Origin of the sequence: Paenibacillus sp. RC334, assembly GCF_030034735.1 — a bacterium.
Taxonomy (GTDB): domain Bacteria; phylum Bacillota; class Bacilli; order Paenibacillales; family Paenibacillaceae; genus Paenibacillus; species Paenibacillus terrae_A.
Window position 1 is genome coordinate 115,343 of record NZ_CP125370.1, and the last position, 57,671, is coordinate 173,013.

42 protein-coding genes and 2 pseudogenes (2 of these 44 running past the window's edge) are annotated in these 57,671 nt (G+C 45.1%); 28 read left to right on the plus strand and 16 right to left on the minus strand.

Annotated elements, in window-relative coordinates; translation table 11 throughout:
* From QMK20_RS00605 to QMK20_RS00625, 5 genes and pseudogenes are all read left to right on the plus strand, one after another.
* Positions 1–323, plus strand: the 3' portion of a protein-coding gene (locus QMK20_RS00605) for a hypothetical protein (protein ID WP_283656166.1). Its footprint begins 184 nt before the window's first position; 323 of the gene's 507 nt are visible here — the last part of the coding sequence; its start codon lies off the left edge, out of view; it ends in the stop codon at positions 321–323.
* A 14-nt stretch (positions 324–337) separates the two neighbouring features.
* Positions 338–754 (plus strand): DUF4280 domain-containing protein, encoded by a 417-nt coding sequence (locus tag QMK20_RS00610; protein ID WP_283656167.1) that lies wholly within the window; start codon positions 338–340, stop codon positions 752–754.
* A 66-nt stretch (positions 755–820) separates the two neighbouring features.
* Positions 821–1,102, plus strand: a pseudogene (locus QMK20_RS00615) (adhesin); the annotation flags it as partial.
* 37 nt (positions 1,103–1,139) lie between these two features.
* Positions 1,140–1,508 carry a Wadjet anti-phage system protein JetD domain-containing protein gene (locus QMK20_RS00620; RefSeq protein WP_283654151.1) on the plus strand — a complete coding sequence of 123 codons (369 nt, stop codon included), beginning with the start codon at positions 1,140–1,142 and terminating at the stop codon, positions 1,506–1,508.
* 388 nt (positions 1,509–1,896) lie between these two features.
* Entirely contained in the window at positions 1,897–4,065 is a 2,169-nt protein-coding gene (locus QMK20_RS00625; protein ID WP_283654152.1) for a pectate lyase family protein, read from the plus strand.
* Positions 4,066–4,399: 334 nt separating this feature from the next.
* Here the strand turns inward: QMK20_RS00625 and QMK20_RS00630 are convergent, their stop codons facing one another.
* Positions 4,400–4,795, minus strand: coding sequence for a VOC family protein (locus QMK20_RS00630; RefSeq protein WP_192512728.1), 396 nt, complete (start codon positions 4,793–4,795; stop codon positions 4,400–4,402).
* 427 nt (positions 4,796–5,222) lie between these two features.
* Here QMK20_RS00630 and QMK20_RS00635 point away from each other — a divergent pair, with 427 nt between their 5' ends.
* Positions 5,223–5,450 (plus strand): DUF896 domain-containing protein, encoded by a 228-nt coding sequence (locus tag QMK20_RS00635; protein WP_134911621.1) that lies wholly within the window; start codon positions 5,223–5,225, stop codon positions 5,448–5,450.
* Positions 5,451–5,517: 67 nt separating this feature from the next.
* On the plus strand, positions 5,518–5,916 hold the full coding sequence (locus tag QMK20_RS00640) for a DoxX family protein (RefSeq protein WP_283654153.1): 399 nt from the start codon (positions 5,518–5,520) through the stop codon (positions 5,914–5,916).
* Between the two features lie 92 nt (positions 5,917–6,008).
* Here the strand turns inward: QMK20_RS00640 and QMK20_RS00645 are convergent, their stop codons facing one another.
* The gene (locus QMK20_RS00645) at positions 6,009–7,235 is read right to left on the minus strand and encodes an MFS transporter (RefSeq protein ID WP_283654154.1); all 1,227 of its coding nucleotides are present in this window, start codon (positions 7,233–7,235) and stop codon (positions 6,009–6,011) included.
* Between the two features lie 197 nt (positions 7,236–7,432).
* On the opposite strand from QMK20_RS00645, the gene QMK20_RS00650 reads away from it, so the two are divergent.
* The 8 genes from QMK20_RS00650 (at position 7,433) to QMK20_RS00685 (ending at position 19,699) form a co-directional block, all read left to right on the plus strand.
* A complete protein-coding gene (locus QMK20_RS00650; protein ID WP_283654155.1) occupies positions 7,433–8,011 on the plus strand; it encodes a TetR/AcrR family transcriptional regulator in 579 nt (192 codons plus the stop codon).
* A gap of 359 nt (positions 8,012–8,370) precedes the next feature.
* A complete protein-coding gene (locus tag QMK20_RS00655; RefSeq protein WP_044645014.1) occupies positions 8,371–9,093 on the plus strand; it encodes a GntR family transcriptional regulator in 723 nt (240 codons plus the stop codon).
* A 290-nt stretch (positions 9,094–9,383) separates the two neighbouring features.
* On the plus strand, positions 9,384–11,768 hold the full coding sequence (locus QMK20_RS00660) for a phosphoketolase family protein (RefSeq protein ID WP_283654156.1): 2,385 nt from the start codon (positions 9,384–9,386) through the stop codon (positions 11,766–11,768).
* Positions 11,769–12,117: 349 nt separating this feature from the next.
* Positions 12,118–12,774, plus strand: coding sequence for a PspA/IM30 family protein (locus QMK20_RS00665; protein WP_283656168.1), 657 nt, complete (start codon positions 12,118–12,120; stop codon positions 12,772–12,774).
* A 26-nt stretch (positions 12,775–12,800) separates the two neighbouring features.
* Entirely contained in the window at positions 12,801–13,832 is a 1,032-nt protein-coding gene (locus QMK20_RS00670) for a TFIIB-type zinc ribbon-containing protein (RefSeq protein ID WP_283654157.1), read from the plus strand.
* Entirely contained in the window at positions 13,832–14,623 is a 792-nt protein-coding gene (locus tag QMK20_RS00675; RefSeq protein ID WP_283654158.1) for a TPM domain-containing protein, read from the plus strand. The genes QMK20_RS00670 and QMK20_RS00675 overlap by 1 nt, the downstream gene beginning before the upstream one ends.
* A 19-nt stretch (positions 14,624–14,642) precedes the next feature.
* Positions 14,643–15,629, plus strand: a complete 987-nt coding sequence (locus tag QMK20_RS00680) for an SPFH domain-containing protein (protein ID WP_283654159.1) — start codon at positions 14,643–14,645, stop codon at positions 15,627–15,629.
* 329 nt (positions 15,630–15,958) lie between these two features.
* A complete protein-coding gene (locus QMK20_RS00685; protein WP_283654160.1) occupies positions 15,959–19,699 on the plus strand; it encodes an alpha-L-arabinofuranosidase C-terminal domain-containing protein in 3,741 nt (1,246 codons plus the stop codon).
* 147 nt (positions 19,700–19,846) lie between these two features.
* Here the strand turns inward: QMK20_RS00685 and QMK20_RS00690 are convergent.
* Positions 19,847–20,212: pseudogene (locus QMK20_RS00690) on the minus strand (cupin domain-containing protein).
* A gap of 220 nt (positions 20,213–20,432) precedes the next feature.
* Here QMK20_RS00690 and QMK20_RS00695 point away from each other — a divergent pair.
* Complete coding sequence (locus QMK20_RS00695; protein WP_283654161.1) at positions 20,433–21,518, plus strand: DUF3626 domain-containing protein; 1,086 nt, start codon at positions 20,433–20,435, stop codon at positions 21,516–21,518.
* Positions 21,519–21,655: 137 nt separating this feature from the next.
* On the opposite strand, the gene QMK20_RS00700 is transcribed toward QMK20_RS00695, so the two are convergent.
* Both QMK20_RS00700 and QMK20_RS00705 read right to left on the minus strand, forming a co-directional pair.
* Complete coding sequence (locus QMK20_RS00700; protein ID WP_283654162.1) at positions 21,656–23,056, minus strand: phytase; 1,401 nt, start codon at positions 23,054–23,056, stop codon at positions 21,656–21,658.
* Between the two features lie 113 nt (positions 23,057–23,169).
* Positions 23,170–24,045, minus strand: a complete 876-nt coding sequence (locus QMK20_RS00705; RefSeq protein ID WP_283654163.1) for a helix-turn-helix transcriptional regulator — start codon at positions 24,043–24,045, stop codon at positions 23,170–23,172.
* Between the two features lie 197 nt (positions 24,046–24,242).
* Between QMK20_RS00705 and QMK20_RS00710 the strand changes: the two genes are divergently transcribed.
* The 3 genes from QMK20_RS00710 (at position 24,243) to QMK20_RS00720 (ending at position 29,252) form a co-directional block, all read left to right on the plus strand.
* Positions 24,243–26,186, plus strand: a complete 1,944-nt coding sequence (locus QMK20_RS00710) for a glycoside hydrolase family 127 protein (protein WP_283654164.1) — start codon at positions 24,243–24,245, stop codon at positions 26,184–26,186.
* A gap of 27 nt (positions 26,187–26,213) precedes the next feature.
* On the plus strand, positions 26,214–27,581 hold the full coding sequence (locus QMK20_RS00715) for a glycoside-pentoside-hexuronide (GPH):cation symporter (RefSeq protein ID WP_283654165.1): 1,368 nt from the start codon (positions 26,214–26,216) through the stop codon (positions 27,579–27,581).
* A gap of 279 nt (positions 27,582–27,860) precedes the next feature.
* A complete protein-coding gene (locus tag QMK20_RS00720) occupies positions 27,861–29,252 on the plus strand; it encodes an MATE family efflux transporter (protein ID WP_283654166.1) in 1,392 nt (463 codons plus the stop codon).
* 86 nt (positions 29,253–29,338) lie between these two features.
* On the opposite strand, the gene QMK20_RS00725 is transcribed toward QMK20_RS00720, so the two are convergent.
* Positions 29,339–30,328: a zinc-binding dehydrogenase gene (locus QMK20_RS00725; protein WP_283654167.1), complete on the minus strand. Its 990-nt coding sequence runs from the start codon at positions 30,326–30,328 to the stop codon at positions 29,339–29,341.
* A gap of 135 nt (positions 30,329–30,463) precedes the next feature.
* On the opposite strand from QMK20_RS00725, the gene QMK20_RS00730 reads away from it, so the two are divergent.
* Both QMK20_RS00730 and QMK20_RS00735 read left to right on the plus strand, forming a co-directional pair.
* Positions 30,464–31,342: a LysR family transcriptional regulator gene (locus QMK20_RS00730; protein WP_283654168.1), complete on the plus strand. Its 879-nt coding sequence runs from the start codon at positions 30,464–30,466 to the stop codon at positions 31,340–31,342.
* 35 nt (positions 31,343–31,377) lie between these two features.
* Positions 31,378–32,469, plus strand: a complete 1,092-nt coding sequence (locus QMK20_RS00735) for an RDD family protein (protein ID WP_404520911.1) — start codon at positions 31,378–31,380, stop codon at positions 32,467–32,469.
* Between the two features lie 157 nt (positions 32,470–32,626).
* Here the strand turns inward: QMK20_RS00735 and QMK20_RS00740 are convergent, their stop codons facing one another.
* Positions 32,627–34,882 (minus strand): glycoside hydrolase family 127 protein, encoded by a 2,256-nt coding sequence (locus tag QMK20_RS00740; RefSeq protein WP_283654169.1) that lies wholly within the window; start codon positions 34,880–34,882, stop codon positions 32,627–32,629.
* A 129-nt stretch (positions 34,883–35,011) separates the two neighbouring features.
* On the opposite strand from QMK20_RS00740, the gene QMK20_RS00745 reads away from it, so the two are divergent.
* The 6 genes from QMK20_RS00745 (at position 35,012) to QMK20_RS00770 (ending at position 43,024) form a co-directional block, all read left to right on the plus strand.
* Entirely contained in the window at positions 35,012–35,905 is an 894-nt protein-coding gene (locus QMK20_RS00745; RefSeq protein ID WP_283654170.1) for a helix-turn-helix transcriptional regulator, read from the plus strand.
* 172 nt (positions 35,906–36,077) lie between these two features.
* On the plus strand, positions 36,078–36,533 hold the full coding sequence (locus tag QMK20_RS00750; protein ID WP_283654171.1) for a PTS sugar transporter subunit IIA: 456 nt from the start codon (positions 36,078–36,080) through the stop codon (positions 36,531–36,533).
* The gene (locus tag QMK20_RS00755) at positions 36,533–36,850 is read left to right on the plus strand and encodes a PTS fructose transporter subunit IIB (protein ID WP_149095436.1); all 318 of its coding nucleotides are present in this window, start codon (positions 36,533–36,535) and stop codon (positions 36,848–36,850) included. Before QMK20_RS00750 ends, QMK20_RS00755 begins: the two co-directional genes overlap by 1 nt.
* A 117-nt stretch (positions 36,851–36,967) precedes the next feature.
* Positions 36,968–38,083, plus strand: a complete 1,116-nt coding sequence (locus QMK20_RS00760; RefSeq protein ID WP_192511803.1) for a PTS fructose transporter subunit IIC — start codon at positions 36,968–36,970, stop codon at positions 38,081–38,083.
* A gap of 251 nt (positions 38,084–38,334) precedes the next feature.
* On the plus strand, positions 38,335–41,010 hold the full coding sequence (mngB, locus tag QMK20_RS00765) for a mannosylglycerate hydrolase (RefSeq protein WP_283654172.1): 2,676 nt from the start codon (positions 38,335–38,337) through the stop codon (positions 41,008–41,010).
* 46 nt (positions 41,011–41,056) lie between these two features.
* On the plus strand, positions 41,057–43,024 hold the full coding sequence (locus tag QMK20_RS00770) for a BglG family transcription antiterminator (RefSeq protein WP_283654173.1): 1,968 nt from the start codon (positions 41,057–41,059) through the stop codon (positions 43,022–43,024).
* A 371-nt stretch (positions 43,025–43,395) separates the two neighbouring features.
* Here QMK20_RS00770 and QMK20_RS00775 read toward each other — a convergent pair whose 3' ends face one another.
* From QMK20_RS00775 to QMK20_RS00815, 9 genes are all read right to left on the minus strand, one after another.
* Entirely contained in the window at positions 43,396–44,406 is a 1,011-nt protein-coding gene (locus tag QMK20_RS00775) for an RICIN domain-containing protein (RefSeq protein WP_283654174.1), read from the minus strand.
* 620 nt (positions 44,407–45,026) lie between these two features.
* Positions 45,027–48,074, minus strand: coding sequence for a beta-galactosidase, LacZ type (gene lacZ / locus QMK20_RS00780; protein ID WP_283654175.1), 3,048 nt, complete (start codon positions 48,072–48,074; stop codon positions 45,027–45,029).
* A gap of 56 nt (positions 48,075–48,130) precedes the next feature.
* Complete coding sequence (locus QMK20_RS00785; RefSeq protein WP_283654176.1) at positions 48,131–48,955, minus strand: carbohydrate ABC transporter permease; 825 nt, start codon at positions 48,953–48,955, stop codon at positions 48,131–48,133.
* Positions 48,952–49,848, minus strand: a complete 897-nt coding sequence (locus tag QMK20_RS00790) for a carbohydrate ABC transporter permease (protein WP_044644990.1) — start codon at positions 49,846–49,848, stop codon at positions 48,952–48,954. Before QMK20_RS00790 ends, QMK20_RS00785 begins: the two co-directional genes overlap by 4 nt.
* A 102-nt stretch (positions 49,849–49,950) precedes the next feature.
* On the minus strand, positions 49,951–51,240 hold the full coding sequence (locus QMK20_RS00795; protein ID WP_044644989.1) for an ABC transporter substrate-binding protein: 1,290 nt from the start codon (positions 51,238–51,240) through the stop codon (positions 49,951–49,953).
* A gap of 433 nt (positions 51,241–51,673) precedes the next feature.
* Positions 51,674–53,485: a cache domain-containing sensor histidine kinase gene (locus tag QMK20_RS00800; RefSeq protein ID WP_283654177.1), complete on the minus strand. Its 1,812-nt coding sequence runs from the start codon at positions 53,483–53,485 to the stop codon at positions 51,674–51,676.
* 39 nt (positions 53,486–53,524) lie between these two features.
* A complete protein-coding gene (locus QMK20_RS00805) occupies positions 53,525–55,084 on the minus strand; it encodes a response regulator transcription factor (protein WP_283654178.1) in 1,560 nt (519 codons plus the stop codon).
* Positions 55,085–55,322: 238 nt separating this feature from the next.
* Entirely contained in the window at positions 55,323–55,958 is a 636-nt protein-coding gene (gene udk / locus QMK20_RS00810; protein WP_044644986.1) for a uridine kinase, read from the minus strand.
* A 75-nt stretch (positions 55,959–56,033) separates the two neighbouring features.
* Positions 56,034–56,555: a ClbS/DfsB family four-helix bundle protein gene (locus tag QMK20_RS00815; RefSeq protein ID WP_283654179.1), complete on the minus strand. Its 522-nt coding sequence runs from the start codon at positions 56,553–56,555 to the stop codon at positions 56,034–56,036.
* A gap of 325 nt (positions 56,556–56,880) precedes the next feature.
* On the opposite strand from QMK20_RS00815, the gene QMK20_RS00820 reads away from it, so the two are divergent.
* A protein-coding gene (locus QMK20_RS00820) for a pectate lyase family protein (RefSeq protein ID WP_283654180.1) crosses the window boundary here: on the plus strand, positions 56,881–57,671 show its 5' end (the start). 1,303 nt of this gene lie beyond the right edge of the window; 791 of the gene's 2,094 nt are visible here — the first part of the coding sequence; it begins with the start codon at positions 56,881–56,883; the stop codon falls past the right edge of the window.

The window sequence follows — 57,671 nt, forward strand, 5'->3', positions numbered from 1 at the left end:
ATCGTCTGAAAGCATTATTGGAGAAATATATGCCGGGACTGGAATGGAAAGCGGCCATCCTTACCGATTTCCAGCAGGCCAGACAGGACGTGTACTGGATGCTTCGTCCGCCGATAGTGGATTGCGTGTCCGCACAAACGGAGTGGTATCCCAATGATGTGTTGAAGCATTTGGTGCTCAAAAAGGGGGATATCCCATCGCCCGTTTTTCGGATTGCGGGACTGATCGAACCCCATATCTATATCCATCTGGCTGTGGCGGAAAGTCTGCTGCGCCGATCTTTTACAGGCATTCGAGTACAACGAATTGAGATGGAGCACTAAGGAGGATGGAGCAAGTGGAAGAAGCCCAAGTGAAGCCGGGAACCGGTGCGAAAAAGAGCTATGTCGTGGCAGGGGCAATTTTAAGCTGTAGTTATGGCACACAGCCTACCCGTTTGAAACGGCCTTTTAGCCATGGGGTCTACGTGAAAAACAAGGCACAAATGAACATTGGAGATTATGTACCGGGTGTGAACATCAAGTCCTTTGGGAACTGCTCCAGTCCATTAAACCCGTCTGTGCAAGCCAGCGAAATGGTGGACATCTATGGTGTGAAGAAAGCCCCGTGTGTTCCTGTCCTGACCATGCCGTGGCTGAACGGAAAAAGCGACATGAGGATTGAAGGCCAACCTGCCTTGACACAGAACTGTACCCATCAGTGCCTGTATTGTGGTCATATCCGAATTGAAAATGACGGGCAGGAGCTGGATTAAAGGTCCGCTTCATGATCTGTTTCATGAAAGCTATATTTCGGACACCACCTCGCGGCTTTATGCTGTCGGAAAGTGGATGAGCAGGGACAGTCGCTAAGACGATTGTTTCACGGTTTGGTTACACGCATGTCCGTATACTGCATACGGGGAGTATATACCTTTGAACTGGAGGCGGCTTCGCATTCGTATCAGATGGATATCAAGCTGAAAAAGCGGTCCTATCAGGATATTCACCGTACCTATGATGATCTGGTCACAACGATGGTACGCAAGTACATGCACGGCGATGCGATTGGTACAGTCACGAACTATGCTAAACTGGACACTTTTGTTTTACAACATGAGGAGAGACGAGAAGTGGATTACGGAAAACGGAGGGCAATCCTTGCTGGAGCGTCTAGGAGCTTGGGAGCAACTCAAAGTTGTGCCTGTCAGTGATCCCTTGATGTTGGCGGTCAGTCCTTCCATCGGATTTGACAGCAAGAACCACCTACATTTTATCATGGAGAATAAGACAACATTCCAAGGGCTGATGCCCGAACTGCCGAAGCTATCCTTCTCCTCATTGATTTTTGGCTACGGCCGAAAAATTGTAGGAAATCTGGGGATGCTCCGTTTACAGTACCCTGTTCAAGGCGCGGAGCAAGAACTTTATTATTTTGGTGATCTCGACTTGGAGGGCATTACCGTGAAGTCTTCGGCATGTCGTCTTAAACTTTTGATCTTTTATCGCCATGAAAAATACACTGGTTAATGTCAAATTTTATATATAGGGATATTCATCAAATTAATTTAAAGTAAAAATAATCCAGGAAATATTTTGTATCACATGCTATAATTTAGAATATTGAAAGGAAGGGAATATTGACGAATTAGTTCGAAATTATTGATAGACTCTGTATTCGAATGTAAGTCTCATTCGTTTAACTCATGCATTGTGATTTTTTTCTCATTATAAAATTTGTATAAATGTTTCATTGATTTGTATTACTTTGTTGCGCGTACAGAATGGACGAATGCATTTTTGGGTTTGCCACGCACCATTAATATGATTACACGGGGGAGGTGAATTGAGAAACTTGACGGCTTTTTGATAACGGTTTAATGATGTATGCAACAAATCAAACTTGGGAGGATTGGAAATGAAAAAGAGGATTACAAATGTAATGGGTATTGTTGTATTGTTTTCTCTTGCAATATCTTTAATAACAGGAGGATTGCAAAATACTACAATTTATGCTGCCGGTCTTTCGATCATCGACGATGGAGGCTGGAATGAAACTGCGTATGTAGAATGGTCACCTGAAAGCAATGCGGAGGGGTATAATGTATATGTTAAACCTGTAAGTGCGCCAGATTCTTACTACCAACAAATTGATAGTGAATTAATTCGAAAATACCCTTCCTATTGGAGAGCTGATGCCGTAGGTCTTGCAACTGGAGATTATGTAATGAAAGTTGAAGCCAGGCTACCAGGGGGTTCAACGGTAAGTGCTGTTTCAAATAAGCTATCCGTAGCGTCATATGATAGATCTGGATTTGCTTTCTCATCAAAATCGCTATATGGTACAGGCTCGGGTGCTTATAATGAAGACGGAACACTTAAGAATGGTGCCCAAGTTCTTTATGTAACATCCAAGACTGCACAAACAGTGACCCTCGATGTGAAAATCAATAGCTCAGGTCGTGTTCAAACAGGTGTTGGTCTAGGCGAGATTTTGGCATTAAGACAAAAAGGCTATGATACAACACCACTTGCAATCAGATTTATTGGGAAAGTTACAGAAGATGATATGAGAGGACAACTTAATAGCAGTGGATATCTTCAAGTAAAAGGCAAAAAAAATTATTCGGAAATGAATATGACGGTTGAAGGTATCGGAGACGATGCTTATGCTTACGGATGGGGAATACTTCTTAGATATGCTGGAAATGTGGAAGTGAGAAACCTGGGTGTGATGTTGTTCCCTGATGACGGTATTTCAATGGATACAGGAAATGCAAATGTTTGGGTGCATAATAATGATGTATTCTATGGATCTGCAGGAGGAGATGCCGACCAAGCAAAGGGAGATGGTTCCACAGACGTTAAAAATGGATCGACGTATATTACAATCTCTTATAATCACTACTGGGATTCAGGAAAATCGGCTCTGGTCGGCTTAAGTGAATCGTCAGAATTCTTTGTCACCTTCCACCATAACTGGTTTGATCATTCAGACTCCCGTCATCCACGTATAAGAGTGGCATCTGTTCATATATATAATAACTTCTTTGATGGAGTCTCAAAATATGGTGTCGGTGCTACAATGGGAGCTTCAGCCTTTGTAGAATCTAATTATTTTAGACATGCTAAATATCCAATGCTGAGTTCTTTGCAAGGTACGGATGCTTTAGGGGAAGGTACATTTTCGGGAGAAAACGGAGGTGTGATTAAGGCCTACAACAATAGTATAGTTGATGCTGCCAGTCTGATTTATGCAAACTCCAATAACGGGACAGCTCTGGCAAATGAAAACTCTTTTGATGCGTATTTAGCTTCGTCGAGAAATGAAACCGTACCAAGCTCATACAAAGCATTAAAAGGAGGAACAGCTTATAACAACTTTGATACAAGCGTCGATATTGGAGTAAACGGTGCTGACATTGATAACGTAAGCGATGTTGAACAAATTGTTACTGCAAAAGCTGGACGCCTGAATAACGGAGACTTTACATGGAAATTTGATAATTCCGTTGATGACACGTCGTATGCACTCAATTCAGCTCTAATGGCTAAAATAAAAAGCTACACAACTCAACTTGTATCTGTAGGGGGTAATTCAATCTCACCGGAACCAACACCGGGGCCAACGCCAGAACCAACACCGGGGCCAACGCCAGAACCAACACCAGGGCCAACGCCGGAACCAACACCGGAGCCGACACCAGAACCAACCCCAGAACCAACACCGACTCCTGTTCCGGTACCAACACCCGGAGAACAAGTTCATAACTTTACCATAGCTGGAACTAACAACGACTTCTTTGATATTAAAGGGGATCTTTCGGCAAACAAGGGAACTGTGGAGTATAATGGTGTGACTCTAACTCAATGCTTAAAAATCGAGAACTCAACCAGTATTGGGTTTACTACTACGGAAGCTTCAACATTAACATTAGTGTTTAATTCAGCAGACGGAACAAAAATCAAGGTTGATGGAACCGATTATCCAATGACTGATGGTATTGTCAGCGTATCACTTGCTCCTGGCGCACATACCATTACAAAAGATAATCCTACAAATCTTTATTACATGGAATTGGAATAGATTATCTGATGAGTTTTGGCTTGTTATGATAAAAAAAGATGTACTGCGGGACTACCCCCCATTGATGAGACAGGGATCAAAACACACTCAAGTTTAAGTGACCAGTTGCCGGAATTGAACCGGCGACTGGTTTATTTAGTTTTGTTTGAATGTGAATTGATCTGCACACGTTTATGATGGATTCTGTGCCTTGACTTGCTCTAAGTCTGATGAATGCTCAGGTCCTTTTCCGTAGCTGTATTGTTTACTAACAGGCTGCTCTATCGCATCTTGAACGAACATATAAAAGCCCGACCGTGTGAGGTGGTGCTTTTGTCTATGCGATTGTATAACTCTATTTTGCATGCTCATCTGGCTGATGAATACCAAAAATATTCCCTTCTGTGTCCATGTAATACCCTTGCCATGCCATTCCAGGCAGTGCATGCTTGGGCAGTGCAAGTTTGCCTCCAAGATTAAGAATTTTTGCTTCAGTAGAATCGTAATCTTCCACTCCCATAGTACATGCATAACCATTCATAGCCTGGCCGGGTTGGGGGGAAGCACCTTGACGTTGCATCAAGGCTCCGTTGATTCCGGGTTCATTTGCATCGCCTGTCACAGCTCCAAAATAAGGCGTTCCAGCATAATCACTCCAATCCTCAAATGTCCATCCAAATACCTCGCCATAAAACTTCTTAGCACGTTTCATGTCATCTACATGAATTTCGAAATGAACTAGTCGGCCCATGATTTCCTCCTATGTTTTGACTTCCTACATTTTTCTATTATTATACTTTCCTATTTCGCTAAATATATAAAATTCAATTGAAAATTTTTCGTGACTCAGGTGAGATGAAAAGTGTGACTACTTGTAGCTTAAAGATGACTTCTACGTTTTCCATGTAGACGATCACCTTTTCTACATAGCTGTCGATGAACTTCTTGATCTCAGGAAGGTTGCGGCTGGGGATGTGGCCCTGAAAGCCAGAAAGCAGTTGTCGCAGAGCATCCTCTGTGATGGCTGGCTTTTCTTTTTCTCTGTAAGCAGCCCAAGGGATGATCTTCTATTCTTTTGAATAAGTATTGACACGAATAAAAAAATGTTATATCTTTATATCAAGATAAATAAATTAAAGATATAACTGATCAAAGCAATTAAATATGGAGGTATAGATATGATTACAATTTTAAAAAGAATTAATCAGCTTGCAAAAAAAGAAAAAGAAGTCGGGTTAACTGAAATTGAAAAAATTGAACAAACTGATCTTCGCAAAGAATACCTTCAAATATTTCGGGGTTCTATAAAAAGCATTCTCCTGAATGCTACTATTTATGATCCGCATGGAGACGATATTACTCCTGAAAAACTAAAAAAAGAACAGGCTCAAATAGTGCAGCAATGAACTTAATTTTATCCAATATCTTTAATTAAATAATCTTAAAATAAATATGATATGGAGAGTGATTTTTATGTTGGCAAGTGGATTGTTACTGGTACGTTTGGTGGTTGGATTGTTGTTGGTCGGGCACGGAGCTCAGAAACTTTTTGGATGGTTTGGAGGCTATGGTCCAAAAGGTACTGGCGGTTGGATGGAATCGGTCGGAATTAAACCGGGAGTATTCATGGCCGTGTCCGCTGGGTTGATGGAATTGCTGGGAGGAGTCCTATTTGCTTTGGGACTATTCACTCCATTGGCTGCATTGTTCATTACGCTGACTATGCTTGGGGCGATTTTCAAAGTACATGGCCAAAACGGAATTTGGGCAACAGCTAATGGCTATGAATACCCGTTGGTTCTGATTGCAGTCGTAATCGGTATCGCATTGACAGGGGCAGGCTCATATTCCATCGATGCAATACTTAAATAAAAGACTATGAACCTTTAGAACACAACATCCCCTGTTCGTCATGTGTATCTTTAACTACTCAGACGAACAGGGGTTAACTTTTTGTTGTATGGTTATTTTGTCGAAGTTTTTTTTCGTGCGTCTCCATTCGTTTCTTTCTCAGTGAAAAAGTAAAGCAAAGCTAGCAACGGCAGCGCGACCCCAATGAGAGCACTGAAATTCCAACCTCCTTGCGCATAAGACCAACCGCCTAACGATGATCCAATGGCACCGCCTACGAAAAAAATAGACATGAAGAGTCCGTTCAGACGCCCCCTCGCTTCACTTCCCAAGGAGTAAATCACACGCTGCCCAAGTACAAGATTTCCCGATACGGCCATATCCAGTGTAATCGCTGAGACAAAGAGCAGTACAAGAGCAACTGTCGAATGGTTTTGAAAAAGATAGATTAGCAAAAAAGACAAGGCGGCAATGATCATGGCTAGCCCGGTTAAGAATTTGCTCCAGCCTTTATCAGCCAATCTTCCGGCAATCGGAGCTGCTACTGCGCCGCCCACGCCTACTAAAGCAAACAATGCAATACCTTGCTGGGACATTCCGAAATCATCCGCTAATCGTAGAGGAACGACAGTCCAAAATAGGCTGAAGGCTCCAAATAGACAGGCTTGATATAGGGCACGGCGGCGCAATACGGGTGTTTGTTTTAAAAGAGTGCCCAGAGAGAAAATTAATTTGCCGTAAGATACCGTAGGCGCAGGCTTACGTTCAGGAAGAGCTCGCGAGAGCAGAACCGTCAACAGCGTTACGACAATTGCTGACAAAATAAATACGGCCTGCCACCCCCAGATGCTGGTTATAAAGCTTGCCACTGGTCGTGCGAACATAATTCCTAGCAACAGTCCACTCATTACATTCCCGACAACGCGGCCGCGCTGCTCTTCAGATGCCAAATACGTGGCATATGGCACCAGTATTTGGGCTACCACCGATCCAATTCCAATGAACAGAGATGCGGTCAGGAACAACGGCGCATTGGGGGCGAATGCGGCTGCGAGCAATGCACCGACTGTAATCACTAACGATACGACCATGAGGCGTCGATTTTCAATAATGTCACTGAGCGGTACGATAAACAGCAATCCCACAACATAACCGACTTGAGTTAAAGTGACAATGAAGCCCGCTGCTGTGGAAGAAAGGCCCATAGCAACATGGATAGGCCCTACAAGGGTCTGAGCATAATAAAGATTGGCGACGATAAGGCCGCATGCGGCCGCCAACAGAAACATCATCCAATTTGAAATACGGTTACTTTCTATGGCTTGTTGTTCTCTTTGCATGATAATCCTCCTCGTAATTGTTTAGGGAAAAATAAATACTGAACGTATAGTTCATTAATTCGATAATCAAATAATATACTGAACGTTTGGTTTTGTAAATAGGTAAATTCGTTTTATTTTTACTTGATATTTGATATACTGAACGTACAGTTTATTTTTTTGTATTTACTTACATCTAAGAGGAAGGGGGGGTTCCGGTGCAGAGTAAACGAGGACGTCCGCGTAATGTCGAGACGCAGAATTCTATCCTTACCGCTTCCTATGATCTACTGTTGGAGCATGGCTTTGGAGCGGTTACGGTGGAAAAAATTGCTGAACGAGCCAAAGTTAGCAAAGCGACCATTTATAAATGGTGGCCTAACAAGGCTGCCGTGGTGATGGATGGTTTTCTGTCAGCTTCCATAGCAAGATTGCCCGTACCCGACACGGGTTCTGTATTAGATGATATTCTCATTCATGCTACGAATTTAGTTCGGTTCTTGACAAGTCGGGAGGGTAAAATCATTACGGAGTTAATAGGTGAAGGGCAGCTTGATTCAGGATTATCGGAGGCATACCGGACGCGGTATTTCCATCCTCGGCGGCTCGAGGCCAGGCTTCTTATGGAGCGGGGGATTGAGCGTGGGGAATTGAAGAAAAATCTCGATATTGAATTAAGCACAGATCTCATTTATGGACCGATTTTTTATCGATTGTTGGTAACTGGTGATCCATTAGACGATTCCTATGTGCAGCAATTAGTAATGAATGCGTTCGAAGGAATTCGCTTGGACTGAATCAAGACTAGAGAAACAAAGAGGATATTCTAATCAAGTGCCCTTCTAAATGTTTCAGGTAGAAAAGTGACGGTACCGACTTTGGCGCAGGGTGACGCTTTCGTCGGTGTCGTCGCTCTTTGGGGTTGAAAGGGGATGACTATCTGCCCTTAAAGAGAGAAAGGATCATACTCTGCATGAACATGATGCATTGCAGTGGTATGATGTATGTGCAATCATGGTATTATGCATAGAGATGTATAGTAAAAGCAAGCTATCAGATGAAGGCTCACTCTACATACGTAAACAAACATGAGATGGAAAGAACAAGTTATGGTAAACTATATGAAGTTATAGAAGACCTGGAAGAGGAGTACGATATGACACAATTTGTCTATAAGCAAATTATTGACGATCTTAAGATGAAAATCTTTGCTGGTAAGTTTGCAGATATGAGATTACCAGATGAACGTAGTCTTAGCGAGACGTACCAGGTGAGTCGTAGTTCCATTAAACGTGCTCTGACTAAAATGGAGAATGTAGGAATTATTTTCAAGAAGCGCGGTTCTGGGACATTTATTAATCCATTATACATAAGGAATGAATCTATCTTTAACTACGAAGGCTCTAATCTAGGGGTCACTGATAATTTTCAAATGCATGGTAAAAAGCCTAAAATCAAAGTATTGAGTTTTGAGGTCATTCCACCAACAGAAGAATTACAACGCGATTTATTCTTGGAGACTCATGATTTTGTTTACAAAATTGTTCGCTTACGTTTGTTTGATGATGATCCTTTTATGATTGAAACGGGCTATATCCCTATTAAAATTGTCCAAAATTTAAATCAGACGATTATCGAGGGGTCGATTTTTAATTATTTGGAAGACTCGCGGAACCTGGCCGTCACTAAATCTTTTTTATCCATTTTTGCAGAGCCGTCCCAAGCAGACGATCAAGAACTACTGCATTTGAAGGAAAATGAGCCCGTAGGCATCATGGAAGGTGTTTTCTTTTTAGATAATGGCACGCCATTTGAATTTTCTCATATGCGATTCCATTACAAATATTTGAAATTCAACACCTTCGTATCGGTTCATTAACGATGAGACTGGAAAAATTTCCAGTCTTTTTTTATGCTTTTGAAAAAAAAATCTGATCATACTATGGATAGATTGTAATAAAAAAACGTGGTTAAAATTTCCATTTATTTTAATGTAAGAGCTTTTTTACTGTCTTTTTAATTATATTTCATACTATGTTCAAAATTTCACAAAATTGGACCGTATCATTTGTTGAAAAGGTTGAATTTAATCGACGCAGCGTTATGATGTACATGTCGATGAAATTTCCGGAATAAATTACAAACAAAATTGTTTAGGGAGTGGACATCATGTCATTATCACCTGTAATAGTAGATTACTCATCTAAAGCATATTTGGAAAAACTTGATGCATATTGGCGTGCAACGAACTACATTTCGGTAGGCCAACTTTATTTAAAAGATAATCCTTTGTTAAAAGAACCATTAAAAGATTCGGACGTAAAGATTAAGCCTATTGGACACTGGGGCACCATTCCTGGCCAAAACTTTATTTATGCACATCTAAATCGTGTTATTAATAAATATGATTTGAGCATGCTTTACATTGAAGGCCCTGGTCACGGCGGCCAGGTTATGGTTTCAAATTCATATCTCGATGGAAGCTACACTGAAATCTATCCGCAAATTACACAAGATATCCCGGGTATGAAGAAATTATTCAAACAATTCTCGTTCCCTGGCGGTATTGCTTCACATGCCGCTCCTGAAACACCTGGATCTATCCATGAGGGTGGAGAATTAGGTTACTCCCTTTCTCATGGGGTGGGTGCCATTTTAGATCATCCCGATTTGATTTCGGCTGTTGTTATTGGTGATGGCGAAGCTGAAACTGGCCCATTAGCCGCTTCGTGGTTCTCTAACAGATTTATCAACCCCATTACTGACGGTGCAGTGCTGCCAATCTTACACTTGAATGGCTTCAAGATTAGTAACCCAACGATTATGTCTCGTCAATCGAAAGAAGAATTGACCTCATATTTCAAAGGCTTGGGTTGGGAACCATTTTTTGTTGAAGGTGAGCATCCTGATCAAATGCATCCAGAAATGGCAAAAGTATTGGATACCGTAATCGAAAAAATTGAAGCTATTCAAAAGAATGCGCGTGAAAACAATGACCTTACTCGCCCAGCATGGCCGATGCTTGTCTTCCGTACACCTAAGGGCTGGACGGGTCCAAAAGAATGGGATAACGTACCTAATGAAAATTCATTCCGTGCCCATCAAGTTCCAATTCCTGTTGACCAAAAAAATATGCAGCACGCACCTGCTTTATTAGAATGGCTGAATAGCTATAGACCAGAGGAATTGTTCGACGAAAATGGCCGTTTAAAACCTGAGATTGCCGAAATTCTACCTACAGGCGATAAACGAATGGGGATGAACCCTGTTACGAATGCGGGTAACCTCATTAAAGACTTGCATTTACCAGATTTCCGTAACTATACACTAGATAACTCTGTTCCTGGTAAAGTCATTGCACAGGATATGTCGGTTTTAGGGAAATACGTTAAAGATGTGGTTCTTTTAAATGAAGAAAATCGTAATTTCAGAATCTTCGGACCGGATGAAACGATGTCTAACCGCTTAGCTCCTGTTTTTGAAGTAACCAAACGTCAATGGATGGACCAAATTATTGAACCTAATGACGAATTTTTGTCTTCTTATGGTCGTGTTATTGATTCCCAATTATCCGAACATCAAGCAGAGGGCTTGCTGGAAGGTTATGTGTTGACTGGTCGTCATGGTTTCTTTGCAAGTTATGAAGCCTTCCTGCGTGTGGTTGATTCAATGATTACTCAACACTTCAAGTGGTTACGTAAAGCAACGGATCAAGGATGGCGTGCAGATATCCCATCATTGAATGTCGTAGCAACTTCAACGGTGTTCCAACAGGATCATAATGGGTATACACACCAAGATCCAGGTTTGTTAGGTCATTTGGCTGATAAAAAACCGGAATTTATTCGGGAGTATCTGCCAGCTGATGCCAATTCATTGTTGGCTGTTTTTGACACCATTTTAAACGACCGTCAAAAGATCAATTTGATCGTTTCGTCTAAACACCCACGTCCACAATGGTTTACTGCTGATGAAGCGAAAGAATTGGTGGATAAAGGGTTGAAGATCATTGACTGGGCAAGTACAGATCAAGGTGGAGAACCTGATCTTGTCATTGCTTCTGCCGGTACAGAACCAACGATTGAAAGCTTAGCTGCGATCTCCATTTTGCATGAGAAATTGCCTGAGCTGAAGATTCGATTTATCAACGTGGTAGATTTATTGAGATTGAGAAGTCAAAAAATAGATCCTCGTGGATTATCTGACGCAGAGTTTGATCATTATTTCACAAAGGAAAAGCCAGTTGTTTTCGCTTTCCATGGCTATGAAGGTCTAATCAAAGATCTGTTCTTTGATCGTCACAATCATAACTTGTATGTGCATGGTTACCGTGAAAATGGTGATATTACGACCCCATTTGATATGCGTGTATTGAATCAAATGGACCGTTTTGACTTAGTGAAGGAAGCTGTTCTAAACTTACCTGAAGCCGGGAAGTACACAAGCATTGTGGTTGAAATGGATGCTATGGTTAAGAAGCATAATCAATGCATTCGTGAAGAAGGCATCGACTTACCAGAAGTAGAAAACTGGGTATGGAAAAGCTTGAGATAAAAAATAAAGTCCACTTCAGCACTATACAGGACAAGCAAGCATGAAGTGGAATATATGATTAGTTACTGCGGTGCAAGTGCCTGCCCCCCGTGTCTTAAAGTATGATTTCACGGGGATCAGGCACTTTTTTTGATTTGGTTAGCTGTACTTTTGCCTATGCAGCGGCGAGGTGTTATCTTATATGAAAATAGTAAAGGAGGCTGTTCATATGAACTGGAAAATTTAGGAAAAGGTATTGAATGATGGCGTTAAAGTGCCTGTTATTGGATTTGGAAAGGGAAATGAACCCTTTTTTCCGAATTTGATGTATTATATGGTAGGAATGCAGTCTTTTCGAAGGGAGACCATGATGGGGATTCTGTCGAGATTTAGGGATATTATGAAAATGAATGTTAACGCCTTATTAGACAAGGTGGAAGATCCGGAGAAGACAATTGAGGATTACATGCAGAACCTGAACATCGACCTGGGCAGAGTGAAAGCGGAAACCGCTTCGGTGTTGGCGGATGAGAGAAGAGCGAAAAGAGCTTTGGATGAATGCAGAGCGGAGATCAAAAAGCTTCAGAATTATGCTATGAAGGCAGTGGAGGCTGGCAAGGATGAGAACGCTCGAAAGTTTCTGGAGAGAAAGGCAACGCAGGTGGAGAAACGGGGACAATTCGAAACCGCTTATGACTTGGCTTCATCAAACGCCGCAAGTATGAAACAAATGCAGGATAAACTGGTGTCTGATATGGGCCAGTTGGAAGCACGGCGCATCAAGCTAAAAGGGAAAATGGCGGTTGCCAAAGTACAGCAATCATTGAACGCCATGGGCGGCCAGGATTCCGTATTCGAAGCTATGGAAGAGAAGGTTAATCGGGCATATGATGAAGCAATGGCTATAGCCGAGCTTAGAGCAGGGACGCAGGACGATCTGGATGATTTATTCGCACAAGTTGAGAAAAGCACGAACGCAGAAGATGAATTGGCTGCGATCAAAGAAAAAATGAAAGATCAGAAATAACAGTTCTTTATGATAGAGGTGAGCAGATGCCGGTTATCGAATACAAATGCCCAAACTGCGGCAGTGGCATGGTCTTTGACAGTGAAACAGGAATGTTATCCTGTCATAGTTGCGGAAGAAAGGACAATATCGAGTATTTTCCAGATCCTCTGACGAATCACATTTTTTCAGAAGACGAGGCTCAGGAGTATCATTGCACCAGCTGCGGAGCAGTCATTATGACTGAAGTGGAGACAAGCGCGACGGTTTGCAGCTTTTGCGGATCAGCGGTTGTGCTTGGCGAACGACTGACAGGGGAGCTGGCCCCGGCGCAGGTCATTCCTTTTTCGATCAGTAAGGAAGAAGCTATGCAAGCTTTCCGAAAATGGTGCAAGAATGGCCGTCTGACGCCGAATCGGTTCATGACAGCAGATCGAATCAAGGGAATCACCGGGATGTATGTGCCTTTCTGGTTATATGAATTACATAATAAAATTGAGGTTCAGGGTCAGGGCAAAAAAGTGAGAACCTATACAAGCGGGGACTACGAGTATACGGAAACGCAGCATTTTGATGTATACCGGAAAATTCGTCTGAATTACGTGAAGGTTCCGATTGATGCCGCGGAGAAAATGAACGACGAGCTGATGGATAAATTGGAGCCTTTTCCTTACGATCAGCTAAAAAGCTTTAAAACCCCGTATCTCGCCGGCTACATTGCGGAGAAATACAGTTATAACGACGAGGAGCTCTTCCCGCGAGTAAAAGAAAAAGTGAAGGAATATATTGATGCTTATATTCAGTCTTCGGTGTCGGAATATACTGCTGTGGACTATACGGATAAGCAAATAGACACAACACGAAAAAATGCCGACTATGTCCTGCTCCCGGTATGGGTAATACACTATGACTATAATAGGTTGGAGCATACGTTTGCCATGAACGGTCAGACAGGCAAGGTAGTCGGCAAGCCTCCGATTAGCAAGGTCAAAGTGACTGCCTGGTTTGCAGGCATTTTCGGTGTCTCTTTCCTTTCATTGAAGCTAATCACTTGGGTGATCATGGGGGGGATGTTTTAATGAAAAGGGTTGGACTGATCCTGGCAATCTTGTTTTTCTTCACTGCTTTTCTAGCCTTTCCTGTGGAAATGAAGGCCGAGGCGGCTACAACGGAATGGAAGTCCTTGATTTATGATGAAGCGGGTCTGCTTAATCAGGAAGAGTATGATGAACTGAACACGATGGCTAATCAATACGGGGCCGAAAGAGAAACGGACATTATTATTTTTACCTCCAGCAATTCCGACAATATGGATGTTATGAAAATGACGCAGGACTTTTATGATGATCAGGGACCTGGATATGACAGGACTCATGGAAATGCGGTTATTTTAACGATGGATATGAGAAATAGAGAGATTTATTTGGCCGGATTTTACAAAGCAGAGCGGTATCTGGATGACGACAGACTGGATAAAATACGTGACGAGATTAGCCCGTACCTGACGAGCGGTAACTATGAGCTTGCATTCCAAAAATATATTTTAAGTGCGCACAGGTATTTGGGAATCCGACCAGGGGTGAACCCGGATAGTATATTTTATAGTATTGCGTTTCAATTGGTGGTTTCACTGGTATTGGCGGGGATTATCGTGGGTAAGATGGTTTCCAATTCCGGCGGCCGTGTTACGGTAAATCGGCAGACCTATGAGGATGCAAGCACTTCAGGGATTTTGGCTCATCGGGATCAATACCTCCACACAACAACAACGAAACGGAAGATCGAAAAGAGTAGCAGCAGTAGCGGCTCAAGCGGGGGCGGAACCACCAGTGGCGGTCATTCGCATAGCGGCAGTAGAGGTTCATTTTAACTGAGGGGATGGGAACAGAATGTCGTTCTTTAGAAATCAATTTGCGAATGTTGTAGAGTGGGAAGAATTTAGAGATGATATGATTTTTTGGAAATGGAGCAATCGGGAGATTAAAAAAGGAAGCAAGTTAATGATCCGCTCTGGTCAAGACGCGATTTTCGTAAATAACGGCAAGATTGAAGGGATTTTCGAGAATGAAGGATCTTACAATATAGATTCTGAGATTATCCCGTTTCTGTCCACGTTAAAAGGATTTAAATTTGGCTTTAACAGTGGCATGAGGGTGGAAGTTTTATTCGTCAATACGAAGGAGTTTACCGTGAAATGGGGGACGCAAAACCCGGTTTTGATCCCGACTCCCCAGCTTCCGGGGGGTATGCCCATTCGTGCCAACGGCACGTTTAATTTTAAGGTGGACGATTATGTTACGCTCATAGATAAGGTTGCCGGGATGAAAGACAGCTATCTGGTGGAGGATGTTAAAATCCGGATTACTTCTGTGCTGGATCAGTTGTTAATGAAGTGGATCAGCAGAGAAGGGAAAGACATGTTCAATCTGCAAGCGAATGCTTCCGATATTTCCAAAGGCATTCAAGAAGATCTGGATATGCAAGTGATGGACAACGGGATGACGATTACAGGCTTTCACGTGATGAGCTTCAATTATCCTCAAGAAATTCAGGATATGATTACGAAGACGGCTTCTCATGAAATGATCGGTAATTTGCAAAAGTATCAACAGGTCACGATGACGGACGGTATTGCATCTGGCAACGTAAAAGGCGGCGGCGCTGCTTCGGATATGGCGAGTATGATGATGGGGATGAATATAGCAAACGAAATGATGAAAAATTTGAATCCCAACCAAAATCCTCCGGCCGAGCCTCAACCTGAATCTGCCGCTCCTTCTCCTTCTGGAGACCATAAAAAGCCCAATTTCTGTCCTAACTGCGGTGTGAAAAACGAAGGAGCTAACTTCTGTCCGAATTGTGGTCAGAAACTCTGAACGTGTAACCCATGAGGTCGGTTTATTTACGAGTTGAAAATAAATTTGTTTGATATTGAATAAGTGGTTAGTCCCAAGGAGTGAATATTGACTAAATCTTTGGGGCAAAAAGTTGTTTCCAATAGAGAATTAAAGCAGTTCATCAATGGAGTGAGAAATTTACCCTAACAAGGATGGTATATCTGAAAAACCGCTCATTGAGCGGTTTTTTTGTCACTATAAAGGATTGAAAAATGTGGGCAGGATAAGGTACTATAGCTATATAGTATATATTTATATTAATTAATTAGTTTTTACATTAACAAAATATATGTATAGGAGCAACGAAGATGACCAAATTCCAAGATCAAATCATTGCGCGGTACAAGTTTGAGGATGCTGGGAACGTAGGCAAAGATAGCTCAGGGCAAGGTAATGACGGGGTTGCTTCTGGCACAGTAGCACCGACAATCTCCAATGCCAGCGGCAGAATGGCTTTAACGCTTGAGGGAGGTCCTAATGGTACATCGTATATACAGCTTCCTTCCGATCTGCTTAAAGATGTAAGCGATAACACGGGTGCCACGGTGACTGCTTGGGTCAACTTCGGTAGATTCACGGATATGTGGGAACGTGTTTTTGACTTTGGCAAAGCCCATACAGGGCCTTATATGTTCATGACACGGAATCTGCGCGGGACTCTTTTCGCCGAGGCAGATCTGGCTGTAGATCCGGGGAGAGGTTTTGTCCGGGATGAGTGGATGCACATAGCCATGTCCGTGATCGGCACAAAAGGCGGCACATTAAGCAGTGCGGGTCCGGTTGTGTATGTGAACGGCGAAGTCGTAGCGGACGGCTCCATCAGCCAAACCTCCAGCGGCAACTATGCCAAGCTGCGCAAATGGTTTGAAACGTTTACAGACTCGTCCAACTACAGCAACAATTTTATCGGTCGTTCCCAGCATGCAGCGGATGTGGATTTTTCCGGTTCCCTATCGGACTTCCGAGTTTATAAAGCAGGCTTGTCAGCGGATGAAGTCATTGAAGTCATGTGCGATTCGTTGACAGACGAAGAGGTTGTGAAGCTCGCTCGTGATAAGTATTTGTCCTTCCCAACGACGATTGTAACCAAGGACTTGTCCCTGCCAACGGTCCTCATGGGCGGTAGAGTAGAAGTGACCTGGAAATCCAGCCACCCTGAGATACTCTCTGACAACGGTCTGGTCCAGACAATTACCTCCTCACAGGGGGTAACTGTGACAGCCTTCTTGACGAAGGGCCAAAGCTGTATTGAAAAAAGTTTTGAAGTATCCGTACTTCCAGAACAGCTACCTCCTTACACTTTGACCATTCATGGAAATAGGGAAGTCATGGATATCAGCGAAGTGATGTACGGCTTGTTCTACGAAGATATCAATAACGCAGCGGATGGCGGAATTTATGCGGAGCTTGTTCAGAATCGTTCCTTCGAGTCCTTCGTGTTCGATACCTATTCCCATGCTTCCGGCGAATGCGGCTGCTCTACGGGGCGTAACCGTAATCCTTTGTTTGCCTGGTCTGGTGATACGGACAAGATGAATCCGCAAAATAGCGGCGGATTAAATGAATTTCTAGGCGCTAAAGACAAAGATGTGAACTCATATTATGTGACGGTAGCGGATGGTGCAACTATTCGGAATAAGGGCTTTTCGGATTCTAACCAGAATTGCGCCATGTCTATCCAAGCGGGTGACAAGTATGATTTCACCATCTGGGCGAAGGCTGAGTCGGCGGGCACAATCACGCTACAACTGCAAGACGCAAATGAGAAGGGGATTAGTGAGTCGTTAACCGTACAGGTGGAGGGCGGCAACACGTGGAAGAAGTACGGTATAGATTCCAAACTGGTGCTGACAGGATCGGCTACGGTTCTGGGGCAACTGGCGCTGACGTTTGACGGTGAGATTTCGATAGATATGGTTTCCTTGTTTCCACAGGATGTGTGGGGTGCAGGGGAGGAAGCCCGATCCCCATCGGCACACGCCAACTTCCAAGGGAATCCCAACTATAGACTGAGAAAAGATCTGGTGAACGCGCTGTTCGATATGCATCCGAAGTTCCTGCGTTTTCCGGGCGGTTGTATCTCTGAGGGTTCGTTTATATGGGAAAATGTATACGACTGGAAGGAATCTATTGGCGATATTGAGCTGCGCAAGGAAAATTTTAATGTATGGGGCTATATGATGACCATGGGCCTTGGTTATATGGAGTATTTCCAGTTGGCCGAAGATCTGAATGCGGCTCCGCTTCCGGTTATGGCCTGCGGCGTTCTCTGCCAAGCTCGTTCCGATTACGCTCATCCGGCTGGTGGCGCATTAAGAGAGTATTATATCAAGAACTTTACGGATCTGATCGACTTTGCGATTAATGTGGATTTCGAGAACAATGAATGGGCCGCCATGCGTAAAAAAATGGGCCATGCAGCTCCGTTCGATCTGCACTATCTGGGTGTAGGGAACGAAAATTGGGGCGTCGAGTTCTTTGCCAACTTTGAAGTGTTCAAAACGTCTATTGATGCGTACATGGAGGAAAACTATCCAGGCTATGAGCTGCATATCATCTCCACGGTTGGCGCTCAAGCAGACGACGATGCATATCAGCAGGGCTGGAAGTTCCTGAGTGGAAATATCACCGGTTCGGCTAAGGTCGCTTTTGCAGATGGTGCCCAAGTGACCGAAGAAACCGTGACCTGGTATGAGAAGCAAAAAAATTACATGGACACCATTGCAGATGAGCACTACTACCGTTCCAACGAGTACCTGCTTCATAACGCGGACCGATATAATTATTACTATAGAGCGTATAACGCAGACGGCAGCATAGACTGGAAGGAAACGTCCAAGGTGTTCGTGGGTGAGTATGCGTCTACGGATAAAAATACATTGGCAGGCGCAGTAGCAGAGGCAGCGGTGATGACGGGCTTCGAAAATAATGCCGATGTCGTTCTGTTGGCTGCCTATGCGCCGCTGTTCAACAAGGTGCTGACGGACGGAACCTATAGATGGACCCCGGACTGCATCTGGTTCGATGACGAAACGGTGTGGTTTACGCCAAACTACTATGTACAGCAAATGTATGCTAAATATTTAGGCAATAAAGTATTGGCGACCTCTTTTTCCACTTACAAAAACGGCAAGCCGATAGACCTCATTCCTCAGGGTGGAATTGAGATCGCGACAGGCAACGCCGAAGTGATTGTCAAGCGTGTGACTGTCACTTCCAACAAGGACGGCTGCGTGCTGCTGGATCAGGATTTTACCCAGGAATGGAATCCGGCTTGGCAGGTCATTCCGGGCTCCGTGGGATCTACGGTGGAGGCAGGCAAGGGGCTTGTCCTCAAAGCTCAAGCCAGCGGTCTGAACGGCCTGTACATTTTGGACGACCAATGGACGAATTATAAGGTGGAGGTTGTGGCTTCCCGTATTTCTGGCACGGACGGTTTTTATGTGGGCGCAGGTCTTACGGATATTTCCGCAGAGAAAAAGGACGTGGTCGAATATGCCGTTGGCTATGGCGGCAAGGCAACGGGCGTGAAGGTTTACAAGCAAGGGGTGGAAGGCTATACCTTAGGTGACTACTCTTCCAGTACTGCGGCAGGCAACCTGAGAGCGGCCAGCTATGAAGAGCTTGCTGACAACACGGATTACACCATCACGGTGAATTACGGCGGTGAAACGGGCAACAGCCTGATCTGCTCTTACACCGACGGAGTGACAAGCAGCAAAGTGCTGGACTACAAGCTGGAAGCTTACAACAGAGACGTGTTCAACTCGGTGACCAAAGATGCTGAGCATGTATATGTGAAGCTTGTGAATGCCGATAACGTGGATAAGGCAATGCAGTTGAACCTTCAGGAATTGAGTGTGGAGTCCAGCGCCAAGCTGATTACACTAACTGGCGATGCTTCTCTGGTTCATGTATCTAATGTGAATAAGAAGAATGATGAGAAGGTAGTGCCTATCGAGCAGCAGGTTTCGCTCAGTCATAACGCGATCCTTCTACAATTACCCGCTAATTCGGTGAATGTACTGATGCTGGATCTTAAAGCATAGGTAAACTGGGGCACGTAATCATGTGTAGAAAATTTGAAAAACCCGCTCACTGAGCGGGTTTTCTTTGGGTGAAACTAGTGTTAAAAAAGTCCTAGACTCCCGTAGTTTTAACGATGTAATCAAACGAGTTCATTATTCTAACAGACGCTATATCCAAATATCATTGGCTGCTGTTAATTCGGACTCAGTCCCGCCAGTGTTAACTAAACCTCTAGGCTCCACCAGCATGATATGGCATTCCTTTTCGGCGAAAGGTTTGTGCTCGACTCCCCTTGGGACAATAAACATCTCGCCCTGGGAGATTTTCACCTGACCATCGCGGAAATCAATGAACATCTCCCCTTCGAGCACGATAAACACCTCGTCAGTATCTTGATGATCGTGCTATACAAAATCCCTAACAATCTTGACGAGCTTAAATTGATAGTCATTCATTTCGCCAATAACTTTCGGAGACCAATGATCGTTGAACTTAGATAATTTCTCATTCAGGTTAATAGCTTGGTAATGGATACTAATCCCTCCGATTCTTTTACCTCCATTATACCATTAACGAGGTTTAGGTATTATGAAGATAATACAGTCAGAATGTTGTCAGAAGAAAATAAAGTCCTAGACTGTCGCTGTTTTATTGAACTAACGTTCCCCGTTAATTTAATAACTCTATCTGCAATTTCCCTTACTGTCCATCATGTATTATGATTCTATAAAAAGGGAAGGGACTCTTCTGCCCATGGAATTATCGAGGTCTCAGCAATTAGCTCAAGAGTATATAACAAATTACGCAAGAAGCCGCAAAAATGAGGTGGAGCAAACAATTAGGGAAATCCTTCAAATGTCCAGCATCGAGCTGAAGACATTTGAAGATGCTATCACTAAACTAAAATCTCATGCAAGTATTGCGCTACACTTTCACCCAGATCGATTAGATCCGACCATGAAAAGCGTTGCTGAAGCACTACTTGAGCAGGGAATTTATAAAAGCCAGTTTGAGACTTTCCTATCGAATGGAAGTGTATCAGCATTTTCAGGTGGTGAACGTGACGTTTGGGAGAATAAAATGTTTGGCGGAGCGTACCAAATAAATGGCTCAACCAATAGCGAACGGCCCAAGTATGGGGCACTCAATGTCATGTTACATCCCGATGGACCTGCTCCACGTTTTGGATCATGCTATTTCCTTTTATCCACTGAGGTCTCTCATCGTTGCACTTATACTTATTTGGATTCTCACCAAGACCCCAAGGAAAAGGGGACGTATGAGGAATTTGACCTCATTTTGGCTGCTCTCATGAGGGATGCGTTCTATAGTGATTTTGCCATTGGTGAAAGAAATCTGACGGTTCGAAAGTTAATCGACCATATGCTCGTCAATCTTGAGAAACCATTCCAAAATCCATCAAACAAAGAGCCAAACCGAAATCTTAACCACTATATCGAAGCTCAGGTTCATGGTGACATTTTTCTTAAAGAAGACGTAACGATGCTTGTTGCCGATCCATCATTTAAGGGCACCCATACAGGACGAATCTTAGAACAGATATGTTTAAAGTATTCAGTTGATCTTTACTGGCACATGGGCTTTACACTTTTGGTTGATGAGGTTCCTATGAATTTTAGAGGTCCTTCGATGCCTTCACTAGCCAAAAGAATTGCGCAAAGTGATTTTATTGATGTAAATATGATTGGCTCTGCAGCTATGGACTTGAAACGAAATCCAAGTAATTGGAGCGATAGAGGAACCTACAAAGAAGTTCTGCAAGAATTAAAATTACTCTGGCATGTTTTAGTGAGATATGGAAAGCCAATGGAAAAGTGAACAATTTTCCGTGAAGATGGAGCAATTCTGTACCCTTCTCCTTCAGTCACTAACCTGCCAGTTAGCGTAATAGGAGGTTACCAGTCTAATACTTTATTTTCTTTTAACAGATGTTGAATGTAACTTTCTGACAGGCATTACTTCGTGCTTCTGTTCACCAATTCACGCGGGTTGATGCCATCGTCTATCGTTAGCGGGATGCGTGCGCCCTTGGCGATCTGCTCCCAAGGCACCATTTTAAAATTCTGATTCAGCTTTTTGCCATTTTGAAGATTTTCATCATCTTGTACAACGAAGATACCGTGCGGGAAGTTCTTGCCTAATCCATAGCCAAGAACATCAATACCGTCTGTAACAGAGGTGCCGTCGACTGTAGGACTGGCGCTGATCGTAAAGTTGCTTATATAAGCATTGTCACTTTGTCGTTCATAGATCGCATAGCTGCTGTTTCCTTGGCTGGAGGCGATGAGATACCCCTTGCCGTCTTTGCCGTAATACAATGTAAGTCCCTCTATATCATCCTGAAGTCTGCGCCCGTCTGCAACATCAACACGTCGTAGCGGCTCGGAGGAACCGTCTGGCTCGGCATCATATTTCCAAATGGCGTGATCCTCTTCAGCGATGTAGACCGTGCCATATTCATCATCAGCCACCATGCCCTCGGATTGCGTAGCGAGCTTGAACTGGCGGACCAGCTTACCAGCTATTTTGCCATTTCCGTTGTCCGTCAGCTCATATTGCTCAAATTCACCCTCTTTGCCCAAAACGAGTGCGTAAAAATTATCTGTCTTGAGGCTATGGTACAAGCTGAACCCGTACACTTCTTTCATAGATGATTTAATAGGCTGGTCAACCACGTTTGTTAACGTTCCTGATATCCCGTCAATGGCAAAGATATCAACGGTGTTGTTGGTGCGATTGGTTGCTCCTGCAATATCAATCTTTTTACCGCCCAGTGTAAAACCGTACCGGATATCCACATTGTTCATTTTGCCGACCTTATAGTTCTGTAATTGCTTGCCTTGCAGATCATAGACCAAAATTCCGCCGCCTTTATTGGTCGCTACAAGTCTGCTTTTCTCCGGGTCGGTCGGATTCAGCCAGATAGCAGGATCGTCGGCCGCGTCATCTCCATCCTCCACTGCTTCTGTCTCGGCAGTAGGGGTAACCTTATAGGTAGGAACTGCGTCTTTGGGATCCGTATATTTGCTGTTTTCTGCTTCAAGCGTGGTAAGAATTTTTGTAGGAAGATAAATATTTCCACCGACCATCTTAATTTCACGATCCGTTTCCCCTGTTTGGCCAGCTAGGCGATATTGCTTCTCACCGACTGTAAAGGTTCCGACGATGCCATTTTTCAGCTTCACCAAGGCAGATTTGTCGTCACTGTCCCAGGTAATGACTGCCCCCATTTTGTCTGCCTGTGTTCGTAGCGGTGCATACCCGGATGGCTGAACCTCTGCCGCACGGGTCATTACGGTAGGTGATACCAAAACCCCTGTCAAAATCGTCAATAAAGCTAGTTTAGTTGCCTTCATATGTATACTCCTTTTCACGATGTAAAATCTATAGCTGACTCAGTATAAAGGGGCAATATAACGGGAGTATGTTAAAAATGTAAAGGAGATGTAATGCCTATATATTTTACGATTCAATTAGCTGGCTTCCAGTATTGTTGTCTATAGTTTTTCGGGGACATCCCGAATTTTTGTTTAAAGCATTTGGAAAAATAGCTGGCTTGGGAGAACCCCGTTTCCTCTGTAATTTGTTGCACAGACCAGTCGGTTTGCAGCAAAAGACTGCGCCCCTGATCCAGTCGGTAATCCATTAAATATTCAAGCGGCGTACGCTGAAAAGCGACCTTCATGCATCTGGCGAGATAGTTTTGATGTACGTGAAAATGAGCCTCCAGGTCTTTATTGGTGATCGTATTTTTGTAATTCTGTTTTAAGTATATTTCGATTTGTTCTGCTAACTTGGAAGAACTGCTTTTATAATTCTCATCATATTCCAAACTCTGAAAAATATTCACAAACGTCTGTTGGGCCTCCCATAGGGCCAGCTTTCTAGGTTTTAAGGTAGAGGCTAGTAAGTAGTCTAATTTAGAAAACAGCTCATGGGGATTGATTAGTTTTTGAAATTTGGGTAAATGGATTGTTGTATGTTCGGAATGAAAATGCAGCTCGGGTATGGGCGAGCTTGGTGTGATCAGATTGGGTGAGGCTTGTGCGCACCACATACTACTGGCTTGAAAATGGAACCAGTAAAAGGAGGTTTGTTCTGTACATGCCTCAATGGGAAAATGGTGTTTATCCGGTTCGAGAATTAAAGCGAAATTTGGGGTAACCTTCCATGATTCATCTTCCTCGCCTATGTGCAGCAGTCCTTCTTTGATGATAATAACGTCAAAATAGCCCAAGTTATAACGATTCGGGTGCCAGTCCCCTTTTTGGTATGTAGTAAAATTTCCCTCAATGAAATAAGGCAATGGAGGGACAAGGAAAGATAGAAAGTTTGTTTTGCTCATGGAAGTCAGCTCCTTTATGTGTGTGAAATCGTATAACTTTTAGTTAAAGATCGCGATTTTTTTTATAAGTTCAGGTTGATAAAATAAGGACTGTAGCAAGGAAACCCCAGATTAGCTTGGTCGGGTATTTATCATTACTTTATCCTTATTTTTTTAAAAATGAAAGCGTTCTATTTTCGGGAAGGGATGTTTATCCAATGAAAACAGCTAAGCCAGTAAAACATGTCGTCGTTGAGGATTTATTTTGGAAAAAGTATAAGCAGGTTGTGGCAGAAGAGGTCATCCCATATCAGTGGAAAGCATTAAATGATGAGTTACCAGATACAGAACCCAGTCATGCGATTGAAAACTTTAAAATTGCGGCTGGTGAATCCAGCGGGGAGTATTATGGAACCGTTTTCCAAGATAGTGATATTGCAAAATGGCTGGAAACGGTGGCCTTTAGTTTAAGGGATCATCCGAACCCTGAACTTGAAGAACGGGCGGATGAAGTGATTGCGTTGTTGGGAAGAGCTCAAGCTGAAGATGGCTATTTGAATACGTATTATTTGCTGAAAGAGCCCAACAATCGTTGGACCAACTTACGCGATAACCATGAGCTATATTGTGCGGGACATTTTATAGAAGCGGCGGTTGCTTATTACGAAACGACAGGCAAAACGAAGTTCCTTCACATTATGGAGAAATACGTGGACCTGATTCAGCAGGTTTTTGGTACGGAAGCGGGGAAACGAAAAGGCTATCCTGGGCATGAAGAAATCGAGCTGGCTTTGATCAAATTATACGACGTAACTGCAAAGAATCAATATCTCAAATTAGCGCAATATTTTATTGAACAGCGGGGGCAGCACCCGATTTACTTTGAAGAGGAACGAGAAAACAGAAAACAAATTCAAACAGAGCCCACCTGGAATGATGATAACAACATTAATTTTGGCTTAGGCTTCGAATACCAGCAGGCACACAAGCCTGTCCGGAAACAAACGGAGGCTGTTGGTCATGCCGTAAGAGCGGTGTACTTGTATATTGCAATGGCAGACTTGGCTGCGAAGACAGGAGATGCCTCCCTTTTAAAAGCCTGTGAAGCCCTGTGGGACGATGTTACGAACCGAAAAATGTATATTACCGCTGGCATCGGATCTTCTGTAAATGCAGAAGCGTTCACTTGCAATCATGATCTCCCGAATGACAGCATGTACTGCGAAACCTGTGCCTCTGTAGGGCTGGCCTTTTGGGCCAATCGTATGCTGCGCTTAGCACCAGACCGGAAATATGCCGATGTGCTGGAACGTGCGCTGTACAATGGAACAATTAGTGGGATGGATCTGGATGGAAAACGATTTTTCTACGTAAACCCACTGGAAGTAAATCCTTTTCAAAAATCCAGAAAAGATCAGGAGCACGTAAAAACAGAACGGCAAAAATGGTTCTTCTGTGCGTGCTGTCCGCCCAATTTAGCGCGCATGATCGCTTCGGTCGAAGATAATATGTATACCCAAACCGAGGATACTCTGTATACGCACCTGTATATTGCAAGCAAGGTAAACATGGTTTTATCCGGTCAAAAGGTGGAAATTACACAAACTCATCATTATCCATGGGATGCGGACCTGACCTTTTCGATTCATGTAGCAGAGCCGACTTCGTTTACATGGGCTTTGCGGATTCCGGGGTGGTGCAAGCAGGCAGAGGTGAAGGTGAATGGCGAAACCATTTCATTACATCATCTGAAAAAAGGCTATGCAGAGATTCAGCGCACCTGGAATGATGGTGATGTGGTAACCCTGCATTTGGCTATGCCGGTGGAACGGATTCGGAGCAATACTCTTGTCTCCATGAATCAGCAGCAGGTCGCTCTCCAACGTGGTCCAATCGTGTTTTGTCTGGAAGAAGTGGATAACGGGGAGAACCTGGCGGGATTAAGATTGCCGAAGGACAGTCTCATTACCGAAGAGTTTAGCGAAAACCTGCTTGGTGGCATTGTAAAGCTGACCACGGAGGGGTATCGGGTGAAAGGTTCACCGACATTATATAGCTCGGAGCCCCCTGAATTGGTTTCTCAACAAATCACAGCTATTCCTTACTACGCCTGGTGCAACCGGGATAAAGGAGAAATGCGTGTGTGGGTTTATGAATCATAATTCATTCTTATGGGGAGAGAAGAGATCATGAGCACGAGAATTGTGAGTACGGAACCACCCGAGAAAGCAGACAGTACTGTTCCTTTTCATCGTAAAATCAGCTATTCATTAACGGATACAGCAGGCAATCTTTTATACTGTGTCATTTCCAGCTATTTATTATATTTTTATACAGATGTGTTCGGTCTTTCTATTGGAATTGCCGGGACCTTACTATTTATCACCCGCTTCATTGATGCCATTGATGCCCCGATTTGGGGCATCCTGATTGACCGGACCAAGTCAAAATACGGGCAGAGTAGACCTTATTTTCTATGGTTATGTATCCCGTTTGCGGTGTTCATGGTTCTTACGTTCACAACACCCAACTGGAGTGAGTCTGGAAAGATTGCGTACGCGGCGATCACTTATATCATAGCCGGTATCCTGTATACAGGAATCAGTACGCCAATTACGTCCATTCTGCCTAACCTGAGCACGAACTCTAACGAGCGCGTCGTATTGAACTCCTTCCGTATGGTCGGGGGGAATGTGGGCTTCTTCATAGCTACGACGTTTACATTGCCTCTGGTTGCCTTCTTTGGACAGGGGAATGATCAAAAAGGTTTTTCCTTAACGCTCGTTTTATTTGGAATCATGGCCGTTATCATGTTTTTGATAGCGTTTGCCGATTTGCGAGAAAATGCAGGGGTTAAAACGAAATCCGTTCCGATTGCTAAAAGTTTTACAGCCATCAAACGAAACTGGCCCTGGATGCTCGTCGTAGCTGCTAATTTGTGCTACTGGATTGGCTTGAATATCCGTTCAGCGACGCTTATCTTTTATCTGCAATACAATCTGGATAGCAAGGACTTGGTACCTTTAATCAACGGACTGACCTCTTTACAATTGATCTCGATGGTCCTGATTCCGTTTTTCGCCAGAAAATTAAGTAAAAATTCGATCATGATTATTGGATTGATCCTGGCTGCATTGGGTCAGGTTGTGATTTTAATGGGAAGTACGGACTTAACCCTCATTATAATTGGTTGGATTATTGGTGCGTTAGGATCAGGCTTTGCATGTTCTATGCCGTTTGCGATGTTATCAGATACAGTTGATTACGGGGAATGGAAAAATGGTATTCGGGCAAGTGGATTCCTGACCTCCATTGGAAGCGCATTCTGTATTAAAGCGGGTAGCGGAATCGGCGGATTATTGCCAGCATGGATCATGGGCAGCACCGGTTACATCGCCGGGAAGGTCCAAACGCCTACTGCGTTGTCTGGAATTCAGTTCAGCTTTATCTGGCTACCGTTTATCGTCTTCCTGATCGGTATCATTCCTATGTTCTTGTATAAAAAATTCGAAAAGAACGAAGCTTCCATTCAACAGGATTTAATTGCGAGAAGATAATTTTAATTCGTCTAACAAGGATTTAATCATATCGTAAAAACATTAATGCCACTTCAAAACCTGTTCACTGAACTGAGCAGGTTTTTGTGTTTTTTTCTATTTTTAAATGTGAGCAAAACCATTGACAGGATTTTCTTTTGGAGTGATACTTCTATGTAGAGAAAAGTGTACGAAATCAAGAACTAGGTACATCTAGCCTTGCAACTCTATACATTTTCCCGCCATGGAAGCTCTTCTGTTGAAGGGTTTTTTTCAATTTGATAAAAAGAATGTGATGATATGAGTCAACTGAGTGTAAGAATAAGAACACATGGCTTTCTGAATAGGCATTTTTCGGGAGAGTCTATTGATTATCGACAGATTATTGCTCTGTTTATCCCGCTTCTGATTGATCAGGCTTTTATCGTGGGTCTTAATTTGGTGAATACGGCAATGATCAGTTCATCGGGTATGGCGGCGGTCAGCGCGGTGAATATGATTGATTCCCTGAATATTTTCCTGATTAATGTATTTGTCGCTGTGTCTACCGGGGGAACGGTTGTCGTGGCACAGTATAAGGGGAGCGGTAACGACCTTATGGTCTCTAAAGCCGCATCCGGCACCATTTCCTCCGTTTCCTTGCTGGCCTTGGCTATCAGTCTGTTTATGATCGTGTTGTACAATCCGATCTTAAGTGTTCTGTTTGGCTCCGCCTCGGCTGATGTATTAGCTAACGGTAAGGTGTATCTGCTGGGAAGCTGTATGTCTTTCGTGGGGATTGCGATCGTTGAGGCGGTGTGTGGAGCGCTGAGGGGGATCGGGAAGACGAGGGCATCGCTGGCTCTTTCTCTCATCATGAACCTCTCGTACGTGCTTCTAAATGTAGTATTCATTAATGTATTGGATATGGGTGTGCTGGGCATGACGATTGCCGTAAACGTGTCCAGATATGCAGGGGCAGTTTGTGCATTGGTCTATTTGGTCAGGGTAGATGACGACTTGCGTGTTCAGCTTAGAGATATGCTTTATTTTAATCTAGCCATGCTTAAAAAGATTCTGTTCATCGGGCTTCCATTTGCAGCAGAGCAGATGTTTTTTAATGGGGGTAAAATTTTAACCCAAATTTTCATTGTGAGCCTGGGGACAAATGCGTTGGCGACGAATGCCATTTGCTCATCACTGGCTAATGTGTTCCAAATTCCTGCGAATGCCTTGGCTCTTACGATTGTGACTGTAGTCGGTCAATGTATGGGTCGTCGAAATGTCGAGGATGCCAGAAAGTTTACCAAATCATTTATTTGGCTGTCGTCTCTTTCTTTTATTGTAATGGGCCTCATTCTTATGCCTTTGTTCAAGCCGATGGTGGGGCTATTTCATCCGCCTGCTGAAATCGTAGATGACATTTTCATTGTCATACTGATTAATACGTTGGCCCAGATCCCGCTCTGGTCCATCGCCTTTATTACACCCTCTGCGCTTAGAGCAGCAGGTGATTCGAAATTTACATCCCTCACCTCGATGCTGTCCATGTGGTTGTGCCGGGTGGTGCTGGGGTATATTTTGGGCATTGTGTTCAATATGGGGATTGTTGGTGTCTGGCTGGCTATGGATATTGAATGGGGCGTGCGGGGGATCGTTTTCCTTTGGCGCTTCCGCGGCAACAAATGGGTCCAGCATCGTTTGATCGACTGAATAGGTCCACTACCATAAAATTGACTTCTGGATGAAGGCATTTTATAGTAGTGGATTTTTTTTCTTCCTGTACTTCGTTCAGGCTCTTACTTCATCCTGATCCCTATATTGCCTAACTGTGCTCCCTGCTGCATACGGTGGAAGGCTTGTGCCGTGTCTTGTAAAGGGAATACGCTATCTATAATTGGATGGAGTGCATGGCGCTCCATGAATTGAAGCATATCTGCGAATTCCTCGCCACTGCCCATGGAGGTGCCGATGATGCTGATTTGAGGGAAAAATATAGACCGCAGCGGAATCTCTATTCGATCTACTGAGCTTGCGCCAAATGTAACGATTCGACCATTCGGTTTGAGGATTTCCAGGTATTTGTCGAACGTAGCAGGGCCGATACTGTCAAGGATCAGATCCACGGAGTCTCCGTTCATACTTTCTTTCCAATCGTCATGGCTGTCAAATGCTTGATTAGCGCCATGGGCGAGGGCAGCTTGTCTTTTCGCTTCGCTACGTGATGTGACGCTGACCCGTGCGCCCGCCGCTAAAGCCATAAGCATGGCATACGTGGCTACGCCGCCGCCAATGCCGGGAATGAGGACGTGCTCACCCTGCTGTAATTGGCCTCTGGTAAAGAGAGCGCGGTAAGCGGTTAAAGCAGACAAAGGTAGCACCCCTGCTTCGTCCCAAGATAGGTAAGTTGGCTTGCTGACGGCATTTTGGACGGGGATGATAACCGATTCAGCGAATGTCCCGTCTGAAGGTCCGCCCAGAATGGCTGGGACCAAAGGGACGTGGTGCGTATTCTCCCATCCGATACATGGATTGATGATTACATCAGTACCTACGAGCGAGGTTGGGACGCCATCGCCCACAGCCTCGATCACACCTGCGCCATCCGACCCGAGAATGAGTGGAGTATCGTTGGCTGTTCGATCCGCTATGAGGAACAGATCCCGATGGTTCAAGCCTGCGGCTTGGAGTCTTACCTTCACTTCGTCGTGCCCGGGTTGTCTATCGGTAACGTCTTTATACATTAGGCCTTCAAGGCCGTTTTTGCTGGCATGTATCATAGCTTTCATTGTAAAACCTCCCGTGGTTCGAATTGAGATGCATTTGCATGTATATTGAATTGTACAGAGCGATAAGCATCCGGTAAAATGAACAAAATCGAACGTGAGTATCATAAATGATCATACCAAGCAGGTGACGTATATATGGAAAGCAGTGATTTGAAAATATTTCAGGCTGTTGCTCGCGAGGGCAGTATCACGAAGGCTGCGCAGGTTTTGAACTATGTACAGTCCAATGTGACCTCCCGGATTCAGCAGCTTGAGGCACAATTGAACGTACCGCTTTTTCGTCGATCTAATCGCGGAATGACGCTAACGCCAGCGGGAGAGAATCTGTTGGGGTATGCGGATACAATCCTGACCTTGCTGGACGAGGCTGTAAAGTCCACTCAATATTCGGACCATCCTACGGGACCTTTGCGATTGGGCTCGATTGAGACAGCGGCGGTCACGCATTTGACTTCATTATTGGCGGAATACCACTCACAATACCCGGATGTCCAACTATCCCTTTTGACAGGCGGCACGCATGATCTCGTACAAAAGGTATTGAATTATGAATTAGATGGAGCCTTCGTCTATGGGCCTGTCGATGATCCGCATATAGAGCATGTTGCGGCCTATGAAGAGGAATTGGTGCTTATCTCGGAACCTGGGAACAAGAACATGGGCGAGCTGCTTGCCAAGCCTATGCTGTTTTTCGACGTGGGCTGCACACATCGGGCAAGAGCGGAAAGTTTTTTGAGCGAAACAGGTATTAATGCCTATCAGATTATGGAATTTGGAACATTGGAAGTTATTCTGGGTGGTGTAGCTTCTGGTATGGGAGTGTCTATGCTGCCACAATCCTCGATTGCGAAGGCGGAGGAAACGGGAAGTATTGCTTCACATCGTCTGCCTGAAAAATATCGGAAATTGGAGGTGTGGTTTGTTCATCGGCGGGATTCCGTTTGCTCCAGTGCGCTGTCAGGCTTGCTTCACTGGATGAAAAGGAATGCTATACTGAATGAGGATTTAATTTGACATTAGAGGTGTATGATTTGGAAGAACAAGATTTAATGAAACATCCATCCACCGTAGTATCGGGTGAGCATGTAGTCAATGGGAGCTATATTCGACCCAAGCCGGACAGGATGGCTGTGTTATCAGCAACATACGGAGCCTCTATTTTTTTCAGAAGATGGGCTGCCTGGATGATTGACTTCATCCTTATCGTTTTTGGATATGGAGGACTGGTTTATTTTGCAGCGAAAAAGTTAGCTGCTGCCGAAAGTCCCAATATCGTTATGGTTGTGGGTATCTTCCTGATCGGCTCCTTCTGCTATTATCTCTTACTGGAAGGACTTACAGGCTACACGCTGGGCAAATATCTTCTTCGTATCCAAGTTGTGAATGGGGAAGGAAGCTCGCCGGGCATGGTTAAATCGTTGATCCGCACCGCCATACATCTGGTGGATACGAATCCGCTGCTTTTCTGGGGGTTACCTGCAGGTATATGTGTGCTGGCGACACCCAAAAAACAACGGCTGGGTGATATGGCTGCGGGTACATATGTTGTAAAGGTACGGGATCTGAGAGCTGTGGGAAGAAAGAAAACCGGGATTTTTGCAGGGGCAATCATCCTGATGACGATCATTTCGGCCATCTTTGCTGTATCCCTTATTTCTTCTCTCATCACACAAGTAACCAAGCCCGACGTTTTTGTCAGTAAGGACGATCAGTTTGAAGTTACGGCTCCGTGGAGCTGGTCACGGGATTATACGATTAATGAGGATGCGGATATCTCCATTAAAAATGAATTTACAGAAAGATACTTGATTGTATTATCTGAACCGAAAAGCGATTTCGACAGCAGTATGACTCTTCAAGAGTATAAACAGATCATTCAGAGCCATATAGAATCAGGGCTTACAACCCCTGAATCGGGAAAGGTTTCCAACATCGTGGTAAACGGCTATCCTGCTATTGAATTTACATTAAAAGGAGAAGTGGAAGATACTCCAGTTATGTATAACGTGACTACGATAGAGACTCCTTCGCATTATCACCAAGTGCTTGCCTGGACGTACGCTTCCCGATATGGTCGATCACAGCAAGAGTTGCGCAAGATTAGAGACAGCTTTCGCGAAATGAACATTAAAACGGAGTAGGCGGAATGGTGCTGTACAAGCGAAGCGGTCGCTTTCAAAGCCTTCTGTAGGAAAGCTCGCTTCGGAAGCATCACCACCCCCGGATTTCCACCGATGAAGGGCTTTATTCCAGAAATCCGGTGGGCGATGGGAAGCACTATCCGACTGCGTAGTGGCGCTATAGGTAACTTTTGATTATCCGCAATCCGGCAACTTTCGCAACCTTGCCTTGTGGATGGGCTGTGAATTGAATCGTAACTTCATTCTTTTGGTTCGTCACAGACAGAGGCAGCTCATACGCGAACGTTTCGAATTTATTCATTTCCTCGGACTTCAGCTTGCCTTCTCCTAACATCTGCCCATCTGCGATGATATCAAAGTCACGATGAGAGCGATCTGAATCTTTCAGATAAGTCACCGCTAATTGGACGGGCTCATCCGGAAGAACCTTCATGACAAAAGAAAACCAGCCCCCAGGCCAGGTATCACGATATTTACGGTTATAGATGGACCCCAGACTCACATGTTCGCCCATAAAGGCATGATCCCGTTCAGGCTGCATTTCAGCAGGTTGCACAACATCCACCGTAAGTCGCTCCAACTCCAACTGGTACGCTAACGCAGTGCGGTATTCCGCCTCTGTTGATGCCCATTCTTCCTTGGAAAAGAGGTCCCAATAAACGGTATAAGAACGATCATACATCTGATAAAACGGGCGAAGCTCCAAATCTCTGACATAGCCTAAATCGTCCATACGAAATACATTAGACTCGTTCCCATCAGCAATGAGTTTCGTTGTCAAAGAGTCGGCCGATCCAATCAGAACAGACGCAAGCAGACGTTCCTCGTTGGACTCCTGTCCTACGGGCCCAAGGTCCCCAGCCAGCACAAGCGGACCGTACATAAAGGCAATCCGGCGCGGATTATCTGGCATTTCCTCGATTCTTACTGTCATAGGAATGTCGTACTCGACCGTATCCCCATCGTTCCATTCCCGTTCGATTACAACGTAGCTGGTAGGACAAGCCTCTGCGGCATACTCTTCCCCGTTGATTTTAATGATCATACCTTGCTCCGCCCAATGCGGGCATCTTAGCTTGATCGTGAACAATTTGGATTCCTTGCTGATGACGCGCAGCGTTCCCCGACCATTTTGCGGAAAGAGAGTCTCTTGTTTGAGCTGTACGCCCATCTCATCCCACGTCACAGTAGAAGGGACATATTGATTAACATAGATCGTTTTTGGCGTGTGAAAATAAATCGCAGTGCCGTACATGGAATGGCTTTCCATCCCGGACCCGACACAGCATGTAAAATCCTCATATTGAGAATTGAAGGACTTGTGCCCGCCCATTTCCAGCGATACAAAGTAGCATACACGTCCATCGACAGGCTGCTGTGAAGCCAGAATATGATTGAACATCGCCCGTTCATAGTAGTCCGCATACGCTGCATATGCGTTCCATTCGAACATATGTCTCGTTAATTTCAGCATGTTGTAGGTGTTGCAGGTTTCGCAGGTACCTTCGCCCAAACGGTCATTCAGCTTCCCCGGTTCACCAAAATGCTCATTATAGCTATTGCCGCCGATCACGTAGGAATGCTTGTGAACAACCCGATCCCAAAAAAAGCGGGAGAGATCCGCATACTGCGGTTTCCCGGTCATTTCATATTGCCGTGCAGCGCCAATGATTTTGGGGATTTGCGTATTGGCATGTCGTCCTGCCAGCGTATCGTGGTTTACTGCAAGATCGTTCAGCACTTCCCCATGATAAAAGCGTTCCGCCAGCTTCAAGAAGCGCTCTTCCCCGGAATGTTCGGCCAGATCCGTCAGCACCTCGTTCATGCCGCCAAACTCGCAATGAAGCACCTGCTGCACCTGATCATCGTTCAGACCCTGGAATACATCCTCCAGCCAGTCGCCGAGTTTGATTTCCATCTGCAAAGCCTTGGGATGATGCGCGAGCAGATAGGCATCCCGCAAGCCTGCGAAGAGCTTATGCATGGTGTATAGCGGCACCCAGCCTCCGTTCAGATCAAAGCCCTGCGAGCGTATATCGCCAGCCTTCACTTCCTCGAAAAGCTCTTTCCCACGCGGAATACCGGAAATGTATCCGTTTCCATGACTATTTTGGCATATTTCCAGCTCGTTGATAACATAATGTACTCGTTCAAGCAGCTTTTCGTCACCCGTTGAGGCAAACATCAGCGAGCAGCCGGACAGATAGTGACCGAGGGTATGCCCGCTGATGCCGCGGGATTCCCAGCCTTCATAGTGAGCCGCTTTGGGCTCCAGTCCTGCATATTCACGAAAGCGCGATAATAGACGGTCGGGTTCCAAACTCAACAGATAGGCCGCATTCAGCTCCATAGCATGTAAAAGTGGGCCGGAATCAATGCTTACGTTATGCAAGTCAAAAGCTTTTGCTTTCAAAATTATCGCTCCTTAGCTAAGATGAAAGTGTATATTTCTCCACTACATTAGCATTGCCATCGCGGTATGTCAGTAGCTTAACCATACAATGGGTGGACAAATCCGAACATGAACTAAAGAGGCGATAAAATGACTTATCTGAAAGTAAACGTGGATGCACCCGTTCAGCTTATCTCAGCAGGTGAGTTTATTTCCGAGGTGCCCTGGAAGCATATGAGTCGTTCTATAGAGAACTTCGAGCTGATCCTTGGCGTCCATGAGAAAGTATATATACGAGAGGAACAGGAGCATTTTGAGATCGGGGAAGGAGATATTGTGTTGCTTTATCCCGGTCGTACACATGGAGGATATCAGGAATCGTTGCCGGGAGTTACATTTTACTGGTTTCACTTCGATGTCCCCACGACCCCAAATGTATTATCTAATGAAGAAATGAAGCAGGAGACCCGTGTTATGGATGCTCATTTGCAGCGCCATGGCTTTGTACGGGATATCTATATACCGCAATGTGTACGCGCAGGCAATGGAGACCGGATTCATATAATTGTCAATCAGATTCTGCACGTAGCCAATTCGCACTATCTTACGTATCACAGTGTAAATTATCTGTTCACCTCGCTGCTGATCGAGATATCTGAGCTGGCTCTCAGCCGCTTGACCTCCAGTCCCGCTAGCCCACAGGGGAATGTGAGCTTTAACAAAATTATCGAGTGGACCCGTATTCATGCGGAAGAACCGATAACCGTGACGGATTTAGCCCGAAAATTCAATTACAACAAGGATTATATATCCCGTTTGTTCAAGCAAAATACAGGTATGCGGCCCTTGGAGTTCATTCACAGCATCCGTATCAATAAAGCCAAGGAGCTGATTTCCCGTACCGATATGAGCATTAAGCAGGTTGCGGAAGAAGCGGGATATACGGATGAAAAGTATTTCATGCGTATGTTTAAAAAAATAGTGAATATGACCCCTTCGCAGTACCGGAATGCCTATCATAAAACATTTATGAACAAAGTCTGACGGCAAGCTAAAGCGCCTAGTGCGCTTTTTTTCTTTTCCATTCCCAAAAATTAACTCTAATGCATTTCCGCTTGGATAGGGAAATTTTATAGGTAAAACATTAGCGGGGAGTCGGCTAGAATGAACTTGTAAGCGTTTCACTTATAGATAGAAGGGAGGAGAGACATCCACCATGATTACTAGAGAACAGATTTATCTGGATAAGAAGCTGGAGACAAAATCGGCTGTATTTGAATTTATTGCCCAAGAGGCTGAGAAGCTGGGTGTCACCGTCCATAGAGAACAGCTGGTGCAGGATTTGTGGGAAAGGGAGAAGGTATATTCGACGGGCCTTCAGGATCAGTTTGCCATACCTCATACGCAGAGCGAAGCAGTCACTAGACCAGCAGTTCTAATTATCCGATTGCAAGATAGTATTGATTGGGCATCTCATGACGGTAAGCCTGTCCAGTATATTTTCAGTATTTTGGTGCCAAAAGGCTCCGTGGATGTATCCCATTTGCAAATTATTTCCTCACTCGCAACCTTGCTATTGGAGAATTCCTTCAAAGAGGCGGTGGCGGGTGCCAAGAGCAGCGACGATGTGTATCATCTGCTCGAACAATATACAGAAGGGTTGGTGTCATAATGAAAATCGTAAGCGTTACATCGTGTATAGCAGGTTTGGCTCATACCCCAATGGCGGCAAAAGCACTGGAAAAAGCAGCAGCACAGCTTGGTCACAACATTAAAGTGGAACAGCAGGGTGCGCTAGGCCAGGTGAACAAGCTTACGGAGGAAGAGATTGCAGCAGCGGATTTTGTACTGATTGCCTCGGACCAGACGGTAAAGGATGCGGAGCGTTTTGAGGATAAACGAATCGTTCGTGTCAAAATCGGTCATGCGGTCAACAATGCGGAAGCGGTTCTCACCAAAGCGGTGGAAGCCATCTCGGCTCAAAAATAAGGCTAAGGCTGGGGAACAGCAACATGTAGTAAAAAAGAAAAGCAGCAGCGTAGCTGCCTTGAATAACAACCGATTAGCCTTTGGATAACAGTAGTATTCAAGATAGGAGAGAACATGATGAAAAAATGGCTGAGTGAAGCTAGAAAGCATCTAATGACAGGCATTTCCTACCTCCTGCCAGTTATTATTGCAGGTTCCCTGATTGTTGCGGTGTGTAAGATTATTGGACTGACGATGGGGGTCACGGACTTTGGCCCCTATGCCGATAAAAGCGGATTTCTTCATATTTTATACTTGATGGAAAATGTCGGCTGGCGCGGAATTGGGTTGCTGAACATGGTGCTGGCCGGATATATCGCCTACTCGATTGCTGATAAGCCTGCGCTTGCTGCGGGGCTGATTGGTGGCGTACTGGCACAGGAAACGAACGCTGGTTTTCTGGGCGCGCTCGTTGCCGGGTTCTTTGCCGGATACCTAACCCTGTGGGTGAAAAATAAAGTGAAAATCACAGGCCCAGCCGCTGGTTCTGTTCCACTGATTATTTTACCGCTCATTACCGTAGGCTTAACGGGGATTCTCATGTCCGTCATCCTGGGGGGACCGCTCAGTGCGATTAACGAAGGACTGGTTAACTGGATTAAGCATATGAGTGAAAGCGGAACCAGTACTCTGGTGCTTGCCCTGATTTTGGGAGCCATGATCGGGTTCGACCTTGGCGGTCCTGTCAATAAAGCAGCCTGGATGGCGGGAAATGCGTTATTCCTGTCAGGTGTGTATTTGCCTAATATTTTCGTAAACATTGCCATCTGTATTCCACCATTGGGCTATGGACTTGCGACTCTGATTCTGAAGCATCGTTTTTCCAAAACGTATCGGGAAGCTGGAAAAGGCTCGGTGATCATGGGTGTTATCGGAATCACCGAAGGGGCTATTCCCTTTACGCTGCGCAACCCTGCCAAGCTGATTCCACTGAACATGATTGCCTGTGCGGCAGGTGCGGCATTGACAGCTTTGTTGGGCGCACATGTCATCATGCCTCCAATCGGCGGCCTGTATGGCGCGATATCTGTAGGTACTCCATTTGCTTATCTCGCAGGAGGGATTACGGGAGCTTTAATCATTGTAGCGGGTACCCTGCTCGTCAACTTCCGTGAGGAAGAAAAGCAGCAGGCAGATACGAAGGAAGCATCCGTCAAGAAAAATGGAGAAGACATTGAACTGGTATTTGACTAAATTATTCCTGAACTTCACTAGATAAGTTGAATTCAAAAAATGCACATTAAAACGAAGTAGACGGAATGGTGCTGTACAAGCGAAGCGGTCGCTTTTGTCCCCGGATTTCTACTCTGATTATAGGCTTTATTCCAGAAATCCGGGGGCGGTGGCGATGGGAAGCATCATCCGACTGCGCAGTGGCACAATATGAAACTTTTAAGTTCAGCTTATATAAATAGAAGATAGACAACACAGAGGGAGATAGAGATATGAACCGTACGAAAGTGCATGTCATTCCACATACTCACTGGGATCGGGAGTGGTACTTTACCACTTCCAGATCCAAAGTTTACTTGGTAAAGCATGTGAAAGAAGTGCTGGATGCGTTAGAAAATAGGGATGGTTTTAAATATTATCTTTTGGATGCCCAAGGGTCCCTGTTGGATGATTACATCAAATGGTGCCCCGAAGATGAGGAACGCATTCGCCGTCTTGTGACGGACAAGCGCCTGATGACTGGGCCGTGGTATACGCAGACGGATCAGCTAGTCATTTCCGGTGAATCCATGGTCCGCAATCTGTACTACGGTATGGAGACGGCGCAGAAATATGGTCATGCGATGAAGGTTGGTTATGTGCCAGATGCTTTCGGTCAATCGGCGCAGATGCCGCAGATTTATCAGGAGTTCGGCATTCGGCATTTTCTGTTCTGGCGCGGTGTAGCAGACAATACGAACCCGAAAACTGAATTTTTGTGGAAGGGCTCGGATGGGAGTCAGGTGTTTGCGGTTCAAATACCGTTCGGGTACTACTATGGCGGTAATATTCCGGAGGAACCCGGAGAACTTGAAGCATATCTGGACAGCCAAATCGGTGCACTGGAGGAAAAAGCGTCCACTCGCCATATTTATTTTCCGAACGGCTTCGACCAAGCGCCTGTCCGCTTGAACCTGCCGGAGCTGATCCGCAAGTTCAACGAGCTTGACCCGGAACGGGAATATGTGATGAATGAGCCGGAGCGTTTCCTTGAAGAAATTGAAAAGGACAGCAGCGATCTTCCTGTGCTGGAAGGAGAGCTAATGGAAGCGAAGCATATGCGTATCCATAAGTCGATCTTTTCTACGCGGGCTGACCTCAAGCAGCAAAATAACTATATTGAAAATTTAATTGTAAATACGCTGGAGCCTGTACTGTCGATCAGTCATGCACTGGGACATGACTACCCGCATTACATCGTGAAGGATATCTGGAAGCTGATGTTTGAAAATGCTGCCCATGACAGCATCGGTGGCTGCAACAGTGACACGACGAACCGGGATGTGGCTTTTCGCTACAAGCAAGCGCGGGATATCGCAGAAAATCTACTGGATCTGCATAAGCGCCTGATTGCTTCAAAGATTAAACAGGAGGAGACCTTTGCCTTCACCATCTTTAACACATTGCCTTATCCCCGTAAGGGCGTTACAGAGATTGATGCTTATTTACCGGAAGGAAGCTTTGTAATTCGGGATACGAACGGACAGCAGCTTCCGTATACGATTACCGAAAAAGTGGAACAGACAGACTATGTGCTTGGTCAGCATATTTACCTGAATCCGAGCAAAAAGGTGTATCTGCCTGAACGTGTATTCCGTGCGAAGCTGCTGGTAGAGCTTCAGGAGGTACCTGCTATGGGATATACGCAGATTGTATTTGATTTCAGTTCGACCGGGGATGCCACGGCAGAACGCAGTAACGGAAACGGTATTGAAAACGAATTTTATAGCGTAGCTGTACAGGAGAACGGGGCATTAAGCATTACGGATAAAGTCTCGGGACGTGTGTACGCGGATCAGATGGTGTTTGAGGAAAATGGGGATGATGGAGATTCCTATAACTATTCTCCGCCGGAACGTGACCTCACGGTTTCTTCGCTCGGTGCTGATGTGGAGACTGTGACATCTAAAAGTCCGGTAGCCGAGGAGCTGTCCCTCCGTATGAAGCTAAAGGTTCCGTACGATTTGAATGAACGCGCCGCTGCTTTGCCTTCTGCCGTGTTACCACTACAGGCATCGGTTTCCCTGCGGAAAGGTGAACGCCTGATACGCTTCTCGGTGGATGTGGACAATCAGGTGCTGAGTCACCGTTTGCGGGTGCTATTTGACACCGGGATTGCTTCCAGGCTTTCTATTGCGGATCAACCGTTCGGGGTCATTGCCCGTCCAACAACGCTGGAAGAAGTAGAGGTGTGGGAACGGGAGCAGTGGACGGAAAAACCGATCACAATTGAGGCTCTGCAAAGCTATGCTGCGCTGAACGATGGTTCCCGTGGAGTAGCGGTGCTGACCGGAGGAGTACGAGAATATGAGGTCATTGGCAAAGAACATGATACAATAGCGCTGACGTTATTCCGTACTTTCGGGTTTATGGGCAAGGAAAATCTGTTGTACCGCCCGGGACGCGCTTCGGGAGAAAAGATCGTAGAAACGCCGGATGCACAGCTCATTGGCGAGCTTTCATTCACTTTTGCCCTGCATGTGCATGAGTCCGGTTTTGATGAAGCAGATGTAGCTAAAGCGGCCAAGGAATATTTAACACCATTGACCAGCTACCAGTTGTCTGACTTCCTGAATGGTCGTTTAATTTTTGCCTTCCGTGACGAAGAAAGAATATTCGAGCAAAGCTACAGCCTGCTATCCTTTAGCGAGGATTCGAATGTGATCCTGAGTGCATTCAAGAAAGCAGAGCATAATGATGGATATATTGTGCGTGTATTTAATCCTTATTTGGAGAAGAATGCAGTCGGACGCATCGCATTCGGTGAATCGGCCCACTATGAGCTGGCTTCCCTGGATGAGCGCTCTAAGGGAGAAACGTTGGCCTCATCGGATGCCCAAGGCGCACCATTGCCGGAGTTGGGGCATTGCAAGCTGTTAACGGTACTGGTTACACCTGAATCGAAGTAACACGGAAACAAAACATGGTTTATCGGAAAGGAGGTCTTGAAGCTACATGAATTTTCCCTACAAACGCTTGAAAAAGCTGTACCAGCTCGTCAGTGGAAACGATCAGGGCTGGTCTTGGACCACCAAAGCACTGTCTGAGCGGCTGGAGGTCACAGAGCGGACGATCCGCGATGATCTCAAAAAACTGGGCGGTATTCTGAATGAATATGGAGCACGTCTGGAATCCAAGAGGGGCAGCGGCTATACAATCATGGTCGTTGATCCCGAAAGATACCGTTTTTTCGCTGAGGAAGGTCAGGAAGAAACGGAGGTAAGCGGGCGGTTACCGGGAGCACCGGAAGAACGCATAAGGTATGAGCTGTTCAAGCTGCTGAATACGGGAGAATACGTGAAGATGGAAGACCTCGCCGACGAGCTGTATATTAGCCGGGCGACCATGAATAATGATTTTAAAATCATTCGGCGGATTCTGGATGATTATGCTCTCACCCTGCGCACTAAGCCGGGATATGGCGTGAAGGTGGTTGGGGAAGAGAAAAGTATCCGTTACTGTCTCGCTGAGTATGCCGATGTACGCGATGAAGAAGGACAACGCAGCGGTATGCCTTTGGAACAGCAACAGCTGTTTCAGGGGCTGGATTTACCGCGAATCCGTGCAATTATTTTGAATCATCTGCGGCCCAACGGCATCAAGATAGCGGATTTGGCACTGAAGGATCTGATCACTCATCTGGCGGTTATGGTACTGCGAGTGAAGGAAGGGCATGGATTGGAGCGCTTTGAAAAGGTGGCAGGCGGTCAGCGGGATATTGAACTGGCTACTACCATTCTGAGTGAGATGGAAGAGGCTTTTGGCATCACCTGTCCTTTAGGGGAGCTGGATTATGTCCTGCTGCATATCGTCAGCAAAAAGATGGCCGAAACCGAGTGGGAGCGTCTCCAGTCTGACCGTCTCTTTCTGGCTGTGCGCGAGATGCTGACATTTGTCTACGAGCGCTTCACCTATGATTTGCGTGACGATGAACGGCTGTCCCGGGATTTGTTTGTGCATCTGAAACCGATGCTGACCCGGCTGGAGCATGGCATGAACATGCGTAATCCGTTGCTTGGGCATATCCGCAAGTATTACCCGCTCGCCTATGAAATCACGGTCGGTGCAGTAAAAGAACTGCAAAAAGCATTTCCGTATGACATCAACGATAACGAAATCGGTTATTTGGCGCTTCATATCGGAGCCGCCTTGGAACGCAAATACAATATCCCACATCGGCGTCGTAAAACTGTGTTGCTGGTGTGCGGCTCCGGCTACGGAACCGCCCGGATTTTGGAATCCAGGTTGCGTTCGCTGTTCGCTGAGCTGGATGTATCCCGAGTGGTTTCACTTCGGGAATACGAGGAAATGCTCACTGTGGACGAGGACCTAATTGTATCCACGATCCACTTACAGCAGCGTAAGGATAAACCATCGGCGGTAATTAGTCCGATTCCTTCGGAACGGGATATGGAGACGATCACACGGATGGTGCGTGCCAGCGATGAGGAGCAGGAAATTTCGCTGCTGCGGTATTTTGACCGGAACTTGTTTATGACCCGATCCGATCGGCCGAATAAAGATGCTCTGATTGAAGAAATGAGCGGTATTTTGAGGCAAAAAGGAGTTGTGACTGACAAGTTCCTGCCAGCAGTCATGGAGAGAGAGAAGCTGGGATCTACGGCTCTGGATCGAGGTATGGCGATTCCCCATCCTTTGGAGCTTAGCTCTAACCGGACGGTCGTAAGCGTGTGTCTGCTGGAAAAGCCGATTCAATGGGATGCCAACCATGAGGTCCATGTTGTATTCCTGCTTTCGATCTGTAAAGAGGATTACGAGCAGGCGATGGGGATTTACGATCTGTTCGTAGAACTGATCCGTCAGGAAGAAACGCTAGAACGATTAAAGCATTGCCATTCCTTTGATGCCTTTATGCTAATAGCCCGTCAGGTGCTTGCAGTCAAGAGCAATGATTTTCATTGAGGGCTGACCAGCCTATATTGCCAATATATCCAGCAGAAAAGGGACTCTTTAGGGTCTCTTTTCTGCTTTTTTAATGAACATTAGATGAGTGGGATTGGCGAATATTACCCAGCATTCTTAATAAACTTAATTTGAAGAATTTTTTTGATATTTGATCGGCTACCGATTAATACACCACAAAAACAAAAGTGGTCAACCAGTAAAAACTGGCTGACCTCATAATATGATTGAGAACACCATCCAAAGCCATCGTCTCCGAAGCTACGGTTATGGTCTATTTGCGTGAATCCATTTTTCTCCTGTTCGCTCGCAATCCTCAACTATCCATAACGAAAATAATCCAATCCAAGCAGGAAATGTCTGTTTTCAATCTACATACCATCTTTTTTCATAGCATATACAATTCTGCAATGGTTTATATAATCTGCATCTGATTTAACTTCACTAGCTTGATTGAGACCGTATGGCCAAAAATGATTTCTGTCTCCATGTATTTCGTCAGTATTCTTCCCTGTAATCGATCTTAGCTCGGCAGTTGCATTGGCGCCTTGCCAAATTCTAGTCGACATTAACGAAGCATAAACGCTGTTCTGTCCCACTCCCATTGTGTGACCCGTTTCATGCATAGCTGTGGCGGGAACCATAAACCCTCTGTTCGTGCCAAAGCTAATTGTGCCGTTGAAGCTTCCTTCAGCTGTAGGTACTCCTGGTCTATAGTATATAGTAAGATGCTTAGAAAAATCAGTGAAATTATTATAGTATTTTACTGTAGTATCCATAGCTCGGGTGATTCTTTCGTATGCATCCAATTGATCGGCTGTAGGGTTAGCTGACTTCACGAGGGTGTATGTTACATTCCCTTTAATCTCTCGCGCGATGTACCACTGTTGGTTAGAGGCATTGGTATCGTTATACGCTATGATTTTAGCACCATCGGCAGTACTATTTTGAAGTACATCCAAGACCTTGCCGCTATCACGGTTGACTATTTTGAAATAACCTCCAACAGCATTAACTAAACCCCAATTCTGGCTATTGCTTCCTGAATCATCTGCCAGTATAATTCCATCAGCAGATACATCCATAACCTTGTTGCTGCTACTGTTAACAATTTTATAATACCCATCGCTTACAGCAACAAAATTCCACTTTTCGCTTGTTACCTTATTAAGGCCCATTTGTACAACAGTTGAACTAGTTGATGGATCAAGAAGCTTTCCGCTCGTTCGGCCTACAATCCTATAATTTACACCTTCTACAACAGCACTGCCTTGCACTTCATTATCAGCAGCGGAGACAACAGATGCCAGACTGGAAAGAGAGCCTAATAAAGCAAACACACCTAAAAGAACGATAAACCTCTTAAAATTTTTTAGTTTCAATATAAACTCCTCCTCATAATGATTTCACATACTGTTTTTATGGTGGATGCACAAAATTTATGGAACAATTTGTAAAGTGGTGAAAATTGTATTCTACTTTGGTTCTCTTGAGCCTCCTTAAGGAAACTGGTGAGTTTTACATCATTAATCCAAATATTTTTGGTTCAACAAGTTTTTCATATTTCGCCCTCCTTTTGTTAATGGTCGATTCATTTTTCTTGCCTTCTGTTTTTAGATTAAGATCGATTTTTGATATATTTAGGAAGCTCTGATATATTATCGGAAGAAATTTGTCGAAAATTAATAGACTTTGTCAAAATAGTATTTCGTATGATCAAATAGCATTTAATTATTCCTACCTTGTTTGGAACCGCTGAAAATGCTGTGTATGTAACTACATTGAAAAGGGGCGAGCGAGATGCCTTTTTCGCCATATGAGGGAATTCCTAATCAGGGAATGCTTTAAATCTTGATTTCAGGAAGACGTATGTCAATCTTGCGACTAGCTAATAGATAGGCGGTCATATTTGAACTTTAAAAGCCCTTCCAGCTTCTTATAAAGGAAGCAACGGAAGGGCTTAGCTTTTGTTTAATAATACTTATCTATGCGGTGAACTTATTTATACCCTTTGCACGGTAAACTCAAATTCCAACTTCTGATCGGCTGCAATTTGGTATTCCTCGTGTACGGGAGCGCCCCAGCTATCGTCGCCGCCGACACCCATTTGCTTGCCAGCCACCGTGACGACAGTGTAGTAGACGTTGGGCAGCTCATACTGATGGTATGCACTTTCCAGCTCAAACGCTGTGTATGGTGAAATGTTGCATTCCACAGGCGCGGTTGCAGGTGCAGTAATGCGAATACCTCGCTGAGAATCGTCGGTAATATCGACACGACGTACGCCTGTACGGTTACCGGATTCCTGTGGCACGGCATAACCGGATACGTTGTCCGCTGCTTCGTTGTGGAATACGCCGAGTCTTGCTCCGAAGGCCCGGTCGATATAGTTTTCCTCTGGTCCCATGGCGTACCAGTCCAAATGGCGGTAGTCTGCTGGAACCTTGAAAGAAAGAGCAAAGATCGGCAGGTTAGGCAACCCGGATACGCCTTCATAAGTGGATTTCACTTTCAGGCTGCCATCGGCAAAGACGGTATATGTCACTGCTACCTGTACGTCTGCATGAATGCTTAGTGTATAACGGAACGTAACCGTTACGTGATCAGTTTGCTCCTCCGTGACTTCAATCCCCACGCATCTGCGTGTTAGACTCGCAGCAAACCAACCGCCCGCTTCAAACCCAAGCGCTACACCTCTGTCATTGTCCGTGGTTGCACGCCAGAACAATGGGGCAGGAGGAATGGCGATCATCTCGCGTCCAGCGTAGCGCAGCGAAGTCAGGCTGCCTGCTCCTTTGGAGAACATGATACTAAAATCTGCACCGTGAACGCCGATGTTTACATCGCCATGCACGACTCGAATGCTGCCAGCAGGAACAGTCTGTGGACGTGTATCTTCCACGATGAAAATATGCTGTCCAAAGGCTACTTCATATCCAGCCTCCGCCCAGAGCGCAGCTTCTTTCAAGACCAGAGACGTGTGAATAATATATTCACCAGGCGCGTCTACTCCGACCGTATTTACCAGCGTCAACGGAATATGAGCTTCTGTTTGTGCCGCTACATCCACATGAATCACGTTCCGTGCGATTTCGTGGCCTTCATGAAGCAGGCTGTATACCAGCTCGTAGTCATCCGTTCCCTCGAACAGATTTTCATTGCGAATCGTCACACCGCCCCGATCCGGGGTCAGCTTCAGATTTTGGTACAGGAATTTGACCTCCTGCATCTTCGGTGAAACCTTCCGGTCAGCATAGACAATTCCGTCCGTACAGAATCCATAGTCTGTGGCCCGGTCGTCAAAGTCGCCGCCGATAGCGAGGTACTCGCGTCCATAGCGATCTTTTTTCATGACCGCCTGATCAATGTAATCCCAAATAAAGCCGCCCTGATAGAGCTCGTATTTGTTCTCCAGCTCTGTATACTTGTGCATACCGCCTACGGAATTACCCATCGCATGCATGTATTCGCAACTGATATACGGCTTTTGCGGATTGTCGTTCAAATACTGCTCGATATCTGCGGGCTTGGCGTACATCCGGCTCTCCATATCGCTGGCATCATCGTACGTGCGGTTGTGGAATACACCTTCGTAATGTACCAGACGGCTCGGGTCGGTGGCTCGGAAATAGTTGGCTACATTCCGCAGCACTTCACCCGCATAGGACTCATTACCGCAGGACCAGATCAGGATGGACGCATGGTTTTTGTCTCGTTCCAGCATGGAAATGGCGCGGTCCATAACGATATCCTGCCACTCAGGCAGATTGCCGGGAATGTTCCACGAAGGCTCGACTGCGCCAAGCTTTTGCCAGGAGCCGTGTGTTTCCAGGTTCATTTCGTCGATCACATACACCCCGTACTCATCACACAGCTCATACCACAGGGTCTGATTCGGATAGTGAGAGGTGCGAACCGCGTTCATATTGTTTTGCTTGAGCGTACGAATATCCCATAGCATATCTTCACGAGAAATCGCACGTCCAGTGCGGGCGTTGAATTCATGGCGGTTCACGCCTTTGAAGACGATCCGCTTGCCGTTCAGATGCATCACCTTGTTGATCAGCTCAAACTTGCGGAAGCCAATCTTCTGCGCAATGACCTCCACCAGTGTCCCGTCCGGCTCGTGAATTTGGATGAACAACGTGTACAGGTAAGGCTTTTCGGCGCTCCAGCGCTGGACTTGATCCAGTGTTGCCGACAGCGAAGCCTTGCCATCTGTAAAATCCGCCTTCAAAGAAGCTACAATCTGGCCCGCAGCATCTTTGACATCGACGGCTGCATAGGCTGCTACTGCTTTTTCCAAGGTTAGCTCAAGCCCCAGAAGACCCTGTGTGTACGAGGCGTCCAGATCGGCCTTGGCATGCAGGTCACGTACGTGAACAGATGGGATGGTGTACAGATATACGTCTCTGAAGATACCGGAAAAACGCCAGAAGTCCTGATCCTCCAGCCATGCCCCTGTACTTCTCTGATATACCTCAACCGCCAGTTTGTTTTCGCCTGCTTGCAGGAACGGTGTCAATTCAAAATCGGACGGTGTAAAGCTGTCCTCACTGTACCCGACAAATTGCCCATTCAACCACACATAGAAAGCCGACTCGACGCCCTGAAAAGAAATGAACACAGGCTGACCGTCAGAAGCTATATTTTCTGGCAAAACAAAGCTTTTGATATAGCTCCCGACCGGGTTGTGATCTTCCGGAATATGTGGTGGGCGAACGTCCGAATGTCCGTCCCACGGATACATCGTATTCACGTACTGCATTTGACCGAAGCCTTGCGTCTGAATATGACCCGGTACCTGAATGTCGCTCCAGCCACCGTATTCAAAATCAGGGGCATGGAACTCAACCGGACGGCTGGATGGATTCGTAGCATAGTTGAACTTCCAGCTACCGTTCAGACTATGACGCCAAGCCATATCGGCATGACGCTCCGCTTCCTGAAGTGTAGCGTAATATTTATGATCGGAATAGGCAGGCAGCCGATGTACTGCAAACTTGGTTACGTCGGTTAGCCAATCCAGGCTGGGGGTGTGGATGGTCAAGGCGAACACTCCTTATTTTTAAAATGAAATGAAGGGATTTCACAACAGCGAATCCGTTATTTTACCGAGCCTACCATACCCGCTACAAAATGCTTCTGCATCAGGAAAAATACCAGTGCAGTCGGCAACGTGGACAGGACGATAGCGATCATAATCACACCATAATCTGGTGCATAGCCGGAGCCGAGGTTCGAAATCAACAACGGAATCGTTTGATTTTCCGGCGTTTGCAACACGATCAGAGGCCAGAGATAGTTATTCCAACTCGACATGAACGTGATGATAGCGGCAGCGGCATAGGTTGTTTTCATCGTAGGCATATACACCCGGAAGAACAGACCCAGCTCGGACAATCCGTCCATACGACCAGCTTCCAGCAAGTCCTTCGGAAACATCTTGGTGCTTTGACGGAAAAAGAAGATCAGAAACGCCGTAGTCACCGTCGGAATGACGACAGACGAAAGTGTATCAATACCGATCCAAGGCAGTGTATTGGAGATACTGCCGAACATCCGATAGAGCGGGATCATGATCGCCGCAAACGGAATCATCATAGACATCAGCAGGATATTGAAGACAATATCCTTGGCTTTACTTCTGTAAATTTCAAAGCCATAGCCTGCCAGAGAGGCAATCAGCATCGCCAGCAGTGTCGTGGAAATCGAGATTTTCGCCGAATTGCTCAGCGCAGTGACGATGTCCACCTTATCCATCAGATTGTGGATGTTATCCATCAGATGGGAGCCGGGCAGGAGTCTGCCCTTCGTAACATCGACCGACAGGTTCGTGGAGCTGGATAGCATCCACAGGAACGGGAAAATCGAAACGAACGACACAATGATCAGAAAGGCATACGTAAATATTCTTTTCGTTTTCATCATTTTTTCTCACCTGCCACTTTGAACTGGATGATCGACAAGATAATGATCATAATGACGATGGAGTAGGATACGGTCGCCGCATAACCAAAGTCGGATGAATACTTGAAGGACAGGTTGTAGATATATTGCGAAATAGAAGATGTCGCGTTCCCCGGTCCACCTTTGGTAATATTCATGATTTCATCAAAGAGCTGGAGTGTACCAATCGTCGATGTAATCGAGGTGAACAGGATAATCGGCTTAAGCAGTGGAACCGTAATGTTGAAAAACTGTCGAATAGGGGAAGCACCGTCAATACGGGCCGCTTCATAGATGGAGCTGTCAATATTCTGGAGACCGGACAAGTAAAAGATCATATTGTAGCCGGTCCAGCGCCATGTGATCGCAATAATAATCGTAACCTTGGCCCAGAAAGGGTCTGTAATCCATTGGATCGGCGTGCCAATCACATGTAGATTCAGCAATAAGGAGTTTACCAGACCGTCAGCCGAGAACAAATACTTGAACACAACGGAATAGGCTACCAGCGATGTAATACAAGGCAAGAAGATGGCTGTGCGGAAAAAGCCCTTGAATTTAAGATTTTTATCATTTAGCAATACCGAAATGAACAGAGCCAGAATCACCATCAATGGCACCTGGAAAATCAAATAGATAAACGTGTTCTTCACGGCGGTTATAAACATGCTATCTGTGAACAGACGCTTGTAGTTATCAATGCCGTTGAAGGTCAGATTAGACCCCGTGCCTGTCTTGAAGGACAAGATAAGCGCCTGGATCATCGGGTAGAAATAAAAGGCTGCAATCATGATCACTGCGATGGATATGAACAACCATCCTGTCATACCTGCCTTGAAACGCGATGTCGTCATTTTGGGTGTGGCTGTCTTCATAACCATATCAACTCCCTATGCAGCATTAAAACCTTGAACTCGCAAGCCCAAGGTTTTAAGTGCTTATCGTTTTATTGTTTAGCCTTGGCTAGATGGACTGTCTTATTTAAGCTGTGCTTCTGCTTGTCCTTGAGCATCTTTCAGAACTGTGTCTACATCTTTGCCGTTCAAGTAGTTTTGAATTTCAACGGTCATGATGTCCTCAATGGCATAAGTGTGCATGCCATAATTGACTTTTGGAACTTGTTTGGTCCATTCTGCGAATTTCTTGTAGACTTTGTCGCCACCGAAGTACGGATCTGTCTCGTCATAAGCTTTACCGCTGGAAGCTGCGTTTAATGAACCGACAATTCCAATTTTGCTCAGCATATCTTGATATAGATCTTGATCTGAACCGAATGTTTCTTTCAGGAAATCAGCAGCGGTATCTTGACCGTCTGTGTTCAGGACATACCAGGAGCTGCCGCCGAGGCTGGAAGCATTCACGGATTCAGGTACATTTTTCAATTTAGGGAAAGGAACAACGGCCCATTTACCCGATTGCGAAGCTTCTGCTTTGATTGAAGGCGTAATCCAGTTACCTGTTGGTACGGAAGCAACTGCACCGCTATTAAAGGCTGCCAGGAATTGACTCCAGTCGGCATTCATTTTAACAATGTTCGCATCGAACAAGGATTTGTACGTCAAGAGCGCTTCTTTCAGAGCTGTATTACCTGCCAGGTTTGGTGTTTTACCGTCTTCTTTCAGGTACCATGAACCTGCGGATTGGATCATACCACGGATCAGACCGAGGTCGTTTGGATCTTGAGTCAGCATATCTTTACCTGTTTTTTGTTTTACGGCTTTACCGATTTCAATGAATTTGTCCCAATCAATGTTGGTCAGGTCAGCTACTTTGTAGCCAGCTTGTTCCAAATAATCCGTTCTTACATACAGACCCATAACACCGGAGTCGAATGGAACACCGTATTGCTTGCCGTTGTAGCTGGTCGGTCCAATTTTATAATCGGCGAAGTCGGATGCTTTGATCGAGTTGCTCATATCATGGAAGGAATCAGGATAGGCTTGCAGGAAGTTTTGTGCCCGGTAATCCTCAATCAGAACCACGTTAGGCAATCCTTTGGTAGAACCGGAGTTAAGACCGGCATTCATTTTTTGCACGATATCATTTTGAGCATATTCAACAATGTTTACGTTTACATCAGGATGTTTGGCGACGTAACGATCTTTCGCCAGCTTTAGGGCCGCGATATTGAAGTTCGGGTCCCAAGCCCAGACCGTGATTTCTTTCTTACCGGAATCCGTCGTGGTCGCGGCTTTCTCGGAATTGCTGGAACATGCAGATAGCAGGATCAAGCTTGCGATCAGCAGAAGGAAAGTCATTTTTTTCATTTCGTTCAACCCCTACTCTTTTTTTATAATCATTTAAAACTTATTGAAAGCGGTTACCTTGTTTATGAATCTAGTTTATCATCCTTGCTTTGCTGGCAGTTAGGAATATCTTTATACGGATTTGTCTTATTATTATGATTTGTCAAAAAAGGTACCGCTTACATTTGTGCTTTTTTTAGATTCAGGTAATTTTTTTAGATTGAGCTAAAGACGAAAAAAGTGGAACAAGAACGAAGTGGGCGGAATGGTGCTGTACAAGCGCTAGCGGTCGCCTTAAAAGCTTTCCATAGGAAAGCTAGCTTCGGAAGCATCACCTACCCGAATTTCAACCTTTATAAATTGAATAAAGAAATCTGGGTACAACAGCGATGGGAAGCACCATCCGACCGCGTAGTGGCGCTTCGTGTATCTTTAGTTCGGTTTATATTTTTTATTAGTTAGGAGAGGCGGGTTTTACGATCAATGGCAGTGTCATTTTCACTTTGGTGCCTTCGCCTTTTTTGCTGGAGATGGTCACGCCATACTCTTCTCCATAAAGAAGGGTAATGCGGTTGTGTACATTCTGGATGCCGATACCAGTGAACAGTTGGCGCTTGCTTTTAGGATTGGGCAGTCCGTCCTTTGCCGTATGCCCGTCCAAATCCATACCGTCTCCGTCATCGACCACCTCGCAGATTAATGTATCGTCCGTTTTGGACACCAGTATATAGATGTGACCCGCGGTTTTCTCATTAAATGCATGGAAAAACGAGTTCTCGATAAAAGGCTGAATAATCAGCTTGGGCACATGGTACTCCAGACAATCCGGCGATACAAAATAATTCACCTGTACCCGCTGACCGTAGCGAACATGGTTAATGAACACATAATTTTGCATGTTGGCCATTTCCTGCTCGATGGTGATCGTTTCGCTCACATTGCTGATTGTATTTTGCAGTAGGGAAATGAGCGCATTGATCGTCTCAGCGGCGGTCTCCTTGTTTCCTTTGAGCACCAGCATTTTGATCGAAGCCAGTGTATTGTACAGAAAATGCGGATTGATCTGCCGTTGCAGTGCAGCCAGCTCTGCATTCCGTTGTCCTTTTTGCGTCTCCAGCAGCTTACGAATATAGTCATTCAGTTCATCCAGCATGTAATTGTAGGCATGACTCAACTGCCTGACCTCATAGCTGCCCGTTACCGGGAGATAGTTATCAAAATTTTTCTCGCGGACAGTCGACATTTGCTTAACCAGCCGAGTCAAAGAACGAATCAAACGCCGGGAAATCAGAAAAACGATCAACAAAGCAATCAGCACGATGCCAATGCAGATCAATACAACAGATTTAACGTCAATAATTTGTCCGATTGCGGTTTGCCTGTCAATCATGTTAACCAGGTAAAAATCATACGAAGGAATATAGTTGGAAAGGAGGATACTTTCCTTGTTCATCACGTTCGCATTAATGTAATTTAGTCCTTGCTCATTGATTTTTGTCGCATAGCCCAGCAGCTCACGGGAGTGTTGTCCGATCAAGTCCTGACGGTTGCTCGACACAATGAGTCCCGATTTGTCCAAAATAAGTACATCATTGCCGTTGCTTGTGAAGTTGTTATAGAAGCGGCGGAATTCGGGCTCGCGAATGGCAATGTAGATCATGCCATACAACGTACCGCTAGTTCGCTCCATGAATGCCCTGGAGGCGATAATATAGGGTGTGGGTTTCTGTCCGGTATTATTCATTTGCTGACGAAGTAGATCCGTATCCAGCTGATACATGAGCCGTGTCGGCTGTGCCGCGCTTCGGGCTGTAATCAAATTGTTCCTGAGCTCCTCTGCAGTTACCGGCCAGTAGGACGAGTCGGAATAGAAGCTTCGGCCGTTCATGCCCGTGATGGCGACACTGACATCATAGGCGTCGACATTTGATTTAATCTGCTTCATCTGCTGTGCCATACCGAAGTAGATGCGTGCCGAGTTAATGGAATCGGATTGACCGCCTGTCAGATAGTTTTTGACCGTCCCGTTTTCCGAGGCATGGGTTACGGCATTCACAATTGAGTCATTGAAGGACTCAAAGCTGGACTGAATTTGGCTGAGTACCTTGGCATTCGTAATACTGAATGTCTCGGCAAAGAGTCGTTCAGACATTCGAATCGTCACCAAAGAGGTCAGCAAGGACACCGCGGTGATGCTGACCACCATAACGACAAATATTTTAAAGAACAGACCTTGATATTTGATTTTATGCATATACCTTTTCATATTCAATCTCTTTTCTGCTGGCAGATATGCGTTTGCTCTCTAATGGAGATGCTCCCGGCGGTATTGACTGGGGGAGTAACCCGTCACCTTTTTGAACACTTTGGTAAAATAGCTGGGGTCCGAATAGCCGACGGTGCTGCTAATATCCGAAATGGACATCGTACCCGACCGCAGCAGCTCCGCAGCTTTTTCAACCCGAATTTTGTTCAAATACTCGCTGAAGCCCTCTGTATGATGTGCTGTAAAATAGCTCGACAAATAGGAGGGATTAAAATGAAAATATTGACCGAGTGTCGTCAAATTGAGCGTCTCAGCGTGATGCTCCTCGATATATTCCAGCAGCTTCTTCATGCTCGCACTGCTTCCTTGCTGCGTTTTAGCCAAAATCTGCATGTTCGCTTCATCTAAAAAGGTCTCCAGCAATCGCACAGCTTCATGTACATGAGGTGCATCATTTATGGCTTTGAAATAGGAGTATTTTGCCGCATCCAGCTCTTTCATATCATACCCCTGATTCCCGAGCAAAGTCGTAATGTTAAACACGATGTTTCCGAGAAGAGATTTGAATTCAAAAGCGGTGGAGGTATAGTTGCGGGACATGGCAGCTACATAAGACCTTAAGTCCTGAAAGGCTGTATCAAAATGCTCGCGCTTCATCTCTTCTGTGAACTGCTTTAAGTTAAACGAGCTGTTTACCTGAACAGGCTTGGGAAGTTCGTCTTCCATCAGGAGCGCAGTTCCCGGGAAGTAAAAGCGATAGCTGAGCAGTTTTGGCAGTTCATCCTGATAGACCTCGCTAATCTGATTAAAATCATCAAATAGACGGCTAACCGCCCAGCCCGTCTGTGGCTCGACTTGCTTCGTCTCCTGAGCTACTTCCCTGATTGCAGGCATCCAGGAGTGTAATTCACGCGGCTCAAGATTGGCTAAAAAAACAGCCGCATTTGCATCAGACGGCAGTCGCCGCAACACGATTTGTTCACAGGCAGATGTCACTCGATCAGTGAGCCTGGAAAATAGGTCCGAGGCAGGGTGGGACTGGCCTTTCCCCTGTGGTTCCGCCTGTTCCACGCCTATGAGTGCAAAACGGGCATACGGAAAATCCTGTTTCAGCAGTTCCATATCGTAGTCGATGCTATAGCCGGAAATGAGCTTTTCTATCACATGATCCATCGTAATTTGATTATCCCCGGCATCTGCTTGATACTGAATAGACGGAATTTTGCGGGCCGTTCTCTGGAGCACTTGCAGCAGCTCATCCGTGTCCAGCTTGGGCTTCAAAATATAGTCAGCAACACCTTGCTGGAAGGTGGATCGCACGTAATTAAACTCGCCGTAGCTACTGAGCACAATGACCTCAATATCAGGATAGTTCTGTCTGACAATGCGCGTCAGTTCCTCGCCATCCATGATAGGCATCACGATATCCGTAATGACAATATGCGGGCGCAAAGTTTCAATCAGCTCTAACGCTTCTTTTCCATTAGAAGCCTCGCCTACAATGCGAAATCCATACTGTTCCCACGATAAATGATGCTTGATCCCTTGCCGTACCAATATCTCATCATCTACAATCAAAATATTGCATAGCTCTTTCATGGCAGCACTCTCCGTAATTATACCTATTCAAAAAAAGACCTCCATTAAAGCGGACGTCACATCATTTGAGGCACATAATTGATAACGCTTCCAAATTGGCTCGAATATAAAGTATCCAATCTTTACATGCTAACATAAATCGGATGGGAATCCAAAAATAAATTAGTTCAAATGGCATATAAAACGACAAAAAAGGCCATCGAGAAGATCTCGACAGCCTGAACAAACCGGGATTACCCTAAACCGTACCCCATGTCCGATCTCCTGCCAAATATTTTTCAGTCAAAATAGACAGCAGTTGAATGCCAACCTCATTGTGGCCTCCCTCAGGAAGGATCAGGTCCGCGTATTTCTTGGAGGGCTCAATAAATGCTTCGTGCATAGGCTTGACCGTACTCAAATAGTGATCGTGGATCGACTGAATGGTGCGGCCGCGCTCCTCAATATCCCGAAGTACCCGGCGAAGAATACGCACATCCGGATCCGTGTCGACAAATACCTTGATGTCGAGCAGTTGACGAAGCTTTTCGTCAGACAGCACGTGCAGACCCTCCAACATAACAATATGATTCGGCAGAAGCTCTACCGTCTCGTCTGTAGAACGCGCATGAACCGTGAAGTCATACACTGGCGCGTGGGTCGCTTGTCCTTCTTTCAGACAATGAAGATGCTCAATAAGCAATTCATTGTCAAAGGCAAACGGATGATCATAATTGACCAAAGCACGATCATCATAACTCAGATGTGAATGGTCTTTATAGTAGTTATCCTGAGATATGAAAGTCACTTTGTTTGATCCCAGACGTTCAACGACAGCGCGTGCTACCGTTGATTTACCGGAACCCGTACCGCCGGCAATACCAATAATAAGCATGGCGTTTCACTTACCCTTCCCTGAATATATCCCGATACAACTCAAGTATTGTAGCACAACATGCACTTTTTTTCATCAATGCAGAGCATTGTATTTCTTCCATTTTCGTATCTTGGCTCTGAATGTTTTAAACGGTGCCACTGAGTTGATGTGAATCCATCTAGCCATGGGCCACTTCGGATTACTGCCTGTCCACTTGTGAACGCCCTGCGTAAAGAGTTCTTCATGACTTAGCGTGTCAATCCAATCCAGCCACTTTTGCTCTGTCAGCTTGAATAGTTGGCGTAATTCACGTAAAGAGTGGTGGGTGTAGGTTTTGTAAAAGGATTGGTAAAGCTCGCCTAGCCTATTCCATTTATAATTTGGTGCAGGCATGATGACGGGTTTTCCTTCCTTTTCGCCCTTGTCCCATGACATGACAAGATGAAGCCATCCAAGCTGGTAGGCAATGATTTCTGCGGGTGTTTTGTCTACTTCGGAGATACGGATATCCTTTTGGTTCTCGTCAACCTCCTTGTATTCACTGTCTAACAGTAAGTAGGAGGCATGAATCGCTTCTTTTAACTCGGCTTTGGAAGCATAGTGATAGCTGGGCATCTAATCACTCCTATAGGTTCTTTTCATTATGTCGACCTCTTTAAATGTATCACTTTAAACATGACAACCTTATGCCTTATTCAAAAAAAGGTTTTTTGTGGTTTTATGAAAGGGTATTTGGTATATTCACGAAAAAGGATGCAAAATTAATAGAGAATTTAAACCAAAAGATAAGTAATTCGACATATTTTAATATTATTTTATAAGTCTATAATTATTAGTGTATTGCGCTAGCATATATTGTTTGGAAAGGCCGTGTGGCACAAACAGCTATACAGTTATGTTGGTTGGTTCTTATCAATTTATCTAAAAAGGAGACTGTTACATGAAGTCGAGTTTGTTGAAAAAATGTGCAAGTGTAATGTTGAGCAGTACGATGGTTCTGTCTTTATCGTTACCGTTACTAGGTCATGCGCATGCGGATGGGAATTTACAGGTAAGTGATGATTTTGAACAAGGGGAAGCTCAAGGCTGGACAGCAGGTTCAGGGAACTGGTCTGTTGTCGCGGACGGGAATGGCTCTACATACCAGCAATCTAGTCGAAGCGAAAGCCATTCTGTTAAAGGTAATGCATCATGGACGAACTATAGCGTACAAGCGGATGTATATGTAGATGATTTTAATGGCTCCAATCGGGTATATGTTGCAGGCAGATACACAGATTCCAACAACTTTTATGCTGCATCCTTGTACAACAAGAAGGGTGGAGCACTTGAAATTCGCAAAAAGGTAAACGGTTCTATGAAGACACTGGCTACCAATAACAAATACAAACTGGACACCAATACCTGGTACAAAGTGAAGCTGGAGCTGTCCGGTTCGGAGATTAAGATGTATGTCAATGATCAGCTGGAGCTGACCGCAACAGATTCCAGCCTTGCTTCCGGAGCTATTGGTTTGGTAACCTCCAAGGCGGTTGCCCAGTTCGATAATGTTATCGTATCTGGCGCTTCAACTGAAGCAGATCCAGGTACAACACCTGTGAATCCAACACCAGGTACAGATAAACCAACTCCTGGGGTAGATAAAAACGCAACCTCAAATATTAACTATAATCTGGCCGGTTTCTCCTATGGTAATACAGGTGGCGGGGAAATTAAGGAAACCGATGCCAA

Bases quoted from the DNA above. Each gene is read 5' to 3' on its own strand.
- QMK20_RS00625 (WP_283654152.1), top strand. From the start codon at position 1,897: ATGAAAAAGAGGATTACAAATGTAATGGGTATTGTTGTATTGTTTTCT.
- QMK20_RS00630 (WP_192512728.1), bottom strand. From the start codon at position 4,795: ATGGGCCGACTAGTTCATTTCGAAATTCATGTAGATGACATGAAACGT.
- QMK20_RS00635 (WP_134911621.1), top strand. From the start codon at position 5,223: ATGATTACAATTTTAAAAAGAATTAATCAGCTTGCAAAAAAAGAAAAA.
- QMK20_RS00640 (WP_283654153.1), top strand. From the start codon at position 5,518: ATGTTGGCAAGTGGATTGTTACTGGTACGTTTGGTGGTTGGATTGTTG.
- QMK20_RS00645 (WP_283654154.1), bottom strand. From the start codon at position 7,235: ATGCAAAGAGAACAACAAGCCATAGAAAGTAACCGTATTTCAAATTGG.
- QMK20_RS00655 (WP_044645014.1), top strand. From the start codon at position 8,371: ATGACACAATTTGTCTATAAGCAAATTATTGACGATCTTAAGATGAAA.
- QMK20_RS00660 (WP_283654156.1), top strand. From the start codon at position 9,384: ATGTCATTATCACCTGTAATAGTAGATTACTCATCTAAAGCATATTTG.
- QMK20_RS00665 (WP_283656168.1), top strand. From the start codon at position 12,118: ATGGGGATTCTGTCGAGATTTAGGGATATTATGAAAATGAATGTTAAC.
- QMK20_RS00670 (WP_283654157.1), top strand. From the start codon at position 12,801: ATGCCGGTTATCGAATACAAATGCCCAAACTGCGGCAGTGGCATGGTC.
- QMK20_RS00675 (WP_283654158.1), top strand. From the start codon at position 13,832: ATGAAAAGGGTTGGACTGATCCTGGCAATCTTGTTTTTCTTCACTGCT.
- QMK20_RS00680 (WP_283654159.1), top strand. From the start codon at position 14,643: ATGTCGTTCTTTAGAAATCAATTTGCGAATGTTGTAGAGTGGGAAGAA.
- QMK20_RS00685 (WP_283654160.1), top strand. From the start codon at position 15,959: ATGACCAAATTCCAAGATCAAATCATTGCGCGGTACAAGTTTGAGGAT.
- QMK20_RS00695 (WP_283654161.1), top strand. From the start codon at position 20,433: ATGGAATTATCGAGGTCTCAGCAATTAGCTCAAGAGTATATAACAAAT.
- QMK20_RS00700 (WP_283654162.1), bottom strand. From the start codon at position 23,056: ATGAAGGCAACTAAACTAGCTTTATTGACGATTTTGACAGGGGTTTTG.
- QMK20_RS00705 (WP_283654163.1), bottom strand. From the start codon at position 24,045: ATGAGCAAAACAAACTTTCTATCTTTCCTTGTCCCTCCATTGCCTTAT.
- QMK20_RS00710 (WP_283654164.1), top strand. From the start codon at position 24,243: ATGAAAACAGCTAAGCCAGTAAAACATGTCGTCGTTGAGGATTTATTT.
- QMK20_RS00715 (WP_283654165.1), top strand. From the start codon at position 26,214: ATGAGCACGAGAATTGTGAGTACGGAACCACCCGAGAAAGCAGACAGT.
- QMK20_RS00720 (WP_283654166.1), top strand. From the start codon at position 27,861: ATGAGTCAACTGAGTGTAAGAATAAGAACACATGGCTTTCTGAATAGG.
- QMK20_RS00725 (WP_283654167.1), bottom strand. From the start codon at position 30,328: ATGAAAGCTATGATACATGCCAGCAAAAACGGCCTTGAAGGCCTAATG.
- QMK20_RS00730 (WP_283654168.1), top strand. From the start codon at position 30,464: ATGGAAAGCAGTGATTTGAAAATATTTCAGGCTGTTGCTCGCGAGGGC.
- QMK20_RS00735 (WP_404520911.1), top strand. From the start codon at position 31,378: ATGAAACATCCATCCACCGTAGTATCGGGTGAGCATGTAGTCAATGGG.
- QMK20_RS00745 (WP_283654170.1), top strand. From the start codon at position 35,012: ATGACTTATCTGAAAGTAAACGTGGATGCACCCGTTCAGCTTATCTCA.
- QMK20_RS00750 (WP_283654171.1), top strand. From the start codon at position 36,078: ATGATTACTAGAGAACAGATTTATCTGGATAAGAAGCTGGAGACAAAA.
- QMK20_RS00755 (WP_149095436.1), top strand. From the start codon at position 36,533: ATGAAAATCGTAAGCGTTACATCGTGTATAGCAGGTTTGGCTCATACC.
- QMK20_RS00760 (WP_192511803.1), top strand. From the start codon at position 36,968: ATGAAAAAATGGCTGAGTGAAGCTAGAAAGCATCTAATGACAGGCATT.
- mngB (WP_283654172.1), top strand. From the start codon at position 38,335: ATGAACCGTACGAAAGTGCATGTCATTCCACATACTCACTGGGATCGG.
- QMK20_RS00770 (WP_283654173.1), top strand. From the start codon at position 41,057: ATGAATTTTCCCTACAAACGCTTGAAAAAGCTGTACCAGCTCGTCAGT.
- QMK20_RS00785 (WP_283654176.1), bottom strand. From the start codon at position 48,955: ATGATGAAAACGAAAAGAATATTTACGTATGCCTTTCTGATCATTGTG.
- QMK20_RS00790 (WP_044644990.1), bottom strand. From the start codon at position 49,848: ATGAAGACAGCCACACCCAAAATGACGACATCGCGTTTCAAGGCAGGT.
- QMK20_RS00795 (WP_044644989.1), bottom strand. From the start codon at position 51,240: ATGAAAAAAATGACTTTCCTTCTGCTGATCGCAAGCTTGATCCTGCTA.
- QMK20_RS00800 (WP_283654177.1), bottom strand. From the start codon at position 53,485: ATGAAAAGGTATATGCATAAAATCAAATATCAAGGTCTGTTCTTTAAA.
- QMK20_RS00805 (WP_283654178.1), bottom strand. From the start codon at position 55,084: ATGAAAGAGCTATGCAATATTTTGATTGTAGATGATGAGATATTGGTA.
- udk (WP_044644986.1), bottom strand. From the start codon at position 55,958: ATGCTTATTATTGGTATTGCCGGCGGTACGGGTTCCGGTAAATCAACG.
- QMK20_RS00815 (WP_283654179.1), bottom strand. From the start codon at position 56,555: ATGCCCAGCTATCACTATGCTTCCAAAGCCGAGTTAAAAGAAGCGATT.